This is a genomic window from Streptomyces sp. NBC_01298, from assembly GCF_035978755.1.
In the GTDB taxonomy this organism is placed as follows: Bacteria; Actinomycetota; Actinomycetes; order Streptomycetales; family Streptomycetaceae; genus Streptomyces.
The window spans coordinates 3,200,285-3,255,598 of sequence record NZ_CP108414.1; the positions used below are offsets into that span (position 1 = coordinate 3,200,285).

The 55,314-nt window shown below is 72.2% G+C and carries 55 protein-coding genes (2 of these 55 only partly in view); 28 read left to right on the forward strand and 27 right to left on the reverse strand.

The window, feature by feature from the left end; all coding sequences use genetic code 11:
- Positions 1-419: the 5' portion of a MarR family winged helix-turn-helix transcriptional regulator gene (locus tag OG730_RS14160; protein WP_327304578.1), read on the reverse strand. The gene continues 22 nt to the left of window position 1, outside the view; the window shows 419 of its 441 coding nt (coding positions 1-419); its start codon is at positions 417-419; its stop codon lies off the left edge, out of view.
- Positions 420-586: 167 nt separating this feature from the next.
- Positions 587-2,983 (reverse strand): endopeptidase La, encoded by a 2,397-nt coding sequence (lon, locus tag OG730_RS14165; protein ID WP_327304579.1) that lies wholly within the window; start codon positions 2,981-2,983, stop codon positions 587-589.
- A 165-nt stretch (positions 2,984-3,148) separates the two neighbouring features.
- On the opposite strand from lon, the gene OG730_RS14170 reads away from it, so the two are divergent.
- Entirely contained in the window at positions 3,149-3,715 is a 567-nt protein-coding gene (locus tag OG730_RS14170; RefSeq protein WP_327304580.1) for a DUF6817 domain-containing protein, read from the forward strand.
- A 29-nt stretch (positions 3,716-3,744) separates the two neighbouring features.
- Here OG730_RS14170 and OG730_RS14175 read toward each other — a convergent pair whose 3' ends face one another.
- The 3 genes from OG730_RS14175 to OG730_RS14185 form a co-directional block, all read right to left on the reverse strand.
- The gene (locus OG730_RS14175) at positions 3,745-4,530 is read right to left on the reverse strand and encodes a DUF4097 family beta strand repeat-containing protein (RefSeq protein WP_327304581.1); all 786 of its coding nucleotides are present in this window, start codon (positions 4,528-4,530) and stop codon (positions 3,745-3,747) included.
- 116 nt (positions 4,531-4,646) lie between these two features.
- The gene (locus tag OG730_RS14180; RefSeq protein ID WP_327304582.1) at positions 4,647-5,534 is read right to left on the reverse strand and encodes a sulfurtransferase; all 888 of its coding nucleotides are present in this window, start codon (positions 5,532-5,534) and stop codon (positions 4,647-4,649) included.
- Positions 5,535-5,678: 144 nt separating this feature from the next.
- Positions 5,679-6,968, reverse strand: a complete 1,290-nt coding sequence (locus OG730_RS14185; RefSeq protein WP_327304583.1) for a glycosyltransferase family protein — start codon at positions 6,966-6,968, stop codon at positions 5,679-5,681.
- A 266-nt stretch (positions 6,969-7,234) separates the two neighbouring features.
- Here OG730_RS14185 and OG730_RS14190 point away from each other — a divergent pair, with 266 nt between their 5' ends.
- A complete protein-coding gene (locus OG730_RS14190; protein WP_327304584.1) occupies positions 7,235-7,870 on the forward strand; it encodes a hypothetical protein in 636 nt (211 codons plus the stop codon).
- Positions 7,871-7,949: 79 nt separating this feature from the next.
- On the opposite strand, the gene OG730_RS14195 is transcribed toward OG730_RS14190, so the two are convergent.
- Entirely contained in the window at positions 7,950-8,609 is a 660-nt protein-coding gene (locus OG730_RS14195; protein ID WP_327304585.1) for a TetR/AcrR family transcriptional regulator, read from the reverse strand.
- 148 nt (positions 8,610-8,757) lie between these two features.
- Here OG730_RS14195 and OG730_RS14200 point away from each other — a divergent pair, with 148 nt between their 5' ends.
- The 5 genes from OG730_RS14200 to OG730_RS14220 all read left to right on the forward strand — a co-directional run bounded on the left by OG730_RS14200 (position 8,758) and on the right by OG730_RS14220 (position 18,308).
- Positions 8,758-10,107: an MFS transporter gene (locus OG730_RS14200; RefSeq protein WP_327304586.1), complete on the forward strand. Its 1,350-nt coding sequence runs from the start codon at positions 8,758-8,760 to the stop codon at positions 10,105-10,107.
- 128 nt (positions 10,108-10,235) lie between these two features.
- Positions 10,236-12,023, forward strand: a complete 1,788-nt coding sequence (locus OG730_RS14205) for a glycoside hydrolase family 3 protein (RefSeq protein WP_327304587.1) — start codon at positions 10,236-10,238, stop codon at positions 12,021-12,023.
- A gap of 266 nt (positions 12,024-12,289) precedes the next feature.
- A complete protein-coding gene (locus tag OG730_RS14210) occupies positions 12,290-13,033 on the forward strand; it encodes a response regulator transcription factor (RefSeq protein WP_327304588.1) in 744 nt (247 codons plus the stop codon).
- Between the two features lie 35 nt (positions 13,034-13,068).
- Positions 13,069-14,124: a HAMP domain-containing sensor histidine kinase gene (locus tag OG730_RS14215; RefSeq protein ID WP_327309261.1), complete on the forward strand. Its 1,056-nt coding sequence runs from the start codon at positions 13,069-13,071 to the stop codon at positions 14,122-14,124.
- 257 nt (positions 14,125-14,381) lie between these two features.
- Positions 14,382-18,308 (forward strand): multifunctional oxoglutarate decarboxylase/oxoglutarate dehydrogenase thiamine pyrophosphate-binding subunit/dihydrolipoyllysine-residue succinyltransferase subunit, encoded by a 3,927-nt coding sequence (locus OG730_RS14220; RefSeq protein WP_327304589.1) that lies wholly within the window; start codon positions 14,382-14,384, stop codon positions 18,306-18,308.
- A gap of 166 nt (positions 18,309-18,474) precedes the next feature.
- Here OG730_RS14220 and OG730_RS14225 read toward each other — a convergent pair whose 3' ends face one another.
- The gene (locus tag OG730_RS14225; RefSeq protein ID WP_327304590.1) at positions 18,475-19,701 is read right to left on the reverse strand and encodes an aKG-HExxH-type peptide beta-hydroxylase; all 1,227 of its coding nucleotides are present in this window, start codon (positions 19,699-19,701) and stop codon (positions 18,475-18,477) included.
- Between the two features lie 150 nt (positions 19,702-19,851).
- On the opposite strand from OG730_RS14225, the gene OG730_RS14230 reads away from it, so the two are divergent.
- Positions 19,852-20,037: a DUF6104 family protein gene (locus OG730_RS14230; RefSeq protein WP_010061466.1), complete on the forward strand. Its 186-nt coding sequence runs from the start codon at positions 19,852-19,854 to the stop codon at positions 20,035-20,037.
- Positions 20,038-20,145: 108 nt separating this feature from the next.
- Here the strand turns inward: OG730_RS14230 and sodN are convergent, their stop codons facing one another.
- Positions 20,146-20,541: a superoxide dismutase, Ni gene (gene sodN / locus OG730_RS14235; protein ID WP_030709803.1), complete on the reverse strand. Its 396-nt coding sequence runs from the start codon at positions 20,539-20,541 to the stop codon at positions 20,146-20,148.
- A 193-nt stretch (positions 20,542-20,734) separates the two neighbouring features.
- On the opposite strand from sodN, the gene sodX reads away from it, so the two are divergent.
- Positions 20,735-21,202 carry a nickel-type superoxide dismutase maturation protease gene (gene sodX / locus OG730_RS14240; RefSeq protein ID WP_327304591.1) on the forward strand — a complete coding sequence of 156 codons (468 nt, stop codon included), beginning with the start codon at positions 20,735-20,737 and terminating at the stop codon, positions 21,200-21,202.
- Here sodX and OG730_RS14245 read toward each other — a convergent pair.
- Positions 21,106-21,735: a CGNR zinc finger domain-containing protein gene (locus OG730_RS14245; RefSeq protein ID WP_327304592.1), complete on the reverse strand. Its 630-nt coding sequence runs from the start codon at positions 21,733-21,735 to the stop codon at positions 21,106-21,108. The two genes, sodX and OG730_RS14245, sit on opposite strands and share 97 nt — an antisense overlap.
- Positions 21,736-21,802: 67 nt before the next feature.
- On the opposite strand from OG730_RS14245, the gene OG730_RS14250 reads away from it, so the two are divergent.
- Entirely contained in the window at positions 21,803-22,615 is an 813-nt protein-coding gene (locus OG730_RS14250) for a methyltransferase domain-containing protein (protein ID WP_327304593.1), read from the forward strand.
- Positions 22,616-22,697: 82 nt separating this feature from the next.
- On the opposite strand, the gene OG730_RS14255 is transcribed toward OG730_RS14250, so the two are convergent.
- The 3 genes from OG730_RS14255 to OG730_RS14265 form a co-directional block, all read right to left on the reverse strand.
- A complete protein-coding gene (locus OG730_RS14255) occupies positions 22,698-23,450 on the reverse strand; it encodes an amino acid ABC transporter ATP-binding protein (protein ID WP_327309262.1) in 753 nt (250 codons plus the stop codon).
- An 11-nt stretch (positions 23,451-23,461) separates the two neighbouring features.
- Positions 23,462-24,412, reverse strand: coding sequence for an amino acid ABC transporter permease (locus OG730_RS14260; protein WP_327304594.1), 951 nt, complete (start codon positions 24,410-24,412; stop codon positions 23,462-23,464).
- Positions 24,413-24,480: 68 nt separating this feature from the next.
- Entirely contained in the window at positions 24,481-25,428 is a 948-nt protein-coding gene (locus OG730_RS14265; protein ID WP_327304595.1) for an ABC transporter substrate-binding protein, read from the reverse strand.
- Positions 25,429-25,952: 524 nt separating this feature from the next.
- Here OG730_RS14265 and OG730_RS14270 point away from each other — a divergent pair.
- The 5 genes from OG730_RS14270 to OG730_RS14290 all read left to right on the forward strand — a co-directional run bounded on the left by OG730_RS14270 (position 25,953) and on the right by OG730_RS14290 (position 30,408).
- The gene (locus tag OG730_RS14270; protein WP_327304596.1) at positions 25,953-27,155 is read left to right on the forward strand and encodes an NAD(P)-dependent malic enzyme; all 1,203 of its coding nucleotides are present in this window, start codon (positions 25,953-25,955) and stop codon (positions 27,153-27,155) included.
- A gap of 167 nt (positions 27,156-27,322) precedes the next feature.
- Entirely contained in the window at positions 27,323-28,285 is a 963-nt protein-coding gene (locus tag OG730_RS14275; protein ID WP_327304597.1) for a zinc-binding dehydrogenase, read from the forward strand.
- 77 nt (positions 28,286-28,362) lie between these two features.
- Positions 28,363-28,572 (forward strand): helix-turn-helix domain-containing protein, encoded by a 210-nt coding sequence (locus tag OG730_RS14280; protein ID WP_266881092.1) that lies wholly within the window; start codon positions 28,363-28,365, stop codon positions 28,570-28,572.
- Entirely contained in the window at positions 28,572-29,084 is a 513-nt protein-coding gene (locus tag OG730_RS14285) for a Clp protease N-terminal domain-containing protein (RefSeq protein WP_327304598.1), read from the forward strand. The genes OG730_RS14280 and OG730_RS14285 overlap by 1 nt, the downstream gene beginning before the upstream one ends.
- 103 nt (positions 29,085-29,187) lie before the next feature.
- Positions 29,188-30,408 carry an ALF repeat-containing protein gene (locus OG730_RS14290; protein WP_327304599.1) on the forward strand — a complete coding sequence of 407 codons (1,221 nt, stop codon included), beginning with the start codon at positions 29,188-29,190 and terminating at the stop codon, positions 30,406-30,408.
- A 91-nt stretch (positions 30,409-30,499) separates the two neighbouring features.
- Here the strand turns inward: OG730_RS14290 and OG730_RS14295 are convergent, their stop codons facing one another.
- Positions 30,500-31,420 (reverse strand): PadR family transcriptional regulator, encoded by a 921-nt coding sequence (locus tag OG730_RS14295; RefSeq protein WP_327304600.1) that lies wholly within the window; start codon positions 31,418-31,420, stop codon positions 30,500-30,502.
- 1 nt (position 31,421) lies between these two features.
- Positions 31,422-32,375, reverse strand: coding sequence for a DUF4097 family beta strand repeat-containing protein (locus OG730_RS14300; protein WP_327304601.1), 954 nt, complete (start codon positions 32,373-32,375; stop codon positions 31,422-31,424).
- Between the two features lie 146 nt (positions 32,376-32,521).
- Here OG730_RS14300 and OG730_RS14305 point away from each other — a divergent pair, with 146 nt between their 5' ends.
- Complete coding sequence (locus OG730_RS14305) at positions 32,522-33,331, forward strand: hypothetical protein (RefSeq protein ID WP_327309263.1); 810 nt, start codon at positions 32,522-32,524, stop codon at positions 33,329-33,331.
- A 28-nt stretch (positions 33,332-33,359) separates the two neighbouring features.
- On the opposite strand, the gene OG730_RS14310 is transcribed toward OG730_RS14305, so the two are convergent.
- Positions 33,360-34,304, reverse strand: a complete 945-nt coding sequence (locus OG730_RS14310; RefSeq protein WP_327304602.1) for a LysR family transcriptional regulator — start codon at positions 34,302-34,304, stop codon at positions 33,360-33,362.
- A gap of 206 nt (positions 34,305-34,510) precedes the next feature.
- Between OG730_RS14310 and snpA the strand changes: the two genes are divergently transcribed.
- Complete coding sequence (snpA, locus tag OG730_RS14315; protein ID WP_327304603.1) at positions 34,511-35,170, forward strand: snapalysin; 660 nt, start codon at positions 34,511-34,513, stop codon at positions 35,168-35,170.
- On the opposite strand, the gene OG730_RS14320 is transcribed toward snpA, so the two are convergent.
- The 5 genes from OG730_RS14320 to OG730_RS14340 form a co-directional block, all read right to left on the reverse strand.
- Positions 35,167-35,391, reverse strand: a complete 225-nt coding sequence (locus OG730_RS14320; protein ID WP_327304604.1) for a hypothetical protein — start codon at positions 35,389-35,391, stop codon at positions 35,167-35,169. The two genes, snpA and OG730_RS14320, sit on opposite strands and share 4 nt — an antisense overlap.
- A gap of 37 nt (positions 35,392-35,428) precedes the next feature.
- Positions 35,429-36,013, reverse strand: a complete 585-nt coding sequence (locus OG730_RS14325; protein WP_327304605.1) for a dihydrofolate reductase family protein — start codon at positions 36,011-36,013, stop codon at positions 35,429-35,431.
- 139 nt (positions 36,014-36,152) lie between these two features.
- Entirely contained in the window at positions 36,153-36,752 is a 600-nt protein-coding gene (locus OG730_RS14330; RefSeq protein ID WP_327304606.1) for a GNAT family N-acetyltransferase, read from the reverse strand.
- 146 nt (positions 36,753-36,898) lie between these two features.
- On the reverse strand, positions 36,899-37,945 hold the full coding sequence (locus tag OG730_RS14335; RefSeq protein ID WP_327304607.1) for a family 2 encapsulin nanocompartment cargo protein polyprenyl transferase: 1,047 nt from the start codon (positions 37,943-37,945) through the stop codon (positions 36,899-36,901).
- A gap of 82 nt (positions 37,946-38,027) precedes the next feature.
- Positions 38,028-39,434: a family 2B encapsulin nanocompartment shell protein gene (locus OG730_RS14340; RefSeq protein ID WP_327304608.1), complete on the reverse strand. Its 1,407-nt coding sequence runs from the start codon at positions 39,432-39,434 to the stop codon at positions 38,028-38,030.
- Positions 39,435-39,659: 225 nt separating this feature from the next.
- On the opposite strand from OG730_RS14340, the gene OG730_RS14345 reads away from it, so the two are divergent.
- From OG730_RS14345 to OG730_RS14355, 3 genes are all read left to right on the forward strand, one after another.
- Positions 39,660-40,112 carry an RrF2 family transcriptional regulator gene (locus tag OG730_RS14345; RefSeq protein WP_327304609.1) on the forward strand — a complete coding sequence of 151 codons (453 nt, stop codon included), beginning with the start codon at positions 39,660-39,662 and terminating at the stop codon, positions 40,110-40,112.
- A 168-nt stretch (positions 40,113-40,280) separates the two neighbouring features.
- Positions 40,281-41,477, forward strand: coding sequence for a globin domain-containing protein (locus tag OG730_RS14350; RefSeq protein ID WP_327304610.1), 1,197 nt, complete (start codon positions 40,281-40,283; stop codon positions 41,475-41,477).
- A 93-nt stretch (positions 41,478-41,570) separates the two neighbouring features.
- The gene (locus OG730_RS14355; RefSeq protein WP_327304611.1) at positions 41,571-42,161 is read left to right on the forward strand and encodes an N-acetylmuramoyl-L-alanine amidase; all 591 of its coding nucleotides are present in this window, start codon (positions 41,571-41,573) and stop codon (positions 42,159-42,161) included.
- 14 nt (positions 42,162-42,175) lie between these two features.
- On the opposite strand, the gene OG730_RS14360 is transcribed toward OG730_RS14355, so the two are convergent.
- A complete protein-coding gene (locus OG730_RS14360) occupies positions 42,176-42,367 on the reverse strand; it encodes a superinfection immunity protein (RefSeq protein WP_327304612.1) in 192 nt (63 codons plus the stop codon).
- Between the two features lie 140 nt (positions 42,368-42,507).
- Between OG730_RS14360 and OG730_RS14365 the strand changes: the two genes are divergently transcribed.
- A complete protein-coding gene (locus tag OG730_RS14365; RefSeq protein ID WP_327304613.1) occupies positions 42,508-43,398 on the forward strand; it encodes a 1-aminocyclopropane-1-carboxylate deaminase/D-cysteine desulfhydrase in 891 nt (296 codons plus the stop codon).
- Positions 43,399-43,441: 43 nt separating this feature from the next.
- On the opposite strand, the gene OG730_RS14370 is transcribed toward OG730_RS14365, so the two are convergent.
- Positions 43,442-45,019, reverse strand: coding sequence for a Na+/H+ antiporter (locus OG730_RS14370; RefSeq protein WP_327304614.1), 1,578 nt, complete (start codon positions 45,017-45,019; stop codon positions 43,442-43,444).
- 63 nt (positions 45,020-45,082) lie between these two features.
- Here OG730_RS14370 and OG730_RS14375 point away from each other — a divergent pair, with 63 nt between their 5' ends.
- From OG730_RS14375 to OG730_RS14385, 3 genes are all read left to right on the forward strand, one after another.
- Positions 45,083-45,343 carry a UBP-type zinc finger domain-containing protein gene (locus OG730_RS14375; RefSeq protein ID WP_243336109.1) on the forward strand — a complete coding sequence of 87 codons (261 nt, stop codon included), beginning with the start codon at positions 45,083-45,085 and terminating at the stop codon, positions 45,341-45,343.
- Positions 45,344-45,579: 236 nt separating this feature from the next.
- Positions 45,580-45,993: an ATP-binding protein gene (locus OG730_RS14380; protein ID WP_214949331.1), complete on the forward strand. Its 414-nt coding sequence runs from the start codon at positions 45,580-45,582 to the stop codon at positions 45,991-45,993.
- Positions 45,990-47,075: an RNA polymerase sigma factor SigF gene (locus OG730_RS14385; RefSeq protein WP_327304615.1), complete on the forward strand. Its 1,086-nt coding sequence runs from the start codon at positions 45,990-45,992 to the stop codon at positions 47,073-47,075. The genes OG730_RS14380 and OG730_RS14385 overlap by 4 nt, the downstream gene beginning before the upstream one ends.
- Before the next feature lie 74 nt (positions 47,076-47,149).
- On the opposite strand, the gene OG730_RS14390 is transcribed toward OG730_RS14385, so the two are convergent.
- Positions 47,150-47,581 (reverse strand): hypothetical protein, encoded by a 432-nt coding sequence (locus OG730_RS14390; protein ID WP_327304616.1) that lies wholly within the window; start codon positions 47,579-47,581, stop codon positions 47,150-47,152.
- An 87-nt stretch (positions 47,582-47,668) separates the two neighbouring features.
- On the opposite strand from OG730_RS14390, the gene OG730_RS14395 reads away from it, so the two are divergent.
- On the forward strand, positions 47,669-48,634 hold the full coding sequence (locus OG730_RS14395) for a diacylglycerol/lipid kinase family protein (protein WP_266881073.1): 966 nt from the start codon (positions 47,669-47,671) through the stop codon (positions 48,632-48,634).
- Positions 48,635-48,966: 332 nt separating this feature from the next.
- Complete coding sequence (locus OG730_RS14400) at positions 48,967-49,224, forward strand: WhiB family transcriptional regulator (RefSeq protein ID WP_004937597.1); 258 nt, start codon at positions 48,967-48,969, stop codon at positions 49,222-49,224.
- Between the two features lie 160 nt (positions 49,225-49,384).
- Here OG730_RS14400 and OG730_RS14405 read toward each other — a convergent pair whose 3' ends face one another.
- Both OG730_RS14405 and OG730_RS14410 read right to left on the reverse strand, forming a co-directional pair.
- The gene (locus OG730_RS14405) at positions 49,385-50,854 is read right to left on the reverse strand and encodes a sensor histidine kinase (RefSeq protein WP_266882204.1); all 1,470 of its coding nucleotides are present in this window, start codon (positions 50,852-50,854) and stop codon (positions 49,385-49,387) included.
- 395 nt (positions 50,855-51,249) lie between these two features.
- Entirely contained in the window at positions 51,250-51,843 is a 594-nt protein-coding gene (locus OG730_RS14410) for a TetR/AcrR family transcriptional regulator (protein ID WP_327304617.1), read from the reverse strand.
- A 78-nt stretch (positions 51,844-51,921) separates the two neighbouring features.
- Here OG730_RS14410 and OG730_RS14415 point away from each other — a divergent pair, with 78 nt between their 5' ends.
- Together OG730_RS14415 and nagB are read left to right on the forward strand one after the other, a co-directional pair.
- Complete coding sequence (locus OG730_RS14415; protein ID WP_327304618.1) at positions 51,922-52,683, forward strand: SDR family oxidoreductase; 762 nt, start codon at positions 51,922-51,924, stop codon at positions 52,681-52,683.
- A gap of 144 nt (positions 52,684-52,827) precedes the next feature.
- The gene (gene nagB / locus OG730_RS14420) at positions 52,828-53,613 is read left to right on the forward strand and encodes a glucosamine-6-phosphate deaminase (RefSeq protein ID WP_327304619.1); all 786 of its coding nucleotides are present in this window, start codon (positions 52,828-52,830) and stop codon (positions 53,611-53,613) included.
- Between the two features lie 162 nt (positions 53,614-53,775).
- Here nagB and OG730_RS14425 read toward each other — a convergent pair whose 3' ends face one another.
- Together OG730_RS14425 and OG730_RS14430 are read right to left on the reverse strand one after the other, a co-directional pair.
- Entirely contained in the window at positions 53,776-55,266 is a 1,491-nt protein-coding gene (locus OG730_RS14425; protein ID WP_327304620.1) for a glycoside hydrolase family 3 protein, read from the reverse strand.
- A gap of 6 nt (positions 55,267-55,272) precedes the next feature.
- Positions 55,273-55,314, reverse strand: partial view of a carbohydrate ABC transporter permease gene (locus tag OG730_RS14430; protein WP_327309264.1) — the 3' end only. The gene runs 795 nt beyond the window's last position; 42 of the gene's 837 nt are visible here — the last part of the coding sequence; the start codon falls outside the window, past its right edge; it ends in the stop codon at positions 55,273-55,275.

A 55,314-nucleotide genomic window follows, 5' to 3' on the forward strand; every position in this document is an offset into this window, starting at 1 on the left:
TGGTTCAGCAGCCGCGCCAGTTCCGCCACTTCGCCGCGGTCCCAGTCCGCGAGCTTGCGCATGTACTGCTCGCGCCGGGCACCCCGGACGCGCAGGAAGCGCTCCCGGCCCTCCTCCGTGAGCCCGACCAGGAAGGCCCGCCCGTCCGCCGGGTCCGGTTCGCGGGCCAGCAGGCCCAGCACCTCCAGGGCCCGCAGCTGCCGGCTCATCGTGGCCTTGCCGACCCCGAAGTACGCGGCGAGCTCGGTCGCCCGCTGCCGTCCGGCGGCTTCCAGCCGCACGAGGAGCCCGTAGGCGGCCGGTTCCAGCTCCGGGTGCAGCTCGCGCGCCATCTCTCCGGAGGAGGCGCGGGCCCGTCGGAGGAAGACGGACAGCTCCCGCTCCAGGGCAAGGAACTCCTGGTCTTCGGTCCCGTGCACGGACGGCTCCTTCGCTGGTGGGGTGGGCCACCAGTATTTCGCAGCGGGTACGCCGGGGGCCCGGGGCCCCGCCGGAGCGGGAAACCCCGGGCCACCGGCCCGCCCGGATGCCCGGTGGGGCGCGGCCGGGCCGGCGGCGACCGGCGGCCGGACGCCCCGTGCCCGGATCAGGCCGCCGCGACCACCGGGACCCCGTCCGCGGCCAGGGCCAGCTCCAGGACCTGCCGTACGTCCGTCACCGGGTGGACCGACAGCCCCGCCAGCACCTCCGCGGGAACGTCGTCCAGGTCGGCCTCGTTCCGCTTCGGGATGATGACGGTGGTCAGCCCGGCCCGGTGCGCGGCCAGCAGCTTCTGCTTGACCCCGCCGATCGGCAGGACCCGCCCGGTCAGCGAGACCTCCCCGGTCATGGCCACGTCCGTGCGGACCTGCCGGCCCGACAGCAGCGAGGCCAGCGCCGTCGTCATCGTGATGCCCGCGCTCGGGCCGTCCTTGGGCACCGCGCCCGCCGGGAAGTGGATGTGCACGCCCCGGTCCTTCAGGTCGGCGACCGGGAGTTCCAGCTCGGCGCCGTGGGAGCGCAGGAAGCTGAGCGCGATCTGCGCCGACTCCTTCATCACGTCTCCGAGCTGGCCCGTCAGCGTGAGCCCGGCCGCGCCCGTCTCGGGATCGGCCAGCGAGGCCTCGACGAACAGGACGTCACCGCCCGCCCCGGTCACGGCGAGGCCGGTGGCCACGCCCGGTACCGCGGTGCGCCGCTCGGCCGGATCCTGCGCGGACTCCGGCACGTGGTGCGGCCGCCCGATGAGGGCCCGCAGGTCGTCGGCGCCGATCCGCAGGGGCAGCTCCCGCTCCCCCAGCTCGTGCTGGGAGGCCACCTTGCGCAGCAGCCGGGCGAGGGAACGCTCCAGGGTGCGCACGCCCGCCTCACGGGTGTACTCGCCCGCCAGCTTGCGCAGCGCGTCCTCCTCCAGGACCACTTCCTCCGCGGCCAGGCCGGCGCGCTCCAGCTGGCGGGGCAGCAGGTGGTCGCGGGCGATGACGACTTTCTCGTCCTCGGTGTAGCCGTCGAGGCGGACCAGTTCCATGCGGTCGGCGAGGGCTTCGGGGATGGACTCCAGCACGTTCGCCGTGGCGAGGAACACCACGTCGCTCAGGTCCAGCTCCACCTCCAGGTAGTGGTCCCGGAAGGTGTGGTTCTGGGCCGGGTCGAGGACTTCGAGCAGCGCCGCGGCCGGGTCGCCCCGGAAGTCGGAGCCGACCTTGTCGATCTCGTCGAGCAGGACGACCGGGTTCATGGACCCGGCTTCCTTGATCGCCCGTACGATCCGGCCGGGCAGCGCGCCCACGTACGTACGCCGGTGCCCGCGGATCTCGGCCTCGTCGCGGACTCCGCCGAGGGCCACGCGGACGAACTTGCGCCCCATGGCGTGGGCCACCGACTCCCCGAGGGAGGTCTTTCCGACGCCGGGAGGGCCTACGAGCGCCAGCACGGCCCCGCCCCTGCGCCCGCCGACGACGCCCATCCCGCGCTCGGAGCGGCGCTTGCGCACCGCCAGGTACTCGGTGATCCGGTCCTTCACGTCGCTCAGCCCGGCGTGCTCCGCGTCCAGGACGGCGCGGGCTCCCCGGATGTCGTACTCGTCCTCGGTCCGCTCGTTCCAGGGCAGTTCGAGCACGGTGTCCAGCCAGGTGCGGATCCAGGACCCCTCCGGGGACTGGTCGCTGGAGCGCTCCAGCTTGTCGACCTCCTTGAGGGCGGCTTCCCGCACCTTCTCGGGCAGGTCGGCGGCCTCGACGCGGGCCCGGTAGTCGTCGGACTCCTCGCCCTCCTGCTCCCCGCTGAGCTCGCGCAGTTCCTTGCGCACGGCGTCGAGCTGCCGCTTGAGCAGGAACTCGCGCTGGACCTTGTCGACGCCGTCCTGGACGTCCTTGGCGATGGACTCGGCGACGTCCTGCTCGGCGAGGTGGTCGCTGAGGGCCTTGACCGCGAGCTTCAGCCGCGCGATCGGGTCGGCCGTCTCCAGCAGCTCCACCTTCTGCTCGACGGTCAGGAACGGGGAGTACCCGGAGTTGTCCGCGAGGGCCCCGACCCCCTCGATCTGCTGCACCCGGTCCACGACCTGCCAGGCCCCGCGCTTCTTGAGCCAGGTCGTGGCGAGCGCCTTGTACTCCTTGACCAGCTCGGCCACGGCCCCGGGCAGCGGATCGGGGACGACCTCGTCCACCGTCTCGCCCTCGACCCAGAGCGCGGCCCCGGGGCCGGTCGTCCCGGCCCCGATGCGGATCCGGCCGCGGCCCCGGATCAGCGCCCCGGGATCCCCGTCGGACAGCCGCCCCACCTGCTCCACGGTCCCGAGCACCCCGGTGCCGGCGTACTTCCCGTCGACCCGGGGCACGAGCAGCACCTTCGGCTTGCCGTCCCCGGCGGCGGCCTGGGCCGCCTCGACGGCGCCCCGCACCTCGGCGTCGGACAGGTCCAGCGGGACGACCATCCCGGGCAGCACGACCTCGTCGTCGAGCGGCAGCACGGGCAGGGTGAGCGTTACGGACGTCGAAGCCATGATGTTCCCTCCGGCAGTGAAGTTGAGCTATGCCGACTCAATGCACGGGCGCCTCCCGATGTTCCCCAAGTGCCGTTCGCCGGGGGCGAACACTCGTCGCCCGCCGGATGTCCGCATGGCGATCGCGCCGGGCGCCGGACCCGGATGCCTCGTCATGATGGGCGCATGACGCCCAGCGACGACAAGCACGCACCCACCGATTCACCGGCGATCGCCCTGCTCAAGGAGGTGGGGGCGGAGACCACCAAGCACTCGGGCGGGACGCTCCTGACCCACCTGCTGCGCGTCGAGGCACTGGTCGCCGCCTGGGGCGGTCGGCCGGCGCTCCGCACCGCGGCACTGTGCCACGCCTTCTACGGCACCGACGGACTGCCCCTGATACTCCTGGACCTCTCCGAACGGGCCCGCCTCACCGAGGCGATCGGCACGGAGGCCGAGGAGCTCGTCTACTTCTACGCGAGCTGCGACCGCGAGGCCTCCTACCCCGGCCTCTCCGCACCGGACGAAGCGTCGGCGGTCTTCCGGGACCGGTTCACGGGCGAGGAGTTCGTTCCGTCCCCTCGGCAGCGCCGCGACTTCGCCGAACTCACGGCGGCCAACGAGCTGGACCTGGCCAAGGTGAACGCGTCCTTCCGCGAACGCAACGGCGCCGGTCTGCTCGAACTGTTCACCCGGTGGTCCCCCCTGCTGTCGGAGCCGGCCCGCCGCGATGTGACCGCCGTGCTCGGCTGACCCGCTCGGGCACCGGGGCGGGGCGCGGCTCAGGCCGCCGAGATGACGATGTCGCCCGACGAGGTCCGTACGGCCAGCCTGGCGGTCGCGGACGGGTCCCCCGGGACGGTGATCTCGCGGTCGCCGGAGCTGGTGGAGACGTCGAGGGCGTACGGAGCCGAGGGGACCTTCACCTTGGCGTCGCCCGAGCCGGTCTTCACGGCGACCGAGGCCGGCGCCTTCGCGAAGGCCAGGCGGACGTCTCCGGACTCGGAACGGGCGTCCGCGCCCGGCCCGGCGAGCCCCTCGGCGGCGATCGAGCCCGAGGAGGTACGGACCTTCAGCGGGCCGGCGATCCGGTCGGCCCGGACCGAGCCGGAGGAGGTCGTGACGTCGGCGGCGGCCACGCCCGCCACGGTGACGCTGCCACTGGAGCTCCCGGCGCGGACGGTCGCGGAGGCCGGCACCTCCAGCCGGTAGTCGACGGAGCAGCGGCCGGAGCAGTTGCCGTTCGTGAGGGTCAGGACGCCGCCGGAGATCCGCTGGGCGGGCTCGGGCACGGTGTCGCCGCGGTAGTGGACGGTGCGGCGGACGGTGACGCCCGGGCCGGTTCCGGCGACCACCTCGATGGATCCGCTGCCGGCGTCCGAGACGTCGACCGTCGTGACGGCCTCCGCGACCGTGGCATCGGCGCTCGCCGTCTTCTCGTCGCCCCCGCGCGAAACGAGGGAGAAGGAGCAGCCCGTGAGCAGCAGCCCGGCGGCGAGGGCCGCGGCGGTGTAGGTGGCGGTGGCCTTGGCCTTGTCGGTGCCGCGCGGGCGCGTCTTCGTGGTCATGGTGTCGATCGTGCCCGCGCGGCCGCCGCGGGGGCATGGTGCACGTCCCCGGATCCGGGGTGGGGTTACCCCCCGCCTCAACTCCCCGCCTCACCTACCCGCCTCACCTACCCGCCTCACCTACCCGCCACGACGGGCCTGTCCGGGGACGGCACGCCCCATTCGCTCCAGGAGCCGTCGTACACGGCGAGGTCCTGGTACCCGGCGAGTTCCGCGCCGAGGGCGAGCACGCAGGCGGTGACGCCCGATCCGCAGCTGAAGTACAGCCGTTCCCGCTCGCCCACCGCCGCCGCGAAGGCCGTACGGAGTTCCGCGGCGGGGCGCATCAGGCCGTCGGGGCGCTGGAGTTCGCCGAAGGGGAGGCTGACCGCGCCCGGCATGTGGCCGCCGCGCAGGCCCGGGCGGGGTTCGGGGGCGGCGCCGGCGAAGCGCTCGCGGGTCCGGGCGTCGAGCACCGCGGCGGCCGGGTCGGCCAGGGCCGCCGAGACGGTGGCGGCGTCCACCAGCAGCCCGGCGCGGGGCCGGGCCGTGAAGGAGCCGCGCGGGCCCTCGTAACCCGGTCGGCGCCGCTCCACCGGCCGCCCGGCGGCGAGCCACGCGGGCAGCCCGCCGTCGAGGACGGCCACCCGGTCGAAGCCCGTGGCGCGCAGCATCCACCAGGCGCGGGCGCTGGAGTAGATCCCGGCGCCGTCGTACGCGACGACCGTGCTGGTGTCGTCGACGCCGAGGGCACGCATCGCCTCGGCGAAGGCGGCGGGGCCGGGCATGGTGTGCGGGGCGGCGGCGGTGTGGTCGGACAGCGCGCCGTCGAGGTCGAAGGGGCGGGCTCCCGGAATCCGCCGGTCCGTGTCGCGGTGCGCCCCGACGGAGGCGTCGAAGACGACGAGTCCGGGCGTCCCGAGCCGCTCCGCGAGCCAGCTCCCGCCGACGAGCGGGCCGGGCGGCACGAGGCCGTGGGCGTGGGCGTGGGAGTGGGCGTGGGCGTGGGTGTGGGCTGCTTCCATGAGGCACCTCCGGCAGGATCCGACGGGCCCCGGCACGACCGGCGCCCCGCCTCCCATCCTCTCCCCCGCGCCCTCGCGCCCCGCGAACGCCCCTGCTCCGGGAGCGGCTTGCCCTGGGCGGGCCGCCCCGCGACCCGCCGGGAGCTACGGGCAGTCGCCCGGTCTGGCGAAGAGGGCCACGCGGGCGCCGCGCACGTCCGTCACGGAGCACAGGTCGAAGTGGGAGACCAGCGTCTGGCGTTTCACCGCCTCCGCCGGGTAGCCGTCCAGCGGCTGCCCCGCCGGGTCCAGCAGGGCGACCACCCGGTCGACGGCCGGGTCCAGCAGGGCCGCCCGGATCTCTTCCGGGGTCCGCTCCACGCCCTGGAGGCTCCGCGAAGCCGCCGGCGTGCGGGACAGGGCGAGGTCGCGCAGGGATCCGTAGACCTCCGGCGAGGACAGCAGCCATTCGCGCCGCCGCGAGGGGAGGAACAGCACCTCGTCGCCCGGGCGGGCGAGTCCGGCGACGGCCGCCGCCACGGCCCGCGCGTCGTCCTTGCGGCTCTCGGGGGTACGCAGCCACGCGGACCAGAACCCCACGGGGACGAGCAGGACCCCGACCAGCGGCCACACCCACCACCCCCGCGCCGTGGCGAGCCGCGCCCCCACGAGGAGGGCGAGGCCGGCGAGGGCGTAGAGGACGTACCGGTCCACGTACCAGGGGTGCGCCAGCGAGACCGCGAGCAGCAGCCCGGGCGGCAGCAGCGCCAGCGGCAGGGCGACCCGTACGAGGTCCCGCGAGGCCCCCCGGGCCAGGAGCAGCGAGGTGGCCGCGAGGACCCCGTACGCCGCCCAGTCCTGCCAGCTCGGCCGCCCGAGCCAGCCCAGCTGCGTCTGCGCCTGCCGCGCGCTGACCAGCGCGAGCGGCAGCAGCGCGGCCACCACCGCCCCGGCGGCGAGCCGCCAGCCGCGCGAGCGCCGGGCGGCGAAGGCGTGCGCGGGCAGCGCCAGTACGGCGAACTCGTGCAGCCAGCAACCCAGCACCAGCACCACCGCGTAGGCGATCCAGCGCTCGCGCAGCATCAGGTACGTGGCCCAGACGACGGCCGCGGCGACGAACGCGTACGAGCGCCCCTCCTGGGCGTACATCTGCACGGGCGGCAGCAGGGCGTACGCGACTCCGGCCGACACCGCGACCCGGTCGGCGAGACCGGCGCGCCGACCCGGTCGGGCCGGGCCGCCGGACCGGTCGGGTGCGCCCGGGCCGGAGGCCCCCCCGCCGGGCGGCGGATCCGTCAGGCGGTGGGCCACCGCGGCCACACCGGACGCCGCGAGGGCCGTGGCGGCCACCGAGGGGAGGCGCAGGGCCCAGAGCCCGGGGTCGGAGGCGGCGGTGCCCGTCGCCGCGAACACCGCGTGCATCAGGAGGTAATACACGCCGTGGACGGCGTCCACCTGGCCCAGCAGTTCCCAGAGTTCCCCGAGCGGGCGGTGCGCGACCTGCCACGTGACGGACTCGTCGCGCCACAGGGAGCCGCCCCGCGCGAGGCCCCAGAGGCCGAGGGCGAAGGCGGTGAGGGGCGGCAGCCAGCGCCAAGGGGCGAAGCGGCGGATGTCGGCCTCCGGGTGCTATCCGTGCGGGTGGTGCTGACTCCATACTCGGGGTTCGAGCCGGATACCTGCGGGGGTGGGGCGTGCGAGCACGTGGTGGACGAGTGGGCTTGGCGACGGCGACGGCGGCCGCGGCGCTGGCCGTGCTGGCGGCCTTGAGCGGCTGTTCCTCAGACGGGTCGCAGGACGGGTCCTCACGGAAGCCGGGCACGGGCACGGGCACAGGCGCGAGCAGCGGCCCCGCGACCAGCGCCCCCTCCGGGACGGCGACGGACGGCCCGGGGACCGCGTCCCCCGGTCAGAGCGCCGGCCAGAGCCAGGGCACCGGTAGCACCGGCCCGGCCCCGCAGCCCGCGCCCAGCACCTCCGCGCCGGCCCCCGCACCCAGCGCCTCGCCGCCCGGCGCCGACGAGACCCTGCTCGCGGTCACCCGCAGCGGGGGCCTCGGCGGAAAGGCCAGCACCTTGATCATCAAGGGTGACGGATCGTTCCAGCGGCTGAACTCCAAGGCCGAGACGGTCGACCGCGACAAGCTCTCCGCGGCCGCCCTCGCGAAACTGCGCACCGCGCTCCGGCAGGCGGACTTCCCCCGGCTGCCACGGATCTCGATGCCCTCCCAGCCGGTCGCCGACGCGTTCACGTACGCCTTCCGGCACGGCGGTTACGAGGTCGCCGCCGCCCAGACCACGCTGCCACGACCCCTGGAGGGGGTCCTGAGCTCCCTGCCGCCCTTCGAGCCGCGCTGACCGGGCACGACGAGCCCGATCGGCCCGACGCGCCCGATCGGCCCGACGAGCCGAGCCGCACCGTTGCGGCACCGCCCCGTCACAGTCCCGCTCCCGCCACCGTGATCTCCCGCAGTCGCCGGTCCAGGTAGCCGCGGAGCAGGACCGCCATGTCCACGCCCTCCGGGTCCAGCACCCACTGGATCTGGAACCCGTCCATCACCGCGATCGTCTCGCGGCCGACAGCCTCGCAGTCCGTGTCCGGCCGTACCTCCCCGCGCGCGACGCCCGCCCGGAGCAGGTCCACGCTGTAGCCGAGCACCCGGTCGTAGCGCTGGCGGAAATAGGCGTGCGCGGGGTGCCCCGGGTTCCCGGACTCGCCGACCAGCGTGTTGTACATCCGTACGAGCCCGGGCCGGCGGGCGTTCTCCTCGGCGAGGGCGACCACCGCGGCGAAGTGCGCGGAGACCGCGGGCAGCTCCTCCGCGGGCCCGCTGAAGAGCCGCTCGACGTCGTGCTGCTCGCTCTGCGCGAGGACCGACAGCAGCAGGTCCTCCTTGCCGCGGAAGTGGTGGAGCAGGCCGCCCTGGGTGATCCCGCAGTCGTTGGCGATCCGGGCGAGCGAGGAGGCGTGGAAGCCCCACTGCGCGAAGTGCTCGACGGCGGTGTCGAGGATCCTCTGCCGACGAGCGTCGCCCACCGCGTAGCCGCCCCGGGCGGTCGCCGCCTTGGGGGCCGTTCGGCCCTTGTCCTGTGCCATGCGGACCACCCTAAACCCGACTGTTTCCGGCCATCCCGATGGAGTGATCCAGCTCACTGCGCGAAAACCTAGTGAGTGCATGGTTTTCGCGCCTACGGTGAAACCGCCCGGTCGGCGACGAGGCCGACGCGGAGACGTTGGAGCCCCCATGCCGCTCACGCAGGACCCCGGAACCGCACGCGACGCGACCACCGACCGAACCAATCCGGCCACCCCGGCCGCCGCCCCGGCCCACGCCCCGGTCGGCACCCCGGCCGGCACCCCAGCCGGCACCCCCGCCGACGCCCCCGCCAAGCTGATCTTCGGCCTGGTCGCCGCCCAGCTCGGCGTCTGCATCGCCGTCTTCACCCCGATCGTCGTGACCCTGGCCCTGCGCGTGGCCCAGATCGTCCCGGAAGCCGAGCGCGGCGCCGCCCTCGGCAAGGTGCTCTCCGTCGGAGCGCTGCTCGCCCTCGTCGGCAACCCGCTCTTCGGCGCCCTCTCCGACCGCACGACCAGCCGGTTCGGCCGCCGCCGCCCCTGGCTCGTGGGCGGCATGACGGTGGCCGCCGTCGGTCTGACCGTCGTCGGCCTCGGCTCCAGCGTCACCACGCTGCTCATCGGCTGGGCCATCGCGCAGCTCGGCTGCAACGCCGCCCTGTGCATGGTCACCGCCTGCATCCCGGACCTGATCCCGGACCACCAGCGCGGCCGCGTCTCCGGCATGGTCGGCATGATGCTGTCCGTCTCGATGGTCGCGGGCAGCTTCCTCGCGCAGCTCTTCACGGACAACATGGCCCTGGCCTTCATCGTCCCGGCCGTCGTCGGCGTCCTCGGGGTGTGCGTGCTGGCCGCGGTGATGCCCGACCGGCCGGCCCGCGCCGAGTCCGTGGCCCCGTACGGCTGGCGGGAGTTCCTGCACAGCTTCTGGGTGAACCCGCGCAAGAACCCCGACTACTCGTGGAACTTCGCGAGCCGCTTCCTGGTCTTCATCGGCATCGCCTGCGTCACCAGCTACCAGGTGTACTTCCTGATGGACCGCCTCGGGGTCGCCGAGGGCGACGTCGCCTCGAAGATGTTCACCACCACCCTCGTCACCGTCGGCGGTGTCGTGGTCGGCTCCCTCGCCGGCGGCTGGCTGTCCGACGCCACCGGCCGGCGCAAGCCCTTCGTGCTCGCCTCCGCCTTCGTCATCGGCGTCGGGCTGCTGCTGATCGCCACGGCGGGCACCTTCGGGATGTTCCTCTTCGCCGTGGCCGTCTTCGGCTTCGGCGAGGGCCTCTACCTCGCGGTCGACGTGGCGCTCGCGGCCGCCGTCCTGCCCGACCCGGAGACCGCCGCCAAGGACATGGGCGTGCTCAACATCGCCAACGCCCTTCCGCAGTCCCTCGTCCCGATGCTCGCGCCGTTCGTCCTCGCCATCGGCGGAGGCGGCAACTACGGCGCCCTCTTCCTCGTCGGCGGCATCGCGGCGGCCGTCGGCGCCGCCCTCGTACAGCTGATCCGCTCGGTGAAGTGACGGCCCGCCACCCGACGGGGCCCGGCGCCGCCCCCGCCCAGGCACCCGCACCCGCACCCGCACCCGCACCCGATCAGTCGTCCACCCCCGCGACCTCCCGCGCGACCGACCCCCTCAGGAGCCCCGCCATGAACGCCACACCGGCCACCCCTGCCACCCCCGCCGGCCCCCTCCCCTACCGGGACGCCTCCCTCCCCGTCGACGACCGCGTCGAGGACCTGCTCTCCCGCATGACCCTGGAGGAGAAGGCCGGCCAGCTCTTCCACTCGATGCTGATGATGAACCCGGACGGCACCCCGGTCACCGAGACCGACGGCTCGATCCTCCCGTTCACCACCCCCGAGCTGATCGAGGACCGCCACCTCACCCACTTCAACCTCCTCGGCAGCTACGGCGCCCGCGAGATGGCGATATGGCAGAACGCCGTGCAGGAGATGGCCGCCGCCACCCGCCTCGGCATCCCGGTGACCCTGTCGACCGACCCCCGCCACTCCTTCACCGACAACGTCGGCGCCTCCTTCAACGCCGGCGCCTTCTCCGCCTGGCCCGAGGCGATCGGCCTGGCCGCGATCGGCGACCCGGAGCTGGTCTTCGAGTTCGCCGACATCATGCGGCGCGAGTACCTCTCCGTCGGCTTCCGCGTCGCCCTGCACCCGCAGATCGACCTGGCCACGGAGCCCCGCTGGGCCCGCCAGTCGGGCACCTTCGGCTCGGACGCGAAGCTGACGGGCGAGCTCGTCCAGGCGTACGTACGGGGCTTGCAGGGCGAGACGCTCGGCGCGGCCTCGGTCTCCGCGATGGTCAAGCACTTCCCCGGCGGCGGCCCGCAGAAGGACGGCGAGGACCCGCACTTCGCGCACGGCAAGGAGCAGGTCTACCCGGGCGGGATGCGCGAGCACCACCTGGAGCCGTTCAAGGCGGCCATCGCGGCCGGCTGCTCGCAGATGATGCCGTACTACGGCCAGCCCATCGGCACCGACTGGGAAGAGGTCGGCTTCGGCTTCAACAAGGGCGTCGTCACCGGCCTGCTCCGCGAGGAGCTCGGCTTCCAGGGCATCGTGTGCACCGACTGGGGCCTGCTCACCGAGTCGACGATCTTCGGCGAGCCGCACCCGGCCCGTGCCTGGGGCCTGGAGCACCTGAGCGTGTCCGAGCGGGCGGCCCGCGCGCTGGACGCGGGCTCGGACCAGTTCGGCGGCGAGCAGTGCCCCGCGGTCATCGTCGAGATGGTCCGCTCGGGCCGGGTCACCGAGGCCCGGATCGACGCGTCCGTCCGCCGGCTGCTGCGCGAGAAGTTCGCCCTCGGCCTGTTCGAGAACCCGTACGTGGACCCGGACGCGGCGGCCGAGACGGTCGGCCGCGCCGACTTCACGGCGGCCGGCGCGGCGGCCCAGCGGCGCTCCCTGACGGTGCTCACCAACACCGGGGAGACCCTGCCGGTGTCCGGCCGGCCGAAGCTGTACGTCAAGGACGTGGACGCGGACGTCGCGGCGGCGTACGGGGACGTCGTGTCCGACCCGGCCGAGGCGGACCTGGCGGTGCTGCGGCTGCGCACGCCGCACGAGCCCCGCACGAACATCTTCGAGTCCTTCTTCCACTCGGGTTCGCTGGCTTTCCCCGAGCCGGAACTCGCCGAGATCCTGTCCCTCCTGGACGCCGTCCCGACCCTGGTCTGCATCAACCTGGAGCGGGCCGCGGTGATCCCCGAGATCGCGGAGCGGGCGGCCGCGCTGATCGCGGACTACGGCGCCTCCGACGCGGCCCTCCTGGACGTGGCCTTCGGCCGGGCCGTGGCCGCGGGGCGCCTGCCCTTCGAGCTCCCGCGCTCGATGGCGGCCGTCGCGGCCTCCCGCCCGGACGTCCCCAACGACACCGCGAACCCGGTCTTCCCGCACGGCCACGGCCTGACCCTGTAGCGATGTAGCCCTGCGGGGCAGAGTCCCCTACCCGCCCTTCCCCGTTCCCCGGGCTCTGCCCGGACCCGTAGAACCCCCGGGGCTCCGCCCCGGACCTGCGGTTCAAACGCCGGCGAGGCTGGATTTTCCAGCCTCGCCGGCGTTTGAACCGCAGGTCCGGGGGCAGAGGCCCCCGCGACGAACCCGCGCAGCGAACCCGTCATAGCCGGAGCCCGAGCGCTCCTCTACGCTGCACCCCTACCACGCGGGATCTTCAGGGGCGGGACATGGAACAGACGCACACCACCACCCACAACGGCGCCGCGGCCACCCCGGGCGCGCAACGCCGGGTACTCGTCGTCGAGGACGACCACACCATCGCGGAGGCGATCGCGGCCCGGCTGCGCGCCGAGGGCTTCCAGGTGCAGACGGCCGCGGACGGGCCGGCGGCCGTCGCCGCGGCCGAGGGCTGGCTGCCGGAGCTGCTGGTCCTGGACGTCATGCTGCCGGGCTTCGACGGCCTGGAGGTCTGCCGCCGGGTCCAGGCGCAGCGGCCCGTTCCGGTGCTGATGCTCACGGCCCGGGACGACGAGACCGACATGCTCGTGGGCCTCGGGGTCGGCGCCGACGACTACATGACGAAGCCCTTCTCCATGCGCGAGCTGGCCGCGCGGGTCCACGTACTGCTGCGGCGAGTGGAGCGGGCCACGCTGGCCGCGCACGCCCCGCGCGGGGCCACGCTGCGCCTGGGCGATCTGGAGATCGACCACGCGCAGCGCCGGGTCCGGGTGCACACCGAGGACGTGCACCTGACGCCGACGGAGTTCGACCTGCTGGTGTGCCTGGCCGGGACCCCGCGGGCGGTGCTCTCGCGGGAGCAGCTGCTCGCGGAGGTGTGGGACTGGGCCGACGCGTCCGGGACCCGTACGGTCGACAGCCACATCAAGGCGCTGCGCCGGAAGATCGGCGCCGAGCGGATCCGTACGGTCCACGGCGTCGGGTACGCCCTGGAGACCCCGGCGCAGCCGTGAGCGGCTACCGGTCGCCGGGGCAGCGGCCGCCCGGGGTGCTGCGGCCCTTCTCCCCGTTCTCGATCAAGACCAAGCTGGGCACGCTCGTGGTGGTGTCGGTCTTCATCACCACGGGTCTGCTGATGGTGGCGCTGCGCACGGCCACCGAGGTGCGCTTCATCACGGTGTTCTCGGTGATCGCCTCGATGCTGATCACCCAGTTCGTGGCGCACAGTCTGACGGCGCCGCTGGACGACATGACCACCGTGGCCCGCGCGATATCCCACGGGGACTACACGCGCCGGGTGCGCGGGGCGGGCCGCCGCGACGAGCTGGGCGACCTGGCCTCCACCATCAATCTGATGGCGGACGACCTGGAGGCGGTGGACCGGCACCGCAAGGAGCTCGTGGCGAACGTCTCGCACGAGCTGCGCACCCCGATCGCGGCCCTGCGGGCGGTGCTGGAGAACGTGGTGGACGGGGTCTCCGCGGCCGATCCGGAGACGATGCGCACGGCCCTGAAGCAGACCGAGCGGCTCGGCCGGCTGGTGGAGACCCTGCTGGACCTCTCCCGCGTGGACAACGGGGTGGTGCCGCTGCGGGCCCGCCGCTTCGAGGTGTGGCCCTACCTGTCGGGAGTGCTGAAGGAGTCGGGCCTGGCGGCCGCCGGCCGGCCGGGGCTGTCCTCCGGCTCGGGCGGGCACACCCGCAACGACGTCCACCTGCACCTGGACGTGTCCCCGCCGGACCTGACGGCGTACGCGGACGCCGAGCGGCTGCACCAGGTCGTGGCGAACCTGATCGACAACGCGGTCAAGCACAGCCCCCCGCACGGCCGGGTCACGGTCCATGCCCGGGCGGGCGACGCGCCCGGAAGCCTCGAGCTGGAGGTGCGGGACGAAGGTCCCGGAATTCCGGAGTCGGAGCGCCACCGGGTCTTCGAGCGGTTCAACCGGGGCAGCGCGCGGGGCGGCGACGGCGGTACGGGGCTGGGCCTGGCCATCGCCCGCTGGGCGGTCGGCCTGCACGGGGGCCACATCGGAGTGGCCGAATCATCGCGGGGATGCCGGATCCTTGTCACACTTCCGGGCAGCTCGCAGGCATCGAGTTGACGTAGGGTTCGAGTGGGAAGGACATGATCTCGGCCACACGCGCCGGGGTCCGTCAGGGGTGCGAAGCCAGGGGGCCGCAACCGCGGTGTCTCCTGCCCGAACCACGCTTGTTTCCCGCCATTCCTGGTGGTGAAACCCGCCGTTCGATGTGACCTACGCGACGTAAGTCCCGCCCGGTCTGCATCACACGGCCCGGGAGGCGTAGCCTTTATTCCCGCTGTCCATACCTTGTGAAGCGGAAGAGGGCGGTTGCCGCCGTGTCGCCACAGTCCCCCAGTAACCCGAGCACCACGACCGAAGCAGGATCAGGCGGGAAGAACCCCGCCCCGGGCTTCGGCGCGAACGAGTGGCTCGTCGACGAGATCTATCAGCAGTACCTCCAGGATCCGAACTCGGTCGACCGGGCCTGGTGGGACTTCTTCGCCGACTACAAGCCGGGTGGCGCTGTCGCTCCGGTGAAGGCGGATAAGCCCACGGACCGGCCCGCTCCCCCTGCCTCGACGACGACGGACGGCGCCTCCGCACAGGCCGCCGCCCCCGTCACCGCCGTGGCTCCGCAGGCTTCCGACGCCGCCCCAGGGACTGCGAGCCCCGCGCCCGCCACCCCCGTCGCAGCGCCCACGACGCCCGTGTCAGCACCTGCCCCTGTACCTGCCACCCCCTCTGGTGCCCCTGCTGTGACTGTCACCTCCCAGGCCCCGGCCGCCGCCGCACCGGCAGCCCCCGCCTCCCCGGCTCCGGCCGCCACCCCCTCCGTAGCCCCCCAGAAGGCCGCGCCCGCCACCGAGGCCCCCGCAGGCCCCGAACTGGTGACGCTCCGCGGCCCGGCGGCGGCCGTGGTCAAGAACATGAACGCCTCGCTGGAAGTGCCGACGGCCACGTCCGTCCGCGCCGTCCCGGTGAAGCTGCTGTTCGACAACCGCATCGTCATCAACAACCACCTGAAGCGCGCCCGGGGCGGGAAGATCTCCTTCACCCACCTCATCGGCTACGCGATGGTGCAGGCCATCAAGGCCATGCCGTCGATGAACTACTCCTTCGCGGAGAAGGACGGCAAGCCGACCCTGGTCAAGCCGGAGCACATCAACTTCGGCCTCGCGATCGACCTGGTGAAGCCCAACGGCGACCGCCAGCTCGTCGTCGCCGGCATCAAGAAGGCCGAGACCCTCAACTTCTTCGAGTTCTGGCAGGCCTACGAGGACATTGTCCGCCGGGCCCGCATCGGCAAGCTCACGATGGACGACTTCACCGGGGTGACGGTCTCCCTCACCAACCCCGGCGGCCTGGGCACCGTCCACTCCGTGCCCCGCCTGATGCCCGGACAGTCGGTCATCATGGGCGTCGGCTCCATGGACTACCCCGCCGAGTTCCAGGGCACCTCGCAGGACACCCTGAACAAGCTGGGCATCTCCAAGGTCATGACCCTGACCTCGACCTACGACCACCGGGTCATCCAGGGTGCGGCCTCCGGCGAGTTCCTGCGCGTCGTCGCGAACATGCTGCTCGGCGAGAGCGGCTTCTACGACGACGTCTTCGAGGCGCTGCGCATCCCGTACGAGCCGGTCCGCTGGCTCCGGGACATCGACGCCTCGCACGACGACGACGTCACGAAGGCCGCCCGCGTCTTCGAGCTGATCCACTCCTACCGGGTCCGCGGCCACGTCATGGCCGACACCGACCCGCTGGAGTACAAGCAGCGCAAGCACCCCGACCTCGACATCACCGAGCACGGCCTCACCCTGTGGGACCTGGAGCGCGAGTTCGCGGTCGGCGGCTTCTCCGGCAAGTCGATGATGAAGCTCCGCGACATCCTCGGCGTGCTGCGCGACTCGTACTGCCGCACCACCGGCGTCGAGTTCATGCACATCCAGGACCCGAAGCAGCGCCGCTGGATCCAGGACCGCATCGAGCGTCCGCACTCCAAGCCGGAGCGCGAGGAGCAGCTGCGGATCCTGCGCCGGCTGAACGCGGCGGAGGCCTTCGAGACCTTCCTGCAGACGAAGTACGTCGGCCAGAAGCGCTTCTCCCTGGAGGGCGGCGAGTCCGTCATCCCGCTGCTCGACGCCGTCATCGACTCGGCCGCCGAGGCCCGCCTCGAAGAGGTCGCGATCGGCATGGCCCACCGCGGCCGCCTGAACGTGCTGGCCAACATCGTCGGCAAGTCGTACGCGCAGATCTTCCGCGAGTTCGAGGGCAACCTCGACCCGAAGTCCATGCACGGCTCCGGCGACGTCAAGTACCACCTGGGCGCCAACGGCACCTTCACGGGCCTGGACGGGGAGCAGATCAAGGTCTCGCTCGTCGCGAACCCCTCGCACCTGGAGGCGGTGGACCCGGTCCTGGAGGGCGTGGTCCGCGCCAAGCAGGACATCATCAACAAGGGCGGCACGGACTTCACGGTCCTGCCCGTCGCCCTGCACGGCGACGCGGCCTTCGCGGGCCAGGGCGTCGTCGCCGAGACGCTGAACATGTCGCAGCTGCGCGGCTACCGCACCGGCGGCACCGTGCACGTGGTCATCAACAACCAGGTCGGCTTCACCGCCGCCCCGGAGTCCTCGCGTTCCTCGATGTACGCGACCGACGTGGCCCGCATGATCGAGGCGCCGATCTTCCACGTGAACGGCGACGACCCGGAGGCCGTGGTCCGCATCGCGCGGCTCGCCTTCGAGTTCCGTCAGGCGTTCAACAAGGACGTGGTCATCGACCTCATCTGCTACCGCCGCCGCGGTCACAACGAGTCGGACAACCCGGCGTTCACGCAGCCGCTGATGTACGACCTGATCGACAAGAAGCGCTCGGTGCGCAAGCTGTACACCGAGTCCCTCATCGGTCGCGGCGACATCACCCTGGAAGAGGCGGAGCAGGCGCTCCAGGACTTCCAGGGCCAGCTGGAGAAGGTCTTCGCGGAGGTCCGCGAGGCCGCCACGCAGCCCGCGGTCGCCCCGGTGGCGCCCGCGCAGGTCGCGCAGGAGTTCCCGGTCTTCGTGAACACCGCGATCTCCCAGGAGGTCGTCAAGCGGATCGCCGAGGCCCAGGTCAACATCCCGGACACGGTCACCGTCCACCCGCGTCTGCTGCCGCAGCTGCAGCGCCGCGCGGCGATGATCGACGACGGCACCATCGACTGGGGCATGGGCGAGACCCTGGCCTTCGGCTCGCTGCTGATGGAGGGCACCCCGGTCCGGCTGTCCGGCCAGGACTCCCGCCGCGGCACCTTCGGCCAGCGCCACGCGGTCCTGATCGACCGGGAGACCGGCGAGGACTACACCCCGCTGCTCTACCTGTCGGACGAGCAGGCCCGCTACAACGTCTACGACTCGCTGCTCTCCGAGTACGCGGCCATGGGCTTCGAGTACGGCTACTCGCTGGCCCGCCCGGACGCGCTGGTCCTCTGGGAGGCCCAGTTCGGCGACTTCGTCAACGGCGCGCAGACCGTCGTCGACGAGTTCATCTCCTCGGCCGAGCAGAAGTGGGGCCAGACGTCCGGCGTCACGCTCCTCCTGCCGCACGGCTACGAGGGCCAGGGCCCGGACCACTCCTCGGCCCGCCCGGAGCGCTTCCTGCAGATGTGCGCGCAGGACAACATGACGGTCGCGATGCCGACGCTCCCGTCGAACTACTTCCACCTGCTGCGCTGGCAGGTCCACAACCCGCACCACAAGCCGCTCATCGTCTTCACCCCGAAGTCGATGCTGCGTCTGAAGGCGGCGGCGTCGAAGGCGGAGGAGTTCACGACCGGTTCGTTCCGTCCGGTCATCGGCGACACGCGCGTCTCCTCCGGAGCGGGTGACCCGAACGACATCCGCAAGGTCGTCTTCTGCGCGGGCAAGGTCTACTACGACCTCGAGGCGGAGCGCGAGAAGCGGGGCATCACCGACACGGCGATCATCCGCATCGAGCGCCTGTACCCGCTCCCGGGCGCGGAACTCCAGGCGGAGATCGCCAAGTTCCCGAACGCGGCGAAGTACATCTGGGCCCAGGAGGAGCCGGCGAACCAGGGCGCGTGGCCCTTCATCGCCCTCAACCTGATCGACCACCTCGACCTGGCGGTCGGCGCGGACATCCCGGCCGGCGAGCGCCTGCGGCGCATCTCCCGCCCGCACGGCTCGTCCCCGGCGGTCGGCTCGGCCAAGCGCCACCAGGCGGAGCAGCAGCTCCTCCTGAACGAGGTCTTCGAGGCCTAAGCACCGCGCTTGCTCGAACAGTGGAAGGCCCGGCCCCCCTCGGGGAGCCGGGCCTTCCGGGCTTTCAGCCGTCCGGCGTTTGAGGACCGGGGTCCGGGGCGGAGCCCCGGGGAACGGTGGAAGGGCGGGTAGGGGACCTTCCCCGCGCAGCGGCGGCCCCGAGCCGTCAGCCGACCCCGTACGCGGCCAGGTTGGGGTGCGCCGCGCACCATGCGGCCCGGTCCCGCTCCACCACCCCGCGGGCCACCGCGTACCGCGTCCCCGGCGAGGACACGCCGTCCATGGCCTGCTCCGCGGCAGCCATCGCCTCGACGAACACCCGGCCCCCCGGGGTGAGTTCCGGCGAGGACACCAGGACGGGCAGCACCGCCGCCACCTGCGCCCGCACCCGCGCGTGCTGCGCCCAGGCCCCCCTGGCCCCGTAGAGCGCCGCGCGCTGCCAGTAGCCCGCCAGCCCGAGATGCGCGTACGCGCCCCTCAGGAGCCCCTCCAGCGGCCGTGGATCGTCCCTCCAGGGGGCCCAGTAGCGTGCCGTGCGGTCGGCGGTGTGCAGCGGCAGCGCCTCCGCGAGGGCCGCGAGCTTCCCGTGCTGGACCTCGAACACGAGGGTCGCGGCCAGCGCGGGCGGCGGCTGCGCCCGCGCCAGGACGGAGCCCGCCGCCGCGGGCAGGGTTCCGCCGTAGGACCGGGAGATGCCGGACAGCGGGACCAGGCAGCGCAGCAGCCTGCCGGTCTCCTCCGCGCGGGCGGTGTCGTAGCGCCGCAGCAGGGTCAGGGCCCCGGACCACTGGGTGTCCCAGCGCTTGTGCCCCTTGGGGGTGAGCCGGCGGGCGGCGGGCACGGCACCCGGGGCGCGGTACGGGTCCAGGTCGTCCAGGGCGGTACGGCCGTCGGGCAGCGCGTGCAGGGCCAGCGCCTCCGGGTTGCCGGGGTCCCAGGAGCCCTCGGTCAGGGCGATCGGGCCCGGCCGGTCCGGGCGCAGCAGTCCGAGGGTGGGCAGGACCAGGCGTCCGTGCGCGGGCCTCAGCGTGATCTTGAAGCCGATCCCGGCGCGCAGCGCGGCGGCGGCGGCCAGTGCCCCGAGGTGTCCGAGGTCGGCGTGCGGTCCGTGCCGCGTGCGCAGCCGGCCCAGCGTCTCCTCGGCCCACAGCCCGGTGGCCGGATAGTGCACCACGTCGCCCACCGCGCGGGGGTCGCGCCGTCCGGCCTCCTCGAGCAGGGCCCAGTGCTCGCCCGCCTCCCCGGCGCGGGCGCCGGGCAGCTGCGCGAGCTCCCGCAGCAGCCGCAGCCGCCGGGCCCGCCGTACGCCGCACACCAGCGCGGTGCCCTCGGCGGACGGCTCGGTGGAACCGAGGGCCCTCAGCACGCCGTCGCTCGGCTCGGGGTGTTCCATGCATGCCTCCCGCCGCGGACCCTCCATCCCTGCCCTGGCGAGGGGCTCCGCGAACGGCGGAAAGCGGTCAGGTCGGGTCCGGCCCCCCGCGGGCGGCGGATTATCCTGACGGGACACACCCGAACACCCGACCACCGCACGGAGCCCGACTTGTACTTCACCGATCGCGGCATCGAGGAGCTGGAGAAGCGGCGCGGCGAGGAGGAGGTCACCTTCGAGTGGCTCGCCGAGCAGCTGCGCACCTTCGTCGATCTGAACCCGGACTTCGAGGTCCCGGTGGAACGCCTCGCCACGTGGCTGGCCCGCCTGGACGACGAGGACGACGAAGACGAGTAGGCCGAGTAGGCCCCCGCGCACGACGAAGGGGCCCGACCGCGATGCGGTCGGGCCCCTTCGTCATCGTCCCGCGGGACAAGGCGGATCCGATCGGACGGGAAAGTCCGATCAGGCGGCCTTGGTCTCCCAGAAGATGCGGTCGATCTCGGCGATGAGCTCCAGCGCCTTGGCGCCGGTCGCCGGGTCGTTCGACGCCTTGGCGGCCGACAGGGCCTTCAGGGTGTCGTTGACCAGGGTGTGCAGCTGCGGGTACTTCTCAAAGTGCGGCGGCTTGAAGTAGTCGCTCCACAGCACGGAAACGTGGTGCTTCGCGAGCTCGGCGCGCTGCTCCTTGATGGTGATGGCGCGCGCGCGGAAGTCGGCGTCGTCGTTGGCCTGGTACTTCTCCTGCACGGCCTTGACGGACTCGGCCTCGATGCGGGCCTGGGCAGGGTCGTACACGCCGCACGGAAGATCGCAGTGGGCGGAGACCTTCGCCTTGGGGGCGAAGAGGCGGGAAAGCATGGAGTTTGTCCTCCTCGTGATCGTCTTCTCAAGGGGGAGATTACTCCGTGAGAAAGACGATTTCGCGGGCGCCCCCGTGCGGTTGGGACAAAAGTCCAGGGGTGCGCCCGGGCCGGTGACCGAATGTACGGAAGAGTGCGGCAGCATGCGGGATGGCACGGAGAGTGCACGGGCACGGGTGAGGAGGCCACGGATGGCGGGGAGCACGCGCTCGCGCGGCCGGGCGCGGGAGTGGGAATCGCCGTTGAAGAGCATCGGCACGGTGGAGGTGAGGGGCCCCTCGATGGCGCCGACCCTGGAGAACGGGGACCAGGTGCTGGTCCGCTACGGGGCCCCCGTGCGGCCGGGCCACGTGGTGGTGCTGCGCCATCCGTTCCAGCAGGACCTGCTGGTCGTCAAGCGGGCGGCGGAGCGGCGGCCGGGCGGCTGGTGGGTGCTGGGCGACAACCCGTACAACGCGACGGGCGACAGCAATGACTACGGTGCGGTCCCCGACGAGCTCGTGCTGGCGACCGCCCTGGTCCGCTTCCGGCCGCGCCCCCGGCCGGAGCACGCGGCGGGGGATCAGCGCTCGCTGAGGGCGTGGCTCTCCTGGGCTTCCACGGCGCTGCGCCCGCTGCGGGCGGACTCCTCGGCCTCCACCCGCTTGCGCGCGCGGTAGGCGGCGACGTTGGCGCGCGTGGCGCACCGGTCGGAGCAGTAGCGCCGGGAGCGGTTGGTGGAGGTGTCGAGGTAGGCGTTGCGGCAGGGCGGGGCCTGGCACAGGCCGAGCCGGTCGGGGCCGTGCTCGGTGAGGTGGAAGGCCAGCCCGAAGCACGCGATCGCGGCGTAGCCGGCGGAGGCGTTGGAGGGGTGGTCGGCCAGGTGGATGTGCCAGTTCGGGCCGCCGTGCTCACCGAGCGTCTCGTGCCCCGAGACCTGCGGGCTCACCGGGAACTCCATGAGCAGGGAGTTGAGCAGGTCGACGGCGAGGACGTGGTCGCCGCCGTCGGCGGCCTCGAAGACGGTGCGCAGCCGGCCGCGGACGTTGCGGAAGCGGGTGACGTCGCCGTCCGTGACCCGGCGGGCCATTTGCACGCTGGCGCCGAAGAGGGCGCGGACGGCGTCCACGGAGGTGAGCGAGTCCTTGTTGCGGGCCGGCTCCTCGGTGTTGACCAGGCGCACGGCGTAGTCCGAGTAATGGGCCAGTTCCACTTGTAGTCCTTACGGCTGCGGATTAGTGTCTCCGGTAACGGCTGAGACATGTTCGAGGGTATTACGCATGGAGGCATTCGTGGCGGAAACAGCCCACTCCGGTACCGCGGCACACTCCGATACGGCTCCACCCGGCCGACAGGCCTGGCAGGCCTGGCAGGACAGCTGGGACCGGCAGCAGGAGTGGTACATGCCGGACCGCGAGGAGCGGTTCCGGGTGATGCTGGACATGGTGGAGGCGCTGGTCGGCACCGCCCCCCGGGTCCTCGATCTCGCGTGCGGTACGGGAAGTATCACGGACCGCGTGCTCAAGCGGTTCCCGGAATCCACCAGTACGGGCGTGGACCTCGACCCCGCGCTGTTGACGATCGCCCGCGGCCACTTCGCCGGCGACCCCCGCGTCACCTTCGTGACGGCCGACCTCAAGGACCCCGACTGGCGCGCGGCCCTCCCCCAGGGCTCCTTCGACGCCGTCCTGACGGCCACCGCCCTGCACTGGCTGCCCAGCGAGGACCTCGCAGTCCTCTACGGGCAGCTCGCGCCCCTGCTGCGCCCCGGCGGGGTGTTCATGAACGCCGACCACATGCCCGACCCCGCCACCCCCCGGATCAACGCCGCCGAGCGCGCCCACCGGCACGCCGGCATGGACCGGGCGAAGGCGGGCGGGGCCCTGGACTGGCGCGAGTGGTGGGAGCTCGCGGCCGCCGACCCGGCGCTCGCCGAGCCCACCAGGGCCCGCTTCGAGATCTACGGGGAGCACGCCGACGGCGACACCCCGCCGGATTCCTGGCACACGGCCACGCTGCGCGGCGCCGGCTTCGCGGAGGCCCGTACGGTCTGGCGCTCGCCCTCCGACGCACTGGTGCTGGCCCTGAAGTAGGCCCCGGCCCGTGCGGCCCGGGCACGCGTGAGGGGCGGTACGGATCTCCGTACCGCCCCTCACACGTGGAGCGCCGCCGCCCTTACAGGACCTTCGAGAGGAAGGCCTTCGTGCGGTCGTGCTGCGGGTTGCCCAGGACCTCGCGGGGGTGGCCGGATTCGACCACGACACCGCCGTCCATGAAGACGAGGTTGTCGCCGACCTCGCGGGCGAAGCCCATCTCGTGGGTGACCACGATCATGGTCATGCCCGACTCGGCCAGGTCCCGCATGACGTCGAGGACGTCGCCGACGAGCTCCGGGTCGAGCGCCGAGGTGGGCTCGTCGAAGAGCATCAGCTTCGGCTCCATCGCCAGCGCGCGGGCGATGGCCACGCGCTGCTGCTGGCCGCCGGAGAGCTGGGTGGGGTAGTTCCCGCCCTTGTCACCGAGGCCGACGCGGTCCAGGAGCTTGACGGCGCGCGCCCGGGCGACGGCCTTGCTCTCGCCCTTGACCATGACCGGGGCTTCCATGACGTTCTCGATGGCCGTCATGTGCGGGAAGAGGTTGAAGCGCTGGAAGACCATGCCGATGTCCCGGCGCTGGGCCGCGACCTCGCTGTCCTTCAGCTCGTAGAGCTTTCCGGCCTTCTCGCGGTAGCCGACCAGCTGGCCGTCGACCGAGAGCCGGCCGGCGTTGATGCGCTCCAGGTGGTTGATGCAGCGCAGGAAGGTGGACTTGCCGGAGCCGGACGGGCCGACCAGGCAGAACACCTCGCGGGGGGCGACTTCGAGGTCGATTCCCCGCAGGATGTGGGCGGGGCCGTACGACTTGTGGACGGCCTCGGCCTTGACCATCGGCTGGGCGGTCACTTCGCCACCTCCGTACGGCGGAACATGTTCAGGTTGGCCTTGAGCCGCTGGAACGGCGTGGGCGGCAGGGAGCGCAGCGAACCGCGGGCGTAGCGGCGCTCCAGGTAGTACTGGCCGACGCTGAACACGCTGGTCAGGGCCAGGTACCAGATGGAGGCGACGAACAGCATCTCCATGATGGCGCCGGCCGTGGAGCCGATGTTCGACGAGGCCCGCAGGAGTTCGGTGTACTGCACGGCGGAGACCAGGGACGAGGTCTTCAGCATGTTGATGAACTCGTTGCCCGACGGCGGGATGATCACGCGCATCGCCTGCGGGAGCACCACGCGGCGCATGGTCTGCGTCTGGGTCATGCCCAGTGCGTGCGAGGCCTCGCTCTGGCCCTCGTCGACGGACTGGATGCCCGCACGGACGATCTCCGCCATGTACGCGCCCTCGTTCAGGCCGAGGCCCAGGAGCGCGACCATGAACGGGGTCATCAGTTCGACGGTCTCTTGCTTGTAGATCGGGCCGAGGTTCACGTACTGGAAGATCAGCGACAGGTTGAACCACACCAGCAGCTGTACGTAGACCGGGGTGCCGCGGAAGAACCAGATGTAGAGCCACGCGACGGTGTTCGTCACCGGGTTCTTCGAGAGCCGCATGACCGCGAAGAGGATGCCGAGCGCCAGGCCCAGCGCCATCGCGGACACGCTGATGATCACGGTGTTGCCGAGGCCCGCGATGATCGAGGGGTCGAAGAGCTTGTCCCCGACCGTCCCCCAGATCACGTTGCCCTGGGAGAAGGCGTAGACGAGCCAGCCCAGCAGGACGACGACGACCGCGCCGCTGATCCAGCGGCCGTAGTGCCGCACGGGGATTGCCTTGATGGCCTCGTACGGGGTACCCGAGGCGCCGGGCCCGGCGGGCGGGGTCGCGGCCGGATCCTTGTCGATCTTGTCAGTCACAATGACTGCCCTTCAGTGGAGCTCAGGAACAAGGGACCGGGGGCGTCGGCGCCCCCGGTCCGCACGGGTCACTTGCCTGCGTTGACCGTCGCCGACTGCACGGCGCTGTCCTTGACGTTCCACTTCTCCAGGACCTTGGCGTAGGAGCCGTCCTTGATGATCGCGTCGAGGGCCTGCTTGAGGGCGTCGCGCAGCTGGGTGTTCTCCTTGCTGACGCCGATGCCGAAGAGGCCGACGTCGGACTGCTGGCCCGCGACCTCGAAGTCCTTGCCGCCGCCGGAGGTCTTCGCGGCGTACGCGGCGATGGGGAAGTCGTTCAGGTCGGCCACGGCGCCGCCGGCCTTGACGCGGGTCTGGGCCTCGGCGTCGGTGTCGAAGGCCTCGATGGTGAGCTTCTTGTCACCGCACTTCGTGGCCTGGGCCTTGAAGGTGTCCTCGTACGTCGTGCCGCGCTGGACGGCGACCGTCTTGCCGCAGAGGTCGTCCAGGGACTTGACGCCCTGCGGGTTGCCCTTCTTGACGAGGAGCGAGACGCCGGAGGAGAAGTAGTCGACGAAGTCGATCCCCTTGCCGATCTGCTTGCCGGCGTCGTCGAGGCCCTTCTGACGCTTCTCGTTGTCCGTGATGGAGGACATGATCGCGTCCTGGCGGCCGGTGTAGATCGAGGTGATCAGACCGTCGAAGCTGCCCGAGGCGAACTCGAACTTCACACCGAGCTGCTTGCCCAGGGCCTCGGCGATGTCGGGGTCGACACCGACGATCTTGCCGCCCTCGGTGAACTCCATCGGCGCGTACGCCGCGTCCGTGCCGACCTTGATGACGCCCGCGTCCTGGATCTTCTTCGGCAGGGCGGAGAAGAGGGGGGCGGCGTTGGACTTGGTGGCGTCCCCGGACCCCTTCTTCTCGGTCTGGTCTCCACAGCCGGTGAGGATCAGGGCGCCGGCGACCGCGATCGCGCCGACCGCGGCGATCCGGGACCGTGCGGCGGTCGTACGGCGGGTGGTGCTTGCGGTCATGAGCTGGTTCCTCCGGCAGGTGGAAAGCGTCGAAATGCGGTCGGGCACGCCCCATCGAGTGTCGCGACCTTGTGTGATTAGGGGCATCTTGCCATTCGGACTGAGTCATTCAGGCAGCCCGTCAGGTCAAAATCGGATAACGGCAGCCGCTTCGTACCCAACAGGACTGCGGACAAGGCCCCTCAGAGCCGCACGAACGGCCGTGACCTGGGCCTTTTGCCGCACGATTTACGGCGCGTCTCGCCCATCGGACAGAGAGGTTTGGACTTTTCGCCAAAACCGGGACAAGGACCTGACACTTGAGCGGGAATCGACTCGTCTGGGTGAGTGTTCTTCGGGTAGAACAGATCCTTACACCCCTCATCCGGGGCTCAGGGCGCGCGTGCGGCGCGCCCGCGCGTACGAACCTCCCCTTCACGGAGACGGGCCTACAACCGTCGCCAAGAAGACGGACGCGGTGCCCGCCCACCCCTTAACCAGGAGTGGCCACCCTCAACGATTCAAAGACATAAGGGGTTAAGACAGTGGCAGCGGAGATCGTCAATCCTCGCAGCGACAGCGTGACGGACAACAACCCGGATGCGGTGTTCGCGCTGCACCGGGGCGGCAAGATGGCCATCGTGGCCACCGTGCCGGTCCACAACAAGGACGACCTGTCCCTGGCGTACACGCCCGGCGTTGCGAAGGTCTGCAGCGCCATTGCCGAGCAGCCCGAGCTCGTGAACGAGTACACCTGGAAGTCCAACGTGGTCGCCGTCGTCACCGACGGTACGGCCGTGCTCGGACTCGGTGACATCGGGCCCGAGGCCTCCCTCCCCGTGATGGAGGGCAAGGCCATTCTCTTCAAGCAGTTCGGTGGCGTCGACGCGGTTCCGATCGCGCTCGCCACCAAGGACACGGACGAGATCATCGAGACCGTGATCCGCCTCGCGCCGTCCTTCGGCGGGGTGAACCTGGAGGACATCTCGGCGCCCCGCTGCTTCGAGATCGAGCGCCGCCTCCAGGAGGCGCTGGACATCCCGATCTTCCACGACGACCAGCACGGCACGGCCATCGTGACGCTGGCCGCCATGCGCAACGCCGCGAAGCTCACCGGTCGCACCCTCGCCGACCTGCGCGCCGTGATCTCGGGCGCCGGCGCCGCGGGCATCGCGATCGCCAAGATCCTCGTGGACGCGGGCATCGGCGACGTGTGCGTCACCGACCGCAAGGGCGTCGTCTCCGCCGACCGCTCCGACCTGACGGACGTCAAGGCGGAGATCGCGGGCCTGACGAACAAGACCGGCCAGACCGGTTCCCTGGAGAGCGCCCTCGCCGGCGCGGACGTCTTCATCGGCGTCTCCGGCGGTACGGTCCCCGAGGCCGCGGTGGCGACGATGGCGAAGGACTGCTTCGTCTTCGCCATGGCCAACCCGAACCCGGAGGTCCACCCCGACGTCGCGCACAAGTACGCGGCGGTCGTGGCCACGGGCCGCTCGGACTTCCCGAACCAGATCAACAACGTGCTGGCGTTCCCCGGCATCTTCGCGGGTGCGCTGAAGGTCCGCGCGACCCGGATCACCGAGGGCATGAAGATCGCCGCCGCCGACGCCATCGCCGGTGTCGTGGGTGACGAGCTCGCCGCCGACTACGTGATCCCGTCGCCGTTCGACGCCCGCGTCGCCGAGGCCGTCACGGCCGCGGTCGCCGCGGCGGCCAAGGCCGACGGCGTGGCCCGCCTGGCGTAGGCGCTGCGACAGCTGAACGGAAGCGGGGCCCGGCCGAACCATTCGGCCGGGCCCCGCTGCCGTTCCCGGGCCGCCGGCGTTCGCATCCGGTCCGCGGCCGGCCACATCCAGCCCGCGGGCGGGGCGGGGCCTGGATCCCCGGGCTACCGACCGGTAGCCTCGCGGCCATGTTCGCTGCCTACGCCGCCCGAATCGACCGTGACCAGCCGCTGAACGGCCTCGTGCTGGGCGAACGCCCAGCCCCGCGGGCCCGCCCCGGCTGGGTGACCGTGAACGTCAAGGCCGCCTCCCTCAACCACCACGACCTGTGGTCGCTGCGCGGGGTCGGCCTCGGGGAGGACAAGCTCCCCATGATCCTCGGCTGTGACGCCGCCGGGATCGACCAGGACGGCAACGAGGTCGTCCTGCACTCCGTCATCGGCCAGAGCGGCCACGGAGTCGGCCCCGACGAGCCCCGCTCGATCCTGACCGAGCGCTACCAGGGCACCTTCGCCGAGCAGGTCACCGTCCCCGCCTGGAACGTCCTGCGCAAGCCCGCGGAGCTCTCCTTCGAGCAGGCCGCCTGCCTGCCCACCGCCTGGCTCACCGCGTACCGCATGCTCTTCACCAACGCGGGCGTCCGTCCCGGCGACTCCGTCCTGGTCCAGGGCGCGGGCGGCGGGGTGGCCACCGCGGCCATCGCCCTCGGCAAGGCGGCCGGCCTGCGGGTCTTCGCGACCAGCCGCGACGAGGCCAAGCGCAAGCGCGCGGTCGAGCTGGGCGCCGTAGAGGCCTACGAGCCCGGAGCGCGGCTCCCTCAGCGGGTCGACGCGGTCATCGAGACGGTCGGCGCCGCCACCTGGTCGCACTCGGTGAAGTCCCTGCGCCCCGGCGGCACCCTGGTCATCTCGGGCGCCACCAGCGGGGACCACCCGGCGCACGCCGAGCTGACCCGGATCTTCTTCCTGGAGCTCAAGGTGGTCGGCTCCACGATGGGCTCGAAGGACGAGCTGGAGGATCTGCTGTCCTTCTGCGCGGCGACCGGCGTCCGCCCGGTGATCGACGAGACCCTGCCGCTGGACCGGGCCCGCGAGGGATTCGAGAAGCTGGAATCGGGCGATCTGTTCGGCAAGGTCGTCCTCACCGTCTAGCGCTCCGCGCCGCGTCCGGCGCCCATGATGTCAATGTGGGTTGACGCCCTCCCGTTCGTCAACCTACATTGACACTCATGACCGAAGCTACCGATCTGGCGGCACGCGCCGGTGACCGTGACCCGCGCGTGGGCCTGCGTGCCGTGGCCGCCCTCCGGCGACTGCTGGAGCAACTGGAAGCCGTACAGGTACGCGGGGCCCGCGCACAGGGCTGGTCCTGGCAGGAGATCGCGGCCGAGCTGGGCGTCAGCCGGCAGGCCGTACACAAGAAGCACGGGAGGCTCTGATGTTCGAACGCTTCACCCAGGACGCCCGCTCCACCGTGACGGGCGCGGTCGCCGAGGCCGAGCGGACCGGGGCGCGGCGCGTCGGCGAGGAGCACCTGCTGCTCGCCCTGCTCTCCCTGGGCGCGCTCGACCCGCTGAGCGTCGACCGGGCCGCGGTCCGCGCCGACCTGGCGACGGCCCGCCGCCGGGGCGGCATGTCCAAGGCGGACGAGGAAGCCCTCGCGGGGCTCGGCATCGACCTCACCGAGATCGTCTCCCGCGTCGAGGAGACCCACGGCGAGGGCGCCCTGGCGGACCCGGCCCCGCGCGGCCGCGCCGGCCGCACCCGCTTCACCCCGGGCGCCAAGAAGGTCCTGGAGCAGTCCCTGCGGATCGCCCTGGGCCGCAAGGAGCGCCACATCTCCACCCTCCACCTGCTCCTCTCCCTCCTTTCCCGCCCCGGTACGCCCGCCGAGGTCCTCGCGGACCACGGGGTCACCTACGCGGGCGCCGAGGCGGCCCTGACGGCTTGAGGAGCGGTGACAGCCCCTCCGGCTTCCTCGCGGCCCCGTACAACCATCGGCCCGGCTCGTCGGTCTTGAGCTGCGAAAGAACGTTTCCTGCCGGGGGTTTTCCGTGAAGCTGTCCCGTATCGCCGCCGCGATCACCACTGCCGCGCTGGCTCCGGCGGTCCTGCTCGCGTCCCCGGCCTTGGCCACCGGCCAGGGGGCCGCCGCGTCCGTCGACATGACGGCTCCGGCCGCACCCGGACAGGGCGCGGGCGGCCCGGCCGGCACGAACCCGGACCCCGACGGCACGGGCGGGGGCGCGGCCGGCCAGGACGGGGCGGACCAGGACGGCGCGGACCGGGCCGAGCAGGACCGCGAGACGATCCTCGCGATCATCGCCGACCCGATGGCCAGCACGTACATGAAGGAAGCCGGCAACGAGGCCATCGCCGACGGCCCGGCGGCCATGCGCACGTTCATCGAGACCGACCAGTACGTCATCCGCCGCGACGACTACAGGGTCCTCATCAGCCGTCTGGCGAACGACGCCGGCCCCGGCCTGATGGGCGGGATCAAGGAGATCATGCGGAGCGGCGCGACCCTGGACGAGCTGCGCCACTTCTACGAGGTCACCCAGCACGAACTGCGCGACGAAGACAACAAGGTCGACATCTCCCGGATCGTCGGCATCGGCGGCCCTGCCGTGCGGGAAGCGGGAAAGAAGGCCCTGAAGGGCACGCCCGCCGACCGCACCGCCTTCCTGAAGACGGGGCAGTACCTCGCGCAGGCCGCCGACGACCGGGCCGAGCTCGCCCGCATCGACGAGGCCTGGGACGGCCCCCTGCTGAGCGGGGCCATCAGCGAGATCCTCGGTGGTTCCGCGACCCCGGCCGAGCTGCGCCAGTTCCTCGAGGTGACCCAGTACGAGCTGCGCGACCAGGACAACCGCGTCGAGATCATGAAGATCATCCATGGTGACGGCGCCGGCCCGGAGCTGGTCAAGGCCGGCCGCGCCGCGCTGGCGGGTACCGCCGCCGACCGCACCGCGTTCCTGAAGACGGGCCAGCACGAGGCGCGCGCCAAGGACAAGAAGGCCCAGGAGCAGCAGGAGCAGGGGACGGGCGAGCAGGACGAGAACGCCCCCGGCGCCGGCTCGGATTCCGGCTCCGGTTCCGGAACCGGCGGCGGCAACAACGCCGTCACTCCCCAGGGCGGCACCACCCCGCCCCTCGCCTCCACGGGCGCCGATGACTCCACCCTGATCACGGTCGGCGGTGGCACGGCGCTCGTCGCCGGCGCGGGGCTCCTGCTCGCCGCCCGGATGCGTCGCGCGGGCTCCGCGCGCTGAACCGCCTCGCCGCGGCCGTACAGGGGTCGGCCGCGGCGAGGAATCCGAACGGGGCGGCCCAGGCCGCCCCTTCGGCTTGTGCGGAGACGACCTAGCCTTGCGGCCCGAGGGCCGTGGCGATGCGGGCGGCCGCCTCCGCCAGGTGGGTACGGGCCTGCGCCAGCTGGTCCTCGCCGATCCCCCGGTCACGGGCCGCGTCGCGGATGTCGTCGCGGAAGCGGTCCAGCAGCCGGTCCAGGTCGCGGGCCGGGTCCCCCGTCGGCGGTACGTCACGCGCCCAGTCCGTGTCCGGGGCGGCCGCCTGAGCCGAGGGGGCCGACGGAGCCTGCGGAGCGGACGGATCGGACGGAGCCGTCGGCGAGCCGGAGCCGCCGAGCCAGGCTCCCGCCAGGCTGCCCAGGACCCCGCCCGACTTCGCGAACTGCTCCTGCAACTGGCCGGCGATGCGCTGGACCTCCTCGCGCGCCCGCTCCTGTGCCTCCTTGGCCTGCCGGCGCGCCTGCTGGGCCTCCTCGCGGGCCCGGCGGCTCTCGTCCTTCGCCCGGCGCGCCTGTTCCTTCCACTCGGCCTTCGCCTTGCGGAACTCCTCCTTGGCGGCCGTCCAGGACTCGCCCTCCACCTGCGTGGCCGACGCGCTGGCCGCGGCCCGCAGTTCGCGCCGCAGATCGCCCGCCGCGCCGCTCACGTCGGCACGGATCTCGGCGGCCAGCTCGGAGACCGAGTCACGGATCTCCAGCTCCAGGTCGGCCAGTTCGCCGCCGCGGTCGGCCAGTTCGGCGCGGCCCGCGTCGGTGATCGAGTACACCTTGCGCCCGCCTTCGGTCGCGTGCGTGACCAGGCCCTCGGTCTCCAGCTTCGCCAGGCGCGGGTACACCGTGCCCGCGGAGGGTGCGTACAGCCCCTGGAAACGTTCCTCCAGCAGCCGGATCACCTCGTACCCGTGGCGCGGGGCCTCGTCGAGCAGCTTGAGGAGGTAGAGGCGGAGGCGGCCGTGGGCGAAGACGGGCGGCATGTCAGAGCACCTTCTTGTCGAGCGCGAGGGGGGCGGCCGGGGCGGCCGCGTCCGCGGCCGGGCGGCGCAGCAGCGCGATGGAACCGGAGACGGTGGTGGCGCGCAGCGTGCCGGCGCCGGCGCCCAGGGTGCCGGTGATCCGCTTGGCGCCCAGCTGGCCGGAGACCTGGAGGTCCTCGAAGGCGTTGGAGACTCCGCCGGTGGCAGTGTTGGCCTCGACGCGGGCGTCGGCCGGGTGCGGGAGGCGGATGGCGACCTGCCCGGATACGGAGGTGAGGGAGATGTCGACCGGTCGCGGCTCGGGCCGGTCGTCGAGGGCCAGGTCGATCAGCATGTCCCCGCTGACCGAGTCGGCCCGTACGTTGCCCACGGCGCCGTCCACGACCGTCAGGCCGCCGGACACGGAGTGGAAGCCGAATTCGCCGCTCACGGACTGGGCCTCGACCCCGCCGGAGACCGTGTGCGCCTTGACCTTGCCGGAGAGGCCGACGAGCGTGGTCTCGCCGGAGACCCCGTGGATGTCCGTGCCGCCTTCGATGCCGGAGACGAAGACGGTGGCGCCGACCCTGGCCAGCTGGACGCGGGCGGCGGCCGGGACGGTGAGGGTCACGGTCGCGCTGCGCTCCCAGGCCTTGCGGCCGAAGCCAGCGGAGGACCAGGTCTTCCAGGGCTTGGCGTCGAACCACTCCTTGAACCCCTGGGAACCGTTCCAGGGGAGGTCCTCGTAGGAGACGGTCAGGGTGCCGCCCTCCTGCACCACGTGCAGGGGCGGGCCGTCGACCTCGGACACCTCCAGGCGGGCCGGGCCCTCGTCGGCGGCGGCGACGACATTGACCGTGCCGCCGACCACCCGGACGCGGACCTCGGTCACCGGCTCCTCGAAGGTGAGCTTCTGCGGTCCGGCGACCGACCAGACCTTCGGCGGACCCTGCGGATTCTGCGCTGCCTCTGGCATGGTGCTGGCCCTCCTCGGCGTACCTGCACGCAACATATCGCGTCTTCTGTCCAACACGATATATCGCGGTTGCGGGAAGTCAAGCGCGTCCGGATGATCCAAAATCATCAGTTTGGGCTGGTTTGGCTTAGCGTGTGGGCATGTCGATCTCCCAGACCACGGCGGGCGGCCTGCTGCTCTGCCGCGCCGAACCCCTCGCCGCCCGACCCGCCGCGCACATCCTGCGCGAACGCCTGCTGCTGGCCCCCGCCGGCGAGTGGAGCGTGCTGGTGCCCGAGGCCAAGCCCTGGCTCGGCGGAGCGGAATCCGTGGCCGAAGTCCTGGCGGGATGGGGCGCGGCGGTCGCACTCAGCTCCAACTGGCCGGTGCTGAGCCTGTGGTGGGAGGAGGGCCGGACCGGCTTCGTCCTTTCGTCCGGCTTCCGCCGGTCCGCGGCCTACGCATGGGACGCGGCGGGCCGCCCGCACGGCGAGCCGGATCCCGACACCATGCGGGTGCTCGCGGCGCGGCTCGGGCTCGACCCGGTCCTGGACCTGGAGGAACTGGAGCGCCTCACCCGCCCCGACGCGGCGGCCGACGGCGCGTCCCGGCTGCTCGGCGTCATCGCGCTGCTGGCCCGCGCGGGGCTGGCGCTGCCCGCCGGCCTGAACCCGGGGGAACCGGCCGACCGGCTGCGCGAGGCGGCCCGGGTCGCCCCGGCGGCGGAGCGGGTGGAGTGGGCGGGCTGGCGCGACACGGTGCGCGCGGAGCTGGCGGTGGTCGAGGACAGCCCCCTGGGCCCGTGGCTCCGGGGCCCCAAGGCCCGCCTGGCGGGCGCCGCCCAACTGGCCGCCGGAGCCCCCCTGATGCTGTGGGCGGCCCGCCGCCGCAGCCCGGGCTGGCTGGCCGCGGGCACCGTCCTGGTGACCCACGGCGCGGCCGCCCTGGCCTACGACCGGGCCCGCCGCCGGGTCTAGGCAGTCCCTTCCGGATCGTGCCGGGCCCCTACGCCGCCAGCAGCGGGCTGGCGTTGCGCGCCAGCCAGGCACGGTAGGGCGGAGTCCCCAGGGCCGCTTCGCGGTAGGCCGCGCGGAGGTCCTCGTACACCCCCTCGGACATCTGCGCCTGCACCCCGGGGCGGGTCGCGAGGAGGAGGCGCACGGCGAGCGGGTCGCCCGAGAGCGGGCGGATCGCCATGTCCTCGCGCGGTCCGGAGGTGGGCTGGCAGGGGGCGACGGCCTCGCCGGAGACGATCAGCGAGGTGGCCGTGTGGTAGTCGGCGTGCAGCAGCGGCGGGTCGAGGCCGGCCCCCGCCAGGACCCGGCGCAGGCCGTCCCACTCGCCGTCCACCGACGGGTCCACGGTCCACCGGTCGGCGGCGAGGTCCCGCAGCTCCACCACGGCCCGCGCCGCCGCGGGATGGTCCCGGGACATGGACACGAACTGCGGTTCGCGTTCCATCAGCACCCGTAACTCCAGCCCGGCCGGCACCCGCAGCGGGCTGCCCTCCACCTCGTGCACGAAGGCCACGTCGAGCCGGCCCGAAGCCGTCATCCGCAGCAGCCTGTTGGCGGACACGTCGACCATCAGGTCGGTCTCCGTGTCGGGCAGCCGCCGGTGCAGCCGCCGCAGCCAGCCGGGCAGGGCGCGGCTGGCCGTCGAACCGATCCGCAGCCGGGGCCCCTGGGACAGCGACCGGGCCTCGGCGACCAGGGCGGCCATCTCGGCCAGGAGCGGCCGCGCCCGCCCGAGTATCGTGCGCCCGAAGGGAGTCGGCCTGCATCCGGTGCGCTCGCGCAGGAACAGCTCCCCGTCCAGGGCCCGTTCGATGCGCCGCAGCTGGGTCGTCAGGGAGGGCTGGCTCACGCCGAGCTGCCGGGCGGCCTTGTGCAGGCTGCCGGCGTCGGCGATGGCGCACAGGGCGCGCAGGTGCCTGACCTCAAGCTCCATGCCCCGAGGGTAGGCCGGGCCGAGCCGACCGCACCAGTAACCGGTATCCCCTCGAATCCCGCCATTCTCACGGTAGTTGGGCTTCCGAAATCTCCCCGATAACCCGGCGCTATCGGGTCCTGACATCATCCGCTGACCCCATCCGCTCCCGCAGACTCCGGTACCGAACGACCCCCCACCGCACCGGATGAGCAGGAGTCCCCCACATGCGCCACTCCCGCAAGACCACTCTGTCCGCCGTCGGCCTCGGTGTCGCCGCCGTCCTCGGCGCCGTCGTCCCGGGCACCACCGCCTCGGCCTCCCCGGGCGCCGGCAGCCCGTCCACGTACGCCGCGTACGAGCAGTCGAAGGAGAACCAGGCCGCCAACCGCGCCTTCTTCGAGGCCGTGCGGCGCTCGGTGGCCGAGCAGCGCGCCGCCACCCCGGGCCTGGCGGCGGTGACCGTCACCTACAACACCCGCAACGCGCCGAGCTTCCGCACCCAGATAGCCCGTTCCACGCAGATCTGGAACAGCTCGGTGGTCAACGTCAAGCTCCAGGAGGTGTCCTCGGGCGGGAACTTCGCGTACTACGAGGGCAACGACTCGCGCGGTTCCTACGCCAGCACGAACGGCCACGGCCAGGGCTACATCTTCCTGGACTACCGGCAGAACCAGCAGTACAACTCCACCCGCGTGACCGCGCACGAGACCGGTCACGTGCTCGGACTGCCGGACCACTACTCGGGCCCGTGCAGCGAGCTGATGTCGGGCGGCGGCCCCGGCACCTCCTGCACGAACCCCAACCCGAACTCCGCCGAGCGCTCGCGCGTCAACCAGCTCTGGGCGAACGGCCTCGTCGCGTCCGGCCTGGACGCGAAGGGCTAAGCCCCGTCGGTCCGGGACCCGCCGGCCCCGGGCTCGTACGCCGTGCACTCCCGGTTCCGGCAGGGACCGGGGGTCCACGCCGGGACGAAGATCCCGAGGGATTTGCGCCGTCCGACGATCGTGTCGACGGGGCTCCCGCAGGCCGGGCACGACTGCTGGTCGTGCCCGGCCCGCGGGGCGACCGTCCCGTGCGCCCGCTGGTCCCGCTGTTCACCGGCCATACCTCCACGGTAGGCCGGTTTCGCCGGTTCGGCGGGGTCAGCGCTTGACGGCGTACGAGGTGATGGTCTGGCCGCCGCCGAGGACCTTGAACCCGGTCAGCTCCAGCGGGCGCGCCCCGAATCCGGCGCGCGACATCGGCATGCCGGTGCCGACGAAGACCGGGTAGGTCTTGACGACGAACGCATCGATCTCGTCGATCAGCTGCCCCGCGAGGTCCGCTCCGCCGCACAGCCAGATGCCGAGCCCCTCCTCGGCCTTCAGCTCGCGGACCTTGGCCACCAGGTCGCCCTCGATCAGCCGCACCGCCGGGTCCGGCGCCTCGGTGAGCGAGCGCGAGACGACGTACTGCTCGCGCATGTGCGCGTACGGGCTGGTCAGACCCTCCTTGCGGCCGGGCTCGTACGTACCGCGCCCCATGAGCACCGTGTCGAAGTGCCCGGGTTCGGCGTCCTCGATCCCCAGCTGGACGCGCCCCGGGGTGGAGATGGTCTCCGGGTACTCGGCCTTGAGGTGGTCGATGAACTCCCGGTCGAGGTGGGCGTAGATGAATGCGGCGTCGCCGTCCGGGGCCCCGATGAAGCCGTCGACCGACGTGGCGACGAAGTACGTGAGCTTGCGCAAGCGATTCTCTTCCGTTCGACAGTGCACCCCCATCGAGGCACGTCGATCAAAGTACTTCAGACAAAGTGGTCTCGCAAGGGATGACCGAAGGAAGCCGGACCCTCAGAACCGGCAGGACCGGCAGGACCTGCCGGACCGGTCACTGCGGCTTGCGCCACATCGGCCACATCAGCGGCCCCTCCGGCAACCGCACGGCCTGGCCCGTGAACTGCCAGCCCAGCCGCTCGTACAGCCCCTTGCTGCGCTCGCTGCTCGCCTCCAGGTACGCCGGCACGCCCTCGCGGTCGCAGCGCTCCAGCACCGGCCGGATCAGCTCCGTGCCCAGCCCCTCGCCCTGCCGCCCGGGGGCGACCGCGATCATCAGCAGGTACTCGTGCTCCTCCGCCATCGGGTGCACCTCGCCGGTGAGCCGGCCCACCAGCTCGCACCGCTCGTTGTCCGGGTCGGCGACGGCCCGCATCTTCGCCGGCACCTCGTCCTCGACGTGCCCGGCCTCCGGATCGGCCGCCGGGATCCGCAGCCACAGCGCCGCCGCCGAACCGTCCGACGCGTAGTCGATCCGGCCCTCGGCCAGCGCCACGTCCACGAAGACGCCGAGGAACCTCCCGTGCACCGCGGCCCGGTGCTCCGGGTCCGGGAACACCCAGCTGCTCACGGGATCACCGCGGAAGGCCTCGTCGAGCAGCCGTGCCACGGCGTCCCGGTCCGACGGTCCGGCCTGACGTATCTCCAGCCCCATGGGCCACACCCTTCACATCACTCACGCGTCAACAACCGTGAGTGATCCTAGAGTTGCCCCACCCACGCAGAAAGGCCTGTTCCGGCACCGTGCGGTGCCGGAACAGGCCTCCCCTTCACCCATGGGGGCCCTTCTCCCCTACGCGGTCACTTCGTACGCCGCGTCACGAACTCCGCCAGCGCCAGCAGCCCGCCCGCCGCCCCGAGGTCCGGGACGGCCCGCGACAGCTGCTGCACCGCCCGCCCCATCCGGTCGGCGGCATGGGCCTGCGCCCAGTCCCGCCCGCCGGCCCGCTCCACCGCGGCGGCCGCCCTGCTCACGTCGTCCCCGGTCATGGGACCCGCGTACAGACCGGCCAGCTCCTCCCCCGCCGGGGTGCCCGAGGTGAGGGCGGCCACGACCGGGAGGGACTTCTTGCGGGCCAGCAGATCGGCTCCGGCGGGCTTACCGGTGTGGCCGGGGTCCCCCCAGATGCCGATCAGGTCGTCGATGAGCTGGAACGCCAGCCCGGCCTCCCGGCCGAAGGCGTCCATCGCGTCGACCTCGTCCGGGCCGGCCCCGGCGTACAGCGCGCCGAGCGCGCACGCGCAGCCCAGCAGGGCTCCGGTCTTGGCCGTGGCCATGGTCAGGCACTCGTCGAGGGAGACGCTGCGGCGCTGCTCGAAGGCGCAGTCCGCCTGCTGGCCCGCGCACAGCTCGACGATGCAGGCGGCGAGCCGCGCCGAGGCGGCCGCCGAGGCCGGATGCGGATCCTCGGCGAGCAACCGCAGCGCGAGCGCCATCATGGCGTCGCCCGTGATGATCGCGTCCGAGGTCCCGAAGACCGTCCAGGCCGTGGGCCGGCCGCGCCGGCGGACGTCCTTGTCGATGACGTCGTCGTGCAGCAGCGTGAAATTGTGCGCCAGCTCCACGGCCACCGCCGCCCGTACGGCCTCCCCGGCCACCCCGTCGCCCCGCAGGGCCTGTGCGGCGGCGAGCACCAGGGCGGGCCGGATGGCCTTGCCGGTGCTGCCCGCCGCCGGGGTGCCGTCCTCGTGCTCCCAGCCGAAGTGGTACATCGCCACGTGCCGCATCGAGCCGGGCAGGCTCTCCACGGCCCGGCGCAGTTCCGGGTTGACCGTTTCTCTGGTCCGCTCCAGCAGGACGGCGGCTTCCTGCCCCTCGCTGGTGGTGATCGCCTCAGTGGTCGACATGGCGTGTGCGCTCCGTCCCGTCCTGTCCCGCCCCGTCCGACTCGTGTCCTTCGCTCCGGCGTCGGCGCCGGAGCCGGCCGGGTCAGCTCCAGCGGGCGATCTCGACGTTCTCCAGGACGCCGAGCGCGTCCGGCACCAGCACCGCGGCGGAGAAGTAGGTGGTGACCAGGTACGAGATGATCGCCTGCTCGCTGATCCCCATGAACCGCACCGAGGTGCTCGGCTCGATCTCGTCCGGGATCCCGGGCTGGTGCAGTCCGATCACGCCCGACTCCTCCTCGCCGGTGCGCATGCAGAGGATGGAGGTCGTCCGGGCGTCGCTGATCGGGATCTTGTTGGACGGGAACATCGGGACCCCGCGCCAGGACGGCACCCGGTGACCGCCGATCTCGACCGACTCCGGGTACAGCCCGCGCTTGTTGCACTCGCGGCCGAAGGCGGCGATGGCCTTGGGGTGGGCCAGGAAGAACTTGGATCCGCGCCGCATGCTGAGCAGCTGGTCCATGTCGTCGGGGCTGGGCGCCCCGTCGTGGGACTGGATGCGCTGGTCGTAGTCGGCGTTGTGCAGGAGGCCGAAGTCGCGGTTGTTGAGCATCTCGTGCTCCTGGCGCTCGCGCAGCGCCTCGACCGTGAGCCGCAACTGCTGCTCGGTCTGGTTCATGGGCTGGTTGTACAGGTCGGCGACGCGGGTGTGGACGCGCAGGACCGTCTGGGCGATGGAGAGTTCGTACTCGCGCGGCCTGGCCTCGTAGTCCACGAAGGTGCCCGGCAGCACGGCCTCGCCCTGGTGGCCGGCGGAGAGGTCGATCGCGGCCTCGCCGTACTTGTTGGTGCGCTGCTCCGGCAGGGCCCGTACGGAGTCCAGGTGCGCCCGCAGCGAGTCCACCCGGTCGGCGAGGATCTGGAAGTCCTGGCGGGAGAGGACGAGCACGGTGCCGGCGGTGGCGGCGCGGGCGGTGTACTCCCAGATGGCCTCCTCGTCGACGAGGGCGTCCTCGCCGAAGAAGGCCCCGTCGGCGACGGTCTGCAGGACGGCGTCGTCACCGTACGGGCCGGGGCCGATCTGGTCGATGCGGCCGTGGGCGAGCAGGAACACCTTGTCGGCGGGGCTGCCGAAGGAGGTGAGCTCCTGGCCCGGCTCGAAGTCGATCTGGTGGCAGCGCGCGGCGAGTTCGGCCAGCGCGTCGGGGTCGTCGTAGTCGCGCAGTACGGGGAGCTCCCCCAGCTCCGCCGGAATCACCTGCACCTGCGTGCCGGTCTTGATGAACTCCACGATTCCGTTGCCGACGGAGTAGCTCAGCCGCCGGTTCACCCGGTACGTGCCGCCCTGGACGGACACCCAGGGGAGCATCTTCAGGAGCCACCGCGAGGTGATCTCCTGCATCTGCGGCGCGGACTTGGTCGTGGTTGCCAAGTTCCGCGCGGCCGTGGTTCCCAGACTCCGCTGCGGCGCCTGGGTCTCGGATTCGGAACCTGCCTGGACCGACATGTTTTCCCCTTCGATCACTCCATGAATCTGCGGGAGGAGCCTTTCAGCACGGAACGTGGTGAGACCATTACACAAAAGGGTGGGACTACTCCGTTCGTGGCTGGGCACTCTCTTGAGTTCACCTCCCGCCCCACACGGCACTTGGACCCCACCCGTTTCGGCCACCCCGCGCGATGGGCCTCCGTTTAATTTGCACGCTGGATGCAAGTTTTCTACGCTGGACCCATGCGGCTGACCCGATTCACCGATCTCGCCCTGCGCGTCCTGATGCGCCTGGCCGTCGCGGAGGAGGACCTCCCGACCACCCGCGAGGTGGCGGCGACCATGGAGGTCCCGTACACCCACACCGCCAAAGTGGTCGCCAAGCTGCAGCATCTCGGTCTGGTCGAAGCCCGCCGCGGACGCGGCGGCGGCCTCACCCTGACCCCCGCCGGGCGCGCCGCCTCGGTGGGCGGGGTGATCCGCGAACTGGAGGGCGCCGGCGACGTCGTGGACTGTGACGGCACCGTCCCGTGCCCGCTGCGGAGCGCGTGCGTCCTGCGCGGGGCGCTGCGCCGGGCCCAGGAGGCCTTCTTCGCCTCCCTGGACCCGCTGACGGTGAACGACCTGGTCGCAGCCCCGACCGGGCCGCTCCTGCTGGGCATTTCGGGCGGATCGCCGGGGGCCGGAAGACCCTGACGGCGGGGGCCGGATGGCCGGTTCGCACCGGCACTCGACCCGCATAGCCTGATGTCCACCGACACTTCGAACAGAAATCCGTATCTCCATGGACGCCCGGACCCCCGTCCATAAATCCGCATCTCATATTCCACTTCTGTGATCCACCCCCGACCCGAGGAGTCACCGATGCTTTCCGAGAAGTCGACCGCGACCGTACGAGCCACCCTGCCCGCCGTCGGCGCGGCCATCGGCGACATCACGGAGCTCTTCTACGGGAAGCTCTTCGCGGCCCACCCCGAGCTGATCCGCGACCTCTTCAACCGCGGCAACCAGAACGCCGGCCTCCAGAAGCAGGCCCTCGCCGGCTCCATCGCCGCCTTCGCCACCCACCTCGTCGCCCACCCGGACACCCGCCCCGACGTGATGCTGAACCGCATCGCCCACAAGCACGCCTCCCTCGGCGTCACCCGCGAGCAGTACCCGGTCGTCCACAAGCACCTCTTCGAGGCGATCGTGGAGATCCTCGGCGAGGCCGTCACCCCCGAGGTCGCCGAAGCCTGGGACGAGGTCTACTGGCTCATGGCGAACGCCCTCGTCACCATCGAGGAGCGCCTCTACGCCGAGCAGCAGGTCCTGGCCGGTGACGTCTGGCGCGACTGGACGGTCGCCGCCCGCGTCGAGGAGACCGCGGACTGCACCACCTTCCACCTGGCCCCGGCCGACGGCGCCCCCGCGCCCGGCTTCAAGCCCGGCCAGTACGTCTCCGTCCAGGTCGAACTGGCCGACGGCGCCCGCCAGATCCGGCAGTACAGCCTCTCCAGCGCCCCCGGCTCGCCCGTCCGCTCCATCACCGTCAAGCGGGTCCACGGACCGGCCGCCGCCGGCCCCGACGGCGAGGTCTCCCACCACCTGCACGCCCACATCCGCACCGGGGACGCCCTGCGCGTCTCCACCCCCTACGGCGACCTCGTCCTCCAGGACTCCGCCGCGCCGGTGATCCTCGCCTCCGCCGGCATCGGCTGCACCCCGATGCTCTCGATGCTGGAGCACCTCGCCGACACCGCGCACACCGCCCCCGTCACCGTCCTGCACGCCGACCGTTCCCCCGCCGACCACGCCCTGCGCACCGACCACCGGGACCTGACCGGCAAGCTCGCCGACGCCTCCGCGCACTTCTGGTACGAGGCCGACGCCGAGCCCGGCGACCACGAGGGCCTCCTCGACCTCACCGCCGTCCCGGTCGCCCCGGGCACGAAGGCCTACCTCTGCGGTCCGCTCCCCTTCATGCGGGCGACCCGCGAGCAGCTCATCGCCAAGGGCGTGGCGCCCGCGGACATCGCCTACGAGGTCTTCGGCCCCGACCTGTGGCTCGCCTCGGCGTGAACCGTGCGCCGGGTGCGCGCCCCTTGCGGCGGAATGGCCGCCTCCACTAAACGTTGGGTAACCATTCGGCTACTCACAGCCAAGGAGGCGGTCATGTCCGCACCCCTGTCCGCGAACCGGTTCATCGGCGCCCTGCGGGGCGAGGGCCTGACGGTCGTCGAAGTCGGCGGCTGGCGCACCCACAACCGCGACCACAAGGGCCCCTGGGGTCCGGTGCACGGCGTAATGCTCCACCACACCGTCACGCACGGGACCGCGTACACCGTCCAGCTCTGCCGCGACGGCCACGCGGACCTCCCCGGCCCCCTCTGCCACGGCGTGATCACCAAGGACGGCCGGGTCCACCTGGTCGGCCACGGCCGCGCCAACCACGCCGGCGCGGGCGACTCCGGCGTGCTGGCGGCCGTGATCGCGGAGAAGCGCCTCCCGCCCGACCAGCACGCGGACACCGACGGCAACCGCCACTTCTACGGCTTCGAGTGCGAGAACCTCGGCGACGGCGAGGACCCCTGGCCGGCCGCCCAGCTCGACGCGATGGCCCGTGCGTCGGCCGCACTGTGCCGCGCCCACGGCTGGACGGCCCGCTCGGTGATCGGCCACCTGGAATGGCGTCCGGGCAAGATCGACCCGAAGGGCTTCACGATGGCCTCGATGCGCTCCCGCGTCGAGGAGCGCCTGAAGTAGCCGCCGCTCCGGCCCTACCTGCTGCGCGCGGCCATGGCCAGCGCGACCACCCAGCCGACCACGGACCAGCCGAGGAACAGGTTGACCACCAGGACGGAGCCCTTGTTGGGCACCCCCCGCCCGAAGGCGACGAACGTCGGAACGAAATAGGCCACGACCACGATTAAGAGCCCGAGCACGCCGAACGAACCCGCGTCACTGCTCACGATTCCCCCACCACCAATGAAATATGACGGCTCATCATCACCGATGCCCCGCGCCAAGTGAAGAACCCCTCGGCGCCGGCGAACCGCCCTCGGATCGGCGGTGCGGGCGGACCCGGCGCACCTCGGCACACAATGGGCGGGTGGAACGTCCAGTCGACCCGGCCCCGATCCTGCGGCCCCGCCCGCCCTCCCCGCTGACCGAAGCCCCGGACGAGCGGTTCGCCGCGCAGGGCGTACGACTACTGCTCAAGCGGGACGACCTGGTCCATCCGGAGCTGCCCGGCAACAAGTGGCGCAAGCTCGCGCCGAATCTGCGGGCCGCCGTCGCGGGCGGATATCCGGAGCTGGTGACCTTCGGCGGGGCCTACTCCAACCACCTGCGGGCCACCGCCGCGGCCGGCCGGCTGCTGGGGCTGGCCACGGTCGGGATCGTACGAGGCGACGAACTCGCGGGGCGGCCGCTGAACGACTCGCTGGCCCGGTGCGCGGCGGACGGCATGCGGCTCCACTTCGTGACCCGGTCGGCCTACCGGGACAAGGCCGCACTGCCCGCGCTGGCGGGCGCGGAGGGGGCCTACGTGATCCCCGAGGGCGGCAGCAACGCCCTCGCGCTGGAGGGCTGCGCCGAACTGGGCCGCGAGCTGGGCGGTGCCTGCGACGTGGCCGCCGTGGCCTGCGGGACCGGGGGCACGCTGGCCGGGCTGGCGGCAGGACTCGGCGCGGGGCAGCGGGCCCTGGGGGTGCCGGTGGTCGGGGGCGGGTTCCTGGAGGCGGAGATACGTTCCCTCCAGGCTGCCGCCTTCGGCGGTCCGGCGGGCGACTGGTCCCTGGCCGAGGGCTACACCCACGGCGGCTACGCCCGGGTCCCCGCCGAGCTGGCGCGGTTCGCGGCGGACTTCGAGTCCCGCCACGGCCTGGCGGTGGAGCGGATCTACGTGGCGAAGCTCCTGTGGGCCCTGCTCGACCTGACCCGCGCGGGCGCCTTCCCCCGCGGCACCACCCTGGCCGCGGTCGTCACGGGCCGCCCGTAGCCCGCAGCCGTAGACCGCAGCCGCAGCCCGGGCGGCCCCGCCGTCAGCCCGCTTCCTCCCGGTACGCCGCCGCCTCCTCCAGGTCCAGGCGGCGCAGCAGGGCCCGGAGCATTTCGTCGTCGATGCGGCGGGCGTCGCGCAGGGAGACGAAGACCTCGCGTTCCGCCGCGATCATCTCCCCCGCCAGGCGGCGGTAGACGTCGTCCGCGGACTCGCCCGTCACCGCGTTGACCTCCCCCAGCCGCTCCCACACCGCGTTGCGCCGCCGCTCCAGCACCGTGCGCAGCCGGTCCGCCAGCGGGGGCGGGAGGGCGTTCGCCGGGGAGGCCAGGAGTTCCGTCAGGCGGTCCTCCGCCGCCCGCGAGGCCTCGCTCTGGGCCTGGGCCTCGGCCAGGGTCTCGGCGTGGCTGTCCTTGGCCGGCAGCCGCAGCAGCCGGATCAGCGGCGGCAGGGTCAGGCCCTGGACCACCAGCGTGCCGATCACCGTGGTGAAGGTCAGGAACAGGATCAGGTTCCGGTGCGGCACGCTCACCGGCACGGAGAAGGCGATCGCCAGCGAGACCACGCCCCGCATGCCCGCCCATCCCACGACGACCGGAGCCTTCCAGTTCGTCTCCGGCTCGCGCGCCCGGATCCGCGGCGAGAGCCTCGGCAGGAACGTCGCCGGGAACACCCACGCGAAGCGGGCCGCCACCACGACGAGGAACACCACCACGGCGTAGCCCGCCGCCGCCAGGCCCTCGTACTCCCCCAGCCCCTTCAGGACCACCGGCAGCTGGAGTCCGATCAGCGCGAAGACCACGGATTCGAGGATGAAGGCGACCACCTTCCAGACCGCCTCCTCCTGGAGCCGGGTCGCGAAGTCGACCTGCCAATTGCGGTGTCCGAGGTACAGCGCGACCACCACGACCGCCAGCACTCCCGACGCGTGCACCCGCTCGGCGGCCGCGTAGGCCACGAAGGGGATCAGCAGCGACAGGGTGTTCTGCAGGAGCGGTTCGCGCAGCCGCTTGCGCAGGACGTGGATCGGGACCATCAGCAGCAGGCCCATCGCGACCCCGCCCACCGAGGCCAGCAGGAACTCCCTGATCCCGCCCGCCCAGCCGGCGCTCGCCCCGACCGCCGCCGCCAGCGCCACCTTGTACGCGGTGATCGCGGTGGCGTCGTTGACCAGGGACTCACCCTGGAGGATGGTCGTGATCCGGTTCGGCAGCCCGAGCTTGCGGGCGATGGCCGTCGCCGCGACCGCGTCGGGCGGGGCGATGACCGCGCCCAGCACCAGCGCCACCGGCAGCGAGAGGTCCGGCACCGCCAGGTACGCCGCGTACCCGACGACGAGCGTCGCGAAGAGCACGTACCCCACCGAGAGCAGCGCCACGGGCCGGATGTTCGCCCGCAGGTCCAGGTACGAGCTGTCCACCGCGGCCGTGTAGAGCAGCGGCGGGAGCAGCAGCGGCAGCACGATGTGCGGGTCCAGGTCGTACTCGGGCACGCCCGGCACGTAGGCCGCGGCCAGCCCGGCGGCGACCAGCATCAGGGGCGCGGGCACCGGGGTTCGGCGGGCCAGGCCCGCGACGACCGCACAGCCGGCGACCAGCGCCACCAGCGGCAATACCTCCATCGAAGATCATCCTCGCTTGAGTCATGTCATCCCGGGCGCCCGTACCTCAGTACGCTGGCCATCATGAGCGAGTGCACCCACGTTCCCGAACTGCCGCGCCCCGAGCCCGCCCCGCTTGCCCAGACCTGCCCCGAATGTCTGGCACTCGGCAGCCATCCCGTCCAGCTCCGGCTGTGCCTGGGGTGCGGGCACGTCGGCTGCTGCGACTCCTCGCCCCACCGGCACGCCACGGCGCACCACCGGGAGACCGGACATCCGGTGATGCGCAGCTTCGAACCGGGCGAGACCTGGCGATGGTGTTTTGTCGACGGTTCGATCGTCTGAAGTGGGGTAGGTCAACCCTCCGCCGGTTCCCCTGATTTGGGCCCGCAGACCCCTAGCCACTGTGCGTCCCCATGGGCTTACCATCAGTCACTGGTCGCAGGTACGGCCTTTCGGCCGGCTATGTGCAGCTAAGTTCAAAGGGGTTCTGCACCCTCCGACAGGGGTGCCGCGACACGATCGCCCGGATCGCGATAGCGTCACCGGCGAACAGAGCTCGTACCACCTTGGAGGTGAGGGTGTCCCAGATCGCAGGCGAGCCCGGGACCCAGGACTTCGTGGAAGTCCGGCTGCCCGCTGCGGGTGCCTACCTGTCTGTGCTGCGGACGGCCACGGCCGGCCTCGCGGCACGTTTGGACTTCACCCTCGACGAGATCGAGGACCTCCGCATCGCGGTGGACGAGGCCTGCGCGATCCTGCTCCAGCAGGCCGTGCCCGGCTCCGTCCTCAGCTGCGTCTTCCGGTTGGTGGACGACTCGCTGGAGGTGACCGTCTCCGCCCCGACCACCGACGGCCGGGCACCGGAGCGCGACACGTTCGCGTGGACGGTCCTCTCGGCGCTCGCCGGGAAGGTCGAGGCCACGGTCGAGGAGAACAAGACGGTGAGCATCAGCCTCTACAAACAGCGCGGCGCGGGACCAGGCCCGGCGTGAGCGGCGGGGAGGTCCCGGTGCGGGGCGGGGATCGGCCCCGGGTAGGACACGAGGTCGACGGCGGCATTCCGGAGCAGCAGCACGCCCGGCCGCACCCGGCTGACACGGATGCGGAAAACGGCTTTTTGGACTCGGCGGAGCGACGGGCGGGCCCTGTGAGCGAGAACCAGCACGACCAAACACTGCCGGTCCAGCCACCGGGGGCCGCTGCCACGGCCCCGCCGGTGACCCCGGCCCCGGACACACCGTCCGCGGACGCGTCTGCCGCGGACACCCCCGGAGCCTTCGCGGCCCCGGTGTTCACCGCGCCGTTGCCACTCCCGGATCCGCGCGACCGCAGCGGCGCGCGGGCCCTCTTCATCGAGCTCCGGGCACTGCCCGACGGCTCGCCGGAGAAGGCGGAGCTGCGCAACCGGCTCGTACGGATGCACCTGCCGCTGGTCGAACACCTGGCCCGGCGCTTCCGCAACCGCGGCGAGCCGCTGGACGACCTGACCCAGGTGGCCACCATCGGCCTGATCAAGTCGGTGGACCGCTTCGACCCGGACCGCGGGGTCGAGTTCTCCACGTACGCCACACCCACGGTGGTCGGCGAGATCAAGCGGCACTTCCGCGACAAGGGCTGGGCCGTACGGGTCCCCCGGCGCCTGCAGGAGCTGCGGCTCTCGCTGACCACGGCGACGGCGGAACTGTCCCAGCAGCACGGCCGCTCCCCCACGGTGCACGAACTGGCCGAACGGCTGGGGATCTCCGAGGAGGAGGTGCTGGAGGGCCTGGAATCGGCCAACGCCTACAGCACGCTCTCGCTGGACGTCCCGGACACCGACGACGAGTCGCCGGCGGTCGCGGACACCCTGGGCTCCGAGGACGAGGCGCTGGAAGGCGTCGAGTACCGCGAGTCCCTGAAGCCGCTCCTCGAAGGGCTGCCGCCGCGGGAGAAGCGGATCCTGCTGCTGCGCTTCTTCGGCAACATGACCCAGTCGCAGATCGCCCAGGAGGTCGGCATCTCCCAGATGCACGTCTCCCGGCTACTGGCCCGCACCCTGGCCCAGCTCCGCGAGAAGCTCCTGGTCGAGGAGTAGTCGGGGAGTAGTCGGGGAGCACCCGAGCGAGTCGCCGAAGAGTCGCCGAAGAGGAGGAGCGCGGCCCGCAGGGGCTACCGGGCCTGTTCCGCGGGCCCGATGCCCAGCGCTTCGGTGGCCTTATGGTTCACCACGAGGGCCGCGACGGCCACCGCGGCCAGGGCCAGGGCCGCGGCGGCGATCCTCATCGACCCTCCCGCGGTCCACAGCATCCAGGCGACCGGCAGCGACATCAGCTGGGTGACCAGCGCCGGGCCGCGGCTCCAGCGGCGGCGCAGGAGCAGTCCGAGCGCCGCGACCAGCGGCAGCGCGGCCAGGACGAGCAGGGTGACCCCGCCGGTCGCGGCCTGCCGGAAGTCGCCCCCGCCGAAGAAGGCCGTGTAGAGGTCGGCGACGCCGGGCCCGGCCAGGGCCAGCCCCTCCAGCGCGGTCAGCGCGGCGGCCGCGGTCAGCCGGCGGGGCAGCGGGACGGGGACGGCGGACACGGTGGCGCTGGGCTTCGTCATCACCCCAGCAGGGTAGCCGCGCCCCTCCCGCCCCGAAGGGGACGGCCAGTATGGGCCGCGTCCGAACGGGTCGGTAGGCTGACGCCCATGCGTGCACTCCTCGTGGCCAACCCAGCAGCGACGACGACCAGTGCGCGCACGCGCGACGTCCTGACCCACGCGCTCGCCAGCGAGATGAAGCTGGAGGCGGTCACCACCGAGTACCGCGGCCACGCCCGGGACCTGGGCCGCAGGGCGGCCGAGACCGGTGTGGACCTGGTCGTGGCCCTGGGCGGCGACGGCACCGTCAACGAAGTGGTCAACGGACTGCTGCACGAGGGACCCGATCCGGACCGGCTGCCCGGACTCGCGGTGGTCCCCGGCGGCTCCACCAATGTCTTCGCCCGCGCGCTCGGGCTGCCCAACGACGCGGTCGAGGCGACCGGCGCCCTGCTGGACGCGCTGCGCGAACGGCGCGAGCGGACGGTCGGCCTCGGGCTCGCGGCCGGTACCCCGGGCACGGAGGACGAGTCGGTCCCGGCGCGCTGGTTCACCTTCTGCGCCGGCTTCGGCTTCGACGCGGGTGTCGTGGGCCGCGTGGAGCAGCAGCGGGAACGGGGCAAGCGTTCGACCCATGCCCTGTACGTGCGACAGCTGATGCGTCAGTTCTGGGAAGAGCCCAACCGCCGGCACGGCACGGTGACGCTGGAACGCCCCGGCGCGGATCCGGTGACGGATCTGGTCCTGTCGATAGTGTGCAACACGTCACCCTGGACATACCTGGGCAACCGGCCGCTCTACGCCTCCCCGGAGGCCTCGTTCGACACGGCACTTGACGTGTTGGCGCTGGACCGTTTGTCAACTCCGGCGGTCGCGCGCTACGCGACACAGCTCCTGACCTCGACTCCCGAGCGCGGCCCGCACGGAAAGCACGCGGTGTCTCTGCACGATCTGACGGACTTCACCTTGCATTCGAAGGTGCCGCTTCCGTTCCAGATGGACGGAGACCACCTCGGGCTGCGCACCAGCGTTCGGTTCACAGGCGTACGCCGTGCACTGCGTGTGATTGTGTGAGTGGAAGGGCCGAAAGTCCTTTCACTCGAACGTTTACACGCCGGTCCACCCCTAGGAAGTAGGGCTGTGACCTAGTAGACACCGACGAATCAAAAAAAACTTTCCGGAAGGGGTTGTATCCCCGTCCGAGGTTTGCGAATCTCTACATGGCGATCGGGACAGCCCGCAGAACCCGGCACCCACACAGACCGCCAGAACCCCTCCACGAATCTTCGGCAGCCCAGGGCGAGTTTTTCCCCAAACTGGGCGGTCTCCCTTCCCTCGCGAAGGGATTCGTGAAAGCGTTCACATTCACAAGCAACCTGCCCGCAATACAAGGAGATGGAGCAGCCATGGACTGGCGTCACAACGCCGTTTGCCGCGAGGAAGACCCGGAACTCTTCTTCCCCATCGGCAACACCGGTCCTGCGCTGCTGCAGATCGAGGAAGCCAAGGCCGTCTGCCGCCGTTGCCCCGTCATGGAGCAGTGCCTGCAGTGGGCGCTCGAGTCCGGTCAGGACTCCGGTGTCTGGGGCGGTCTCAGCGAGGACGAGCGCCGCGCAATGAAGCGCCGCGCCGCTCGCAATCGGGCGCGCAACGCAACCGCCTGACATCGACTTTCGAGCCTCGAGCCGCAGCGCGTAGTACCCATATAAGCGCTCAGCAACGTGCTCTTGAACCCCGTACCGAAAACCATTCGGTCCGGGGTTCAGTGCTGTCCGGAGCCGGTGGGCAGCCCAAGACATCACCCTGAGTAATCGGCGCGCCGCCCTACTTCTGCGGGCTGGCCGGTATGTCGAGGACGACCTTGGTGCCGCGCGGCTCGGACGCGACCATGTCGAAGGTGCCGCCGAGCTCCCCCTCCACCAGGGTCCGCACGATCTGCAGCCCGAGGTTGCCGGCCCGCTGGGGGTCGAACCCCTCGGGCAGACCGCAGCCGTCGTCGACCACCGAGATCAGCAGCCGGGCATCGTCGCGGCCGCTGCCCGAGCGGGCCGCGGACACCTCCACGGTGCCGCCCTCCCCCTGGGTGAAGGCGTGTTCCAGGGCGTTCTGGAGGATCTCCGTCAGCACCATCGACAGCGGGGTGGCGACCTCCGCGTCCAGGATGCCGAAGCGGCCGGTGCGCCGGCAGGCGACCTTGCCCGGGGAGATCTCGGCGACCATCGCGATCACGCGGTCGGCGATCTCGTCGAACTCGACCCGCTCATCCAGGTTCTGAGACAGCGTCTCGTGCACGATCGCGATCGAACCGACGCGGCGGACGGCTTCGTTCAACGCCTCGCGCCCCTGCGGCGAATCCATTCGGCGGGCCTGTAGGCGCAGGAGCGCGGCCACCGTCTGGAGGTTGTTCTTGACCCGGTGGTGGATCTCCCGGATGGTCGCGTCCTTGGTGATCAATTCACGTTCGCGACGACGCAGTTCCGTGACGTCGCGGCACAGGACGAGCGAGCCGATCCGGGTGCCCTTGGGCTTGAGCGGGATGGCCCGCAGCTGGATGACCCCGCCGCTGCCCTCGGCCTCGGTCTCGCGCGGCGCCCAGCCGCTGGCGAGCTTGACCAGGGCCTCGTCCACCGGGCCCCGGGAGGGCGCGAGTTCGGAGGTGATGGTGCCCAGGTGCTGGCCGACCAGGTCGGAGGCGAGGCCGAGCCGGTGGTAGGCGGAGAGCGCGTTCGGGGACGCGTACGTCACCACGCCCTCGGCGTCGAGCCGGATCAGACCGTCGCCGACGCGCGGGGAGGCGTCCATGTCGACCTGCTGGCCCGGGAACGGGAAGGAGCCCGCCGCGATCATCTGGGCCAGGTCGGAGGCGGACTGCAGATAGGTGAGCTCCAGCCGGCTCGGTGTACGCACAGTGAGCAGGTTGGTATTGCGTGCGATCACTCCGAGGACCCGGCCCTCGCGGCGCACGGGGATCGACTCGACGCGGACCGGCACCTCCTCGCGCCACTCCGGGTCGCCCTCGCGCACGATGCGGCCCTCGTCGAGCGCGGCGTCGAGCAGCGGACGGCGGCCGCGCGGGACCAGGTGGCCGACCATGTCGTCCTGGTACGAGGTGGGGCCGGTGTTCGGGCGCATCTGCGCGACCGAGACGTAGCGGCTGCCGTCGAGCGTGGGAACCCACAGCACGAGGTCCGCGAAGGAGAGGTCGGAGAGCAGCTGCCACTCCGAGACCAGCAGGTGGAGCCACTCCAGGTCGGTTTCACTGAGAGCGGTGTGCTGGCGTACGAGGTCGTTCATGGAGGGCACGTGGCGAGCGTACCCCGGGTACGGGCCATGACTTTCCTCAGCGCGATTCTCCGAAGTGACTATGGAGTATCCAGGAGACCCCGCTTCCGCGTAGGCTTGGAGGAAGTGACGGGAACCCGGGTCTCGTCATTGGATGGACAGAACAGATTGGTCTAGTCCACAATTGCATCAAGCTTCCGCCCTCCCCGCACAGGAGGACGGATCGAGGTAAGCCGCGCGCTCTGCCCTGACCGCGCGTCACCTCCCACCGGCTGTCGGGCACCGCACACCCGACGGCCGTAAGTACTCCGGGCTACGGTGCCGGGCGGGCTGAGGGTCCCGTTCGGCACCGTGGCCCAGAGGACCGCGCCGACGACATGCGCCGCCGGGTGACGTGACCCCGGCCCCTACTGCGGCCAGGCCCCCATCGCGAGCTCCGCCACCGCCTCCAGCTCCTCCCGGCCCGCGCCGTCGCGCGACTGCTGGGACATCCCCTGAAGCACCGCTCCGGCGTAGCGCGCCAGCGCCCACGTGTCCGTACCGGCCGGCAGGACCCCGGTGGCGACATCGGCCCGGATGCGGCTCTCGAACGCCACCAGATTGGCCTCGCGCCGTACCCGCAGCGCCTGCGCCACCTCGTCCGAGGTGGTGTTCACCGCCGCGCTGATCACCATGCAGCCCGGCGGGTGGGCGGGGTCGGTGTAGACCTCCGCCGCCTCGCGCAGGATCCGCCCCAGCGCCGCTCGGGCGGTGGGCTCCTCGGCGAGGGCGACGGCCGCGAAGTCCCCGTAGCGGCCTCCGTAGACCACCACGACCTCGTCGAAGAGCTTGCGCTTGTCGCCGAAGGCCGCGTAGAGGCTCGGGGCGCTGATCCCGAGCGAGGCGGTCAGGTCCGAGATCGACGTCGCCTCGTAGCCGCGCTCCCAGAAGGCGAACATCGCCTTGTCGAGGGCCGCGTCACGGTCGAAGGAGCGGGGCCTGCCGCGCTGTCCGGTCACCATGCGCTCATTCTATAGCGGTCGTTACGAAACCTGATACGGTTCTTTCTGTAGCGACCATTATCGAAAGGGGGGCGCGCCATGGGCGTGCTCAAGGGGAAGACGGCACTGGTCACGGGCGGCAGCCGGGGCATCGGGCGGGCCATCGCGGAGCGCCTCGCCCGCGACGGAGCGCTGGTCGCGGTGGGCTACGGATCCAACGAGGCGGCGGCCAAGGAGACCGTGGGGGCCATCGAGGCGGCCGGGGGCCGCGCCTTCGCGATAGGGGCGGAGCTCGCCGTCCCGGGCGGCGCAGAGGCCCTCTGGGCGGCGTACGCCGCCCACCCGCTGGCCAGCGAGGGGGTGGACGTACTGGTGAACAACGCGGGCGGGGCCACCTTCGCCGGAATCGACGCCACCGACGAGGAGACGTACGACCGGGCGCACGCGCTCAACGCGAAGGCTCCGTTCTTCGTGATCCGGCACGGCCTGGAGCGGCTGCGGGACGGCGGCCGGATCGTGAACGTGACCGGCACCCCGGACATCGCCCTGCCCGCGATCCTCGCGACGGTCATGGCCAAGGGCGCGGTGAACGCGCTGACGGTCTCGCTGGCCGCCGAGCTCGCGCCCCGGAACATCACGGTGAACTCGGTGGGTCCCGGGATCGTGGAGACCGAGCTGAACGCCGCCTGGCTCGCGGACCCGGCGGCCCGCGCGCACGCCGCCTCGCGCTCCGTCTTCGACCGGCTCGGCACCCCGCAGGAGGTCGCGGACGTGGTCGCCTTCCTGGCCTCCCCGGACTCCCGCTGGGTCACGGGCCAGCACCTCCCGGTCACGGGCGGACTCCAGCTCTCGCTCCTGTAGGGGACGCCCGCCGCCCCGGGCCCGGGAGGCCGGGGCGGCGGATCCGGCCCACCATGGAGTGTGCGCGAAGACCCGGCAACGGGGCCTCGCCTCTGCTAGATTGGTCTATACCACAACGTCACACTCCAGATCGGCAGGCCCCGCGTGGAAGTTGTCATCGTCCCGGACGCCAAGGCAGGCGGCGAGCTCATCGCGGAGGCCATGGCCGCCCTGGTCCGCCGCAAGCCCGACGCCCTGCTCGGCGTGGCGACCGGCTCTACCCCGCTGCCCATCTACGAGGCGCTCGCCGCCAAGGTGAAGGCCGGACTGGTCGACGCCTCCAAGGCCCGCGTCTGCCAGCTCGACGAGTACGTCGGCCTGCCGGCCGGACACCCGGAGTCCTACCGCGCCGTCGTCCTGCGCGAGGTCGTGGAGCCGCTCGGCCTGTCCGAGGCCTCCTTCATGGGCCCGGACGGCTCGGCCGAGGACATCGTCGGCGCCTGCGACGCCTACGACCGCGCGCTCGCCGCCGCCGGCGGCGTGGACCTCCAGCTCCTCGGCATCGGCACGGACGGGCACATCGGCTTCAACGAGCCCTGCTCCTCGCTCGCCTCGCGCACCCGCATCAAGACGCTGACGGAGCAGACCCGCGTGGACAACGCGCGCTTCTTCGACAACGACATAGACCAGGTGCCCCACCACGTCATCACCCAGGGCATCGGCACCATCCTCGACGCCCGCCACCTGGTCCTGCTGGCCACCGGTGAGGGCAAGGCGGAGGCCGTCGCGCAGACCGTCGAGGGCCCGCTGTCCGCCCTCGTGCCGGCCTCGGCGCTCCAGCTGCACCGCCACGCCACGGTGATCGTGGACGAGGCCGCCGCCTCCAAGCTGAAGCTGGCGGACTACTTCCGCCACGCCTTCGCCAACAAGCCCGCCTGGCAGGGTCTGTAAGCGGTACCGCTACGCGAAGAAGGGCCGGGTTCCCCGCGGGGGGCCCGGCCCTTCTTCGCGTAGCGGTACGCAAAACGCCGGCGGGGCTGGAAAATCCAGCCCCGCCGGCGTTTGAGGCGCGGGGTCCGGGGCGGAGCCCCGGCAGCCGACCCGCAGGGGCCGCTACACCCCCGCGATGATCTCGGCGGCAGCCCTGCCGCAGACCCGGGCCGCCCCGTGCGTCGCAATGTGCAGCGCACCCCGCGGCTCGGCCCGCGGCAGGCCCATCTCGACCACGATCGTCTCCGGCCGCGCCGCGACGAGCGCGTCCAGGGCCTCGGTCATCCAGGGGTGCCGGTGCGCGTCGCGGACCACCGCGACGACGGTGCGGTTCCCCGCCGCGGCCAGGACCTCGGCCGCGGTCGAACCCTGCGGGTACACGCCCGCCTCGGTGCCCGGGATCAGCGCGGACACCTCCCCCGCCACCCCCCACGGGGTCTCGTCGCCGACGGCGATGTTCGCCACCGGGCTGAGCGTGGCGATGTACGGGGCGTTCACCGGGGCGGCCGCCTTGGGTGAACCCGTCACGACCACCGCGCGGCGGGCCGCCGCCAGTCCGATGCCGGGCGCGCTGCTCCCCTCCGGCCGCGCGCCCAGGCGGACCTGGCGGGTCCACTCGGCCAGTGAGCGGACCCGGGCGGCGGCCTCGGCGAGGCGCTCCTCGGGGAGCGATCCGTCGCGGACGGCCGCGACCAGCGCGTCGCGCAGGCGCAGGACCGTGCCCTCGTCGGCCAGCCCGCCGCCGACGCAGATGGCGTCGGCGCCGGCCGCGATGGCCAGCACCGAGCCGCGCTCGATCCCGTACGTCCCGGCGATGGCGTGCATCTCCATGCCGTCGGTGACGATGAGGCCCTCGTAGCCGAGCTCCTTGCGCAGCAGACCGGTCAGGATCTGCGGGCTGAGGGTGGCCGGGCGGGTCGGGTCCAGGGCGGGCACCAGGATGTGGGCGCTCATGACGGCCTTGGTGCCGGCCTCGATGGCCGCCCGGAAGGGTACGAGTTCCCGCGCGGCCAGGGTGTCGAGGTCCACGTCGATGCGCGGCAGCGCGTGGTGCGAGTCGACGTTGGTGTCGCCGTGGCCCGGGAAGTGCTTGGTGCAGGCGGCGACGCCGGCGGCCTGGAGGCCTTCGACGTACGCGGCGGTGTGCCGGGCGGTGAGGTGGGTGTCGGCGCCGAAGGACCGTACGCCGATGACCGGGTTGTCCGGGTTGGAGTTGACGTCGGCGGACGGGGCCCAGTTGAGGTTGACCCCGCACTCGGCGAGCCGGCGGCCCAGCTCGCGGGCGACGTCGCGGGTCAGGTCCACGTCGTCCACGGCGCCGAGGGCCAGGTTGCCGGGGAAGGACGAGCCGCCCCGGACCTCCAGGCGGGTGACGTCGCCGCCCTCCTCGTCGATGGCGACGAGGACGTCGTCCCGCTCGGTACGCAGCTGCGCGGTCAGCGCGGCGAGTTGCTCGGGCGAGGTGATGTTGCGGCCGAAGAGGCCGACGGCGGTGAGGCCCTCGGCGACCTGGCGCAGCAGCCAGGCGGGGGCGGTGGTGCCCTCGAAGCCGGGCTGGAGGACCGCGAGGGCGTCCCGGGTCAGAGTGTCTGTGCGGTGCGCAAGGACAGTCATGGGCCGTTATCCCTTCACGGCGCCGGCGGTCATGCCGCCGACGGCCTT

Excerpts from the sequence above, each read along its gene's own strand:
- OG730_RS14255 (WP_327309262.1), bottom strand. The coding sequence starts at position 23,450 with ATGGTCAAGGCCGAGGCCGTCCACAAGTCGTACGGCCCCGCCCACATC.
- lon (WP_327304579.1), bottom strand. The coding sequence starts at position 2,983 with ATGGCTTCGACGTCCGTAACGCTCACCCTGCCCGTGCTGCCGCTCGAC.
- OG730_RS14285 (WP_327304598.1), top strand. The coding sequence starts at position 28,572 with ATGTTCGAACGCTTCACCCAGGACGCCCGCTCCACCGTGACGGGCGCG.
- OG730_RS14390 (WP_327304616.1), bottom strand. The coding sequence starts at position 47,581 with ATGACGAAGCCCAGCGCCACCGTGTCCGCCGTCCCCGTCCCGCTGCCC.
- OG730_RS14370 (WP_327304614.1), bottom strand. The coding sequence starts at position 45,019 with ATGGAGGTATTGCCGCTGGTGGCGCTGGTCGCCGGCTGTGCGGTCGTC.
- OG730_RS14405 (WP_266882204.1), bottom strand. The coding sequence starts at position 50,854 with ATGAACGACCTCGTACGCCAGCACACCGCTCTCAGTGAAACCGACCTG.
- OG730_RS14330 (WP_327304606.1), bottom strand. The coding sequence starts at position 36,752 with ATGGGGCTGGAGATACGTCAGGCCGGACCGTCGGACCGGGACGCCGTG.
- snpA (WP_327304603.1), top strand. The coding sequence starts at position 34,511 with ATGCGCCACTCCCGCAAGACCACTCTGTCCGCCGTCGGCCTCGGTGTC.
- OG730_RS14225 (WP_327304590.1), bottom strand. The coding sequence starts at position 19,701 with ATGGAACACCCCGAGCCGAGCGACGGCGTGCTGAGGGCCCTCGGTTCC.
- sodN (WP_030709803.1), bottom strand. The coding sequence starts at position 20,541 with ATGCTTTCCCGCCTCTTCGCCCCCAAGGCGAAGGTCTCCGCCCACTGC.
- OG730_RS14310 (WP_327304602.1), bottom strand. The coding sequence starts at position 34,304 with ATGGAGCTTGAGGTCAGGCACCTGCGCGCCCTGTGCGCCATCGCCGAC.
- OG730_RS14335 (WP_327304607.1), bottom strand. The coding sequence starts at position 37,945 with ATGTCGACCACTGAGGCGATCACCACCAGCGAGGGGCAGGAAGCCGCC.
- OG730_RS14205 (WP_327304587.1), top strand. The coding sequence starts at position 10,236 with ATGAACGCCACACCGGCCACCCCTGCCACCCCCGCCGGCCCCCTCCCC.
- OG730_RS14425 (WP_327304620.1), bottom strand. The coding sequence starts at position 55,266 with ATGACTGTCCTTGCGCACCGCACAGACACTCTGACCCGGGACGCCCTC.
- OG730_RS14180 (WP_327304582.1), bottom strand. The coding sequence starts at position 5,534 with ATGGAAGCAGCCCACACCCACGCCCACGCCCACTCCCACGCCCACGCC.
- OG730_RS14395 (WP_266881073.1), top strand. The coding sequence starts at position 47,669 with ATGCGTGCACTCCTCGTGGCCAACCCAGCAGCGACGACGACCAGTGCG.
- OG730_RS14350 (WP_327304610.1), top strand. The coding sequence starts at position 40,281 with ATGCTTTCCGAGAAGTCGACCGCGACCGTACGAGCCACCCTGCCCGCC.
- OG730_RS14355 (WP_327304611.1), top strand. The coding sequence starts at position 41,571 with ATGTCCGCACCCCTGTCCGCGAACCGGTTCATCGGCGCCCTGCGGGGC.
- OG730_RS14400 (WP_004937597.1), top strand. The coding sequence starts at position 48,967 with ATGGACTGGCGTCACAACGCCGTTTGCCGCGAGGAAGACCCGGAACTC.
- OG730_RS14375 (WP_243336109.1), top strand. The coding sequence starts at position 45,083 with ATGAGCGAGTGCACCCACGTTCCCGAACTGCCGCGCCCCGAGCCCGCC.
- OG730_RS14345 (WP_327304609.1), top strand. The coding sequence starts at position 39,660 with ATGCGGCTGACCCGATTCACCGATCTCGCCCTGCGCGTCCTGATGCGC.
- OG730_RS14415 (WP_327304618.1), top strand. The coding sequence starts at position 51,922 with ATGGGCGTGCTCAAGGGGAAGACGGCACTGGTCACGGGCGGCAGCCGG.
- OG730_RS14265 (WP_327304595.1), bottom strand. The coding sequence starts at position 25,428 with ATGACCGCAAGCACCACCCGCCGTACGACCGCCGCACGGTCCCGGATC.
- OG730_RS14340 (WP_327304608.1), bottom strand. The coding sequence starts at position 39,434 with ATGTCGGTCCAGGCAGGTTCCGAATCCGAGACCCAGGCGCCGCAGCGG.
- sodX (WP_327304591.1), top strand. The coding sequence starts at position 20,735 with ATGGCGGGGAGCACGCGCTCGCGCGGCCGGGCGCGGGAGTGGGAATCG.
- OG730_RS14170 (WP_327304580.1), top strand. The coding sequence starts at position 3,149 with ATGACGCCCAGCGACGACAAGCACGCACCCACCGATTCACCGGCGATC.
- OG730_RS14275 (WP_327304597.1), top strand. The coding sequence starts at position 27,323 with ATGTTCGCTGCCTACGCCGCCCGAATCGACCGTGACCAGCCGCTGAAC.
- OG730_RS14295 (WP_327304600.1), bottom strand. The coding sequence starts at position 31,420 with ATGCCGCCCGTCTTCGCCCACGGCCGCCTCCGCCTCTACCTCCTCAAG.
- OG730_RS14410 (WP_327304617.1), bottom strand. The coding sequence starts at position 51,843 with ATGGTGACCGGACAGCGCGGCAGGCCCCGCTCCTTCGACCGTGACGCG.
- OG730_RS14250 (WP_327304593.1), top strand. The coding sequence starts at position 21,803 with ATGGAGGCATTCGTGGCGGAAACAGCCCACTCCGGTACCGCGGCACAC.
- OG730_RS14320 (WP_327304604.1), bottom strand. The coding sequence starts at position 35,391 with ATGGCCGGTGAACAGCGGGACCAGCGGGCGCACGGGACGGTCGCCCCG.
- OG730_RS14280 (WP_266881092.1), top strand. The coding sequence starts at position 28,363 with ATGACCGAAGCTACCGATCTGGCGGCACGCGCCGGTGACCGTGACCCG.
- OG730_RS14300 (WP_327304601.1), bottom strand. The coding sequence starts at position 32,375 with ATGCCAGAGGCAGCGCAGAATCCGCAGGGTCCGCCGAAGGTCTGGTCG.
- OG730_RS14210 (WP_327304588.1), top strand. The coding sequence starts at position 12,290 with ATGGAACAGACGCACACCACCACCCACAACGGCGCCGCGGCCACCCCG.
- OG730_RS14200 (WP_327304586.1), top strand. The coding sequence starts at position 8,758 with ATGCCGCTCACGCAGGACCCCGGAACCGCACGCGACGCGACCACCGAC.
- OG730_RS14195 (WP_327304585.1), bottom strand. The coding sequence starts at position 8,609 with ATGGCACAGGACAAGGGCCGAACGGCCCCCAAGGCGGCGACCGCCCGG.
- OG730_RS14175 (WP_327304581.1), bottom strand. The coding sequence starts at position 4,530 with ATGACCACGAAGACGCGCCCGCGCGGCACCGACAAGGCCAAGGCCACC.